Genomic DNA, 57671 nt, shown 5'->3' on the forward strand with positions numbered 1-57671 from the left:
TCAGTTTATGAAGTTCATTTAGGTTCCTGGTTACATGGCTCCTCTGCTGAACCCGCTCGCTTACCCAATGGCGAAGCGGAGCCTGTCGTCCTCGTTTCTGACCTCAAGCCTGGAGCCCGTTTTCTCACCTACCGAGAGTTGGCCGATCGCCTCATTCCTTACGTCAAAGAGTTAGGCTTTACCCACATTGAGCTTCTACCGATCGCCGAGCACCCCTTCGATGGGTCTTGGGGATATCAAGTTATTGGCTACTACGCCTGTACTTCTCGCTACGGCACCCCTCAAGACTTAATGTATTTCATCGACCAGTGCCACCAAAATGGCATCGGGGTCATAGTTGATTGGGTACCTGGTCACTTTCCCAAAGACGGTCATGGTCTAGCCAACTTTGATGGCACTTACCTCTATGAGCATGCTGACCCCCGAAAAGGTGAGCACAAAGAATGGGGCACCTTAGTCTTTAACTACGGTCGGCATGAAGTTCGGAATTATCTAGTAGCCAACGCCCTATTTTGGTTCGACAAATATCACATTGACGGTATTCGAGTAGACGCAGTCGCCTCCATGCTCTATCTCGACTACTGTCGTAATCCAGGAGAATGGCTACCCAACCAATATGGTGGCCGAGAAAACATTGAAGCCGCTGATTTCTTACGGCAAACTAATCACACCATTTTTAGTTATTTTCCTGGTGTGCTCTCCATCGCTGAAGAGTCTACCTCTTGGCCAATGGTGTCATGGCCTACTTATGTCGGTGGTCTAGGCTTCAACCTCAAGTGGAACATGGGGTGGATGCATGACATGCTGGACTACTTCAACATGGACCCTTGGTTTCGCCAGTTCCACCAGAACAACCTCACTTTCAGCATCATGTATGCCTTCAGCGAGAACTTTATGCTAGCGCTATCTCATGACGAGATCGTGCATGGCAAGAGTAGCATGATTGGCAAGATGCCAGGAGACGAGTGGCAAAAATTTGCGAATCTGCGATGTCTCTATGCCTACATGTTCACGCATCCCGGCAAGAAAACTCTATTTATGAGCATGGAGTTTGGCCAGTGGAGTGAGTGGAATGTTTGGGCTGACCTGGAATGGCACCTTTTACAACACGACTCGCACCAAAAACTCAAGCAATTCCTAGGTGACCTCAATCACTTATATCGAGCTGAACCTGCACTTTACACTCAAGACTTCTCGAATGATGGGTTTGAGTGGATTGATTGTAGCGACAATCGTCACAGTGTAGTTTCCTTCATTCGTAAAGGCAAAGACTCTGATGATTTCGTAGTTACTATCTGCAACTTTACACCGCAGCCGCATGCCCACTACCGCATTGGTGTTCCTGAAGCAGGATTCTATACAGAGTTATTTAATAGTGATGCCCGCAAGTACGGCGGCAGCAACATGGGTAATCTAGGCGGAAAATGGACAGAAGAATGGTCTTATCACAATCGCCCCTACTCAATGGATCTATGCCTGCCACCTTTAGGCGTCGTTATTTTGAAGCTCGATCGCGAGAAAACAAAAGCAGCTAATGCAAAACAACTAAACGCTGGTTAGTTGCTGCTTACATGTACCGACAAAATTCTTGTCGCTTGTAGGGCTGCACCTCATCGGTTCTACAAGTGATGAAAGTTTTATTTTCCGACTCAATAACAAAACCTACCATTCTGGGGAGAACGGTTTTCTTTGGCCATACGAATTGCACCAATAAGTGTAGAAGCAATGACGCAACGCTTGGCTTTACCCCCATCCTTTGAAGATAAAGTCAGTCTTCCAAGCTGTCCGTTTACATTGCCTTTAAAGTTGAATTGAATTCGCCAAACACCACTACTTTGAGTCAAGGTGGTTTCTGCATCATCAATCTGCACTTTAGAACTCAAGTCATGCCATTTTAATAGTGTTGAATTCACAGTCTGGGGATGAACTGCCCACTGCGATATTTCATTCTGTTCTCGAAAGCTAACTTGCCAGGTTAGTTTCTGGTGAACAGAATTATTTTTTGCTTCTTGCAGCGCTCGATATACTTCATTCTGAGCAGCATTAAGAGATTGAATATTTAAAAAAGCTAGCAACTAGGAGCTGCGATCGCGCTAAGGCTTCCTATTGCTAGAGCTACTACTAAGACTTCCAGGAGCGTAAATCCTGAGTTGCTTGATTTCCTGCCGGGTGATTTGCGGTTTGAATGCTTCCGGAAAAAATCTTGAGTGTAAGATTTCATAAAATGAAAGCACCCTAGTAAGTATTGGAATCCTACTTAAGGTGCCCGAAATTTAATTTTTTATGCTATCTGCCTGAATTAGAAAATGAGTTTTATAAGATTTAGCTACATTCAGTGGAACGACCTGCGCTCATAGCACCCAATAGCGAAGTGACTTTCACACATCGCTTTGTGCCTTGAATTGGTTGAGATGAGTTATTACCTAAAGGCAAGGCAATAGTAATATCCAAATTTGTATCACTACCACGGGGAAGAGTACCAAAGTAGTCAAAAACCACGCTGGCATAGCTTCCTGATGCCAAGGCAGTTGAACTACCAACTTTATTTATCCCAGAGGAAGTAATATTTGTCCCCACCCATAATTGCCCTGCTTTGTTTCTGCCGCTCTCTTCTGGACTCAGATTTTTCCAGACATTTGCATCTAGATTAGCCGCGAGCACTGAGGAAGGATGAACCGCGTATTGCGCCACGCCATTTGTAGTTCTTCTAAAGCTAACTTGGTAAGTTAGTTTTCTCTGTTTAGCTATGGTTTGGGCATCTTGAAGAGCTGAAAAAATTCGATCTTGCGCCTTGCTAACTTTCTGACGATTGACGAAAGTTAGCCAACCAGGAGCTGTGATGGCGGCTAGCGCGGCAATGATAATTACAACCACCAAAAGTTCTAACAGCGTAAAACCAGAGCTAGCAGCCTGAGGCGATCGCTTTAAGCTATGTAGTGGTTTTTTACAAGCAGCTTCATTGCCTGAGAATCGATATAGGGTTTTAGAAAATTTGGAACTTTGCATTCGACTCTCCTGTTTGCTAAGTCTCGCTAATTCAAAATCTAGCGATTAATTGGAACCTAAAAGACCACGCCCCTGAACTTGGGCACTTGCACTAGGAAAGAAGGGAGAAAGGGGTTGTCTATACTGTGCTCGATTGGCCATTTGACTCTTATTAAGAGTGCGGGCAAAGGCATTGCCCCGAAGGTAAACTTTGGCGATCGTCTTACTTGAGTCAACACAGGCATAAAAGCTTCCTGTCTTAAGAGCATCTACGGCGACCGAACCACCGCTACCACTATATTGTGGAACCTGCTGAGTATTTGGTGGGCAAACAGGATTTAGAGCACCTGGAGAAGTTGTTGCAAGTGTATGGTCAACGAAGTCAACTAGGGTGTCAATTCCTGTAGAGTACGTGCCATTTTTAGTCCACTGATTCATGGCAGTAGAGATGCCATCAGAACTGCCAATACTAAAAAGCTTAAATCCAGCGTCAGGTTGATAAGCACTGAGATATCCTGACTCCGTAGAAATACCATCTTTGATTTGAAACCTGCCAATTCTGGCAGTACAAGACCAGGGAGAGCTTTGGCAACTAGAATCTTTAATCAGGTAGTAGCTTACTAAGGAATAAACGAACTGATCATCAAAACCTGTGGAAACTGGGCGAGCATTCTGGAGAAACTCGCGTTTCCAAAAAACAAGGACTGGCATTTTATCTGTAGCTGATGGCTCAGGCAATTGGCTTCTAATGGCACCAACACCCGTAGCATCATAGATGTAAACTGCTTGCTGAAGATCTCTAGTGATGTAGTCTAGAGCCGCTTGCAGTTCTTGTTCTGAGGTTGACTTTGCCTGCTCTCTACGGTCTGTCCGCAGAATATCAACCATGAAGGATAGTAAGGCGCTGAGAACGATCGCTGAGATAATCATCGCGACCAGCAACTCAATCAGAGTAAAGCCGCTAGTTTTTGATCGAGGCAGTTTCACTCGGTTGAGCTGAGTCTTAATAAGCCACCTAAGTCTGCTGATCATGTCTGCGGTTCTCCCCTGTTTTACTAAATACTGAGTTGGCAAAAGTTAGCATGAAGCTACTAGCACCCTGATTACTGGTTGCAACCGCCAAGACGTTGACAGAAATTATCGTAACTCGCGCTCGCCTTCACTTCCGTGGTTAGTTCTATAATGGGAGCTTTGCGAGGTCCGAGAGTACCTGAAAAAGCAGACTGGCTTCTCTTTCGGGCAGTATCAGTACTCCTTAAAATGTTGCCATCTGCTTTGAAAGCATCGGCGCGGTAGACTCGAACCCCTAAGAGGTAGCCTCTCGCAGCATCTATAGAAGTGGAGTTATAACGAACAGCCTGAATGATTAGATCATTTGGTTTATTGTTCTGACAGACGTTATCAGCATTGCCATCGAAGCAATACAAGCCTGCTGTCGCTGCTGGGGTTGTGCAATAGGCGTTGTTTGCACAAGCTAAAGCGGATGGAGTGGGTGCAGCATAGCTAGTAAAAGTAGCAGGGTCGTTACTAACAGCTACGGTAGTACTAGGGGGAGGAGTAACGCTCCCCGATCGCAAACCGTCGATGTAAGCTCTGGCGGCTTGGGTGCCTAGCTCTACTCTCCTCGCCTGTACCCTTGTGGCTACGGACAGCACAATTACAGGGGCGATCGCGCTGAGCAAGATGGCAACAACGACAATAGCGATCAAAGACTCCAAGATCGTGAAACCACTTTGGCTGGAGTGAGCAGATTTTTGCTTGAGTTGACTGATACTTTTTGTCATTGCTAGCCACCAGAGTTACAGAGTTAGAACTAAATGTTACGCCTTACCAAGTACCAGTGGGGCAGTTAGCAGGACGCTCACTGTTGTTAATAGCGTTGTTACCGCCTGACACAGTCTTGGCACACAGTAGCTGTTGCACCCACTTATCATCGCGGGAAGCTTCACGGAAGAACTCATTGGCTGCGAAGATAGGCTCGGTGGAGAAGCGCTCAGCTAACAAGTCTGGTCGTCTTTGCTTGAGTAAAGCCACATCGAAACCCCAGTTACGATTGGGTGGCTCGTAGTAGGGTAGCCGACCACCGCCATTTCCTATTTTGTAAACCTGGGGATAGGCAAATAGACCGCCAGGCCCAGCGTTTGCAGGAAAGAGGGGTTGGAAGGGAGCTGTTGCAAAGACGCTACGCTTAAACTGCACAAACGAGCCAAATGCTTTTACCTCAGTGTCGTGCCATGTTTCTAGGAAACGCAGGAAGTTGTGTAAACCACCGTTATCCTCGGTCGGACGAGCTGGTGTATCTCCAGCAGCAGCGACTAAGTTAAATGTTGTTGCTCCTGGTGCTTTTGCCAGCCACTTTGTTGACCGTACTTCGCCAATTGTGACATCCGGAAGGTTAAGCTTCGGTCCAATGTCAGTGACTCTAGCTGTCGTGCCAGTAGGAGTACCAGTTGGTACTTGCAGGTGTGCAACTGGAGCAAGCAAAGGTTGTCCGTCGTCGGAGACAGCTGTGACAGTAGCGGGATTGCTGCCAGTCGCCGCGGGAGTCTTGTCGAGATTAGCGAATCCCAAAAAGCGTCCGCCATCAACGTTGACGTTAGCACCTATTGTGACACCGCCCGCTTTACCCATAAAGTTACCGCCAATGCGAGTAGCTCGGTAAGGAGATGTATCAGAGTTAACGTTGTTTAGGTTCACTGAACCACCAGAAACCCAAACGATGTTATTGGGACTAATATCACCAACCAAATTTAGAACTACCCCGTTACACTTAGCGTCAGTGTTTAACGCAGTGGCACCACCACCAGTTTCACCACACTTATTGGTTGGATTACCAATATTGAGTGATGCCCCAATCCGCAACACGAATATTTGATTTGGCTTACCAGCAGCATTGAGAGTAATAGTACTGCCATTCTCAAAAGTAGTGCTGCCAGAGAAATCAACTACAGTCAAGCCGTCGTTATTGGTATCGTTAGCATTGAATGTGTAATCATAGCCACCGAAAGTATTTGGTATTAGAGATCGATTAGTTGCTGCGTTGTAGTCATAATCACGAGGAGTTGTGCCGTTAGCTAGCAGTGCGTCAAGAGTTTCATCAATGGCTCCACCGTTAGCTAGCATTCCTTCACAGGTTGTATCTACTGTACCAATAGGAAAATTAGTTTGATACTGCGTAGAAGCCTTACCAGAGTTTTGATCTGTACAGATTGCGTAATCCGATGCTGAAGGGGTTCCCTGGTTTAGCAGATTCAGAGGAGCAACATCAGGCAAGTATGGCAGGAGTAACTTACTACCACCTTGATCAGGAGGGAGGTAGTATAGTGGCTGATCATTCTCGTAGGTAATATTAGTGTTTTCTCCTGGTTCACCCACTATACTGGTTGTCGTTCTGAACCAAAGAGCGTTAGCGGTTCTCTTGCCATAGTGAGTATATTCAGATGCAGTGCCGCTATTAGGATATTGGCAGCCATTTCTAATTGGATTATTGGCTGTTACGTCTAGTGGGCAACCAACTCCTAATGGTTTAGCAGCACTATTGATGACTGGCGGAGGCCCAGCCGCCTCTTGAATGCTGGTAAAGACTAGAGCTTTATAGCGATCGCGAGCGAAGCTTACCCGACGAGCATAACGTTGATCATCAGCCACCATTGCAGGTTTTGCAGTAGTCCCTGCACCTAATCGGTCAATTATGCTCTTGGTATTACCACCAGTATTAAAGCCCGTTGACCAATCAGCCTCAGCATTGGTAACGATGCCATTATTATCGCTGTCCGCAGTAGCAAGCACTGCCTTGATTGCTTGACCTAGATCCCTCGATGAAATAGCTCTCTCAACGTACGTTGTTCCAGAAATTGTAACTGAATCGTTCAAGCTACCATTCCCGTCCATATCAAAGCCAACTACCCAGTCATTCGGCCCACATGTAGAGACAGGAAGTTTGCGACAAATCTCCATTACGTAGGTTGGAGAGGTAACACGCCGCTGAATTGGAGTGACAAAGTTGTTGAAGTAGGAGCTATTAGCACCTGTACCAGTACTGACACTGAAGTCAGCATCTTGAAAATCACGGCTAGTCACAAAGTTGTTGTTCCAGAAGCCATTTCTCAAGCGCTTCGCAATTGACTCTTTAGAACTCTGGTTGTTATTTAAGTCATAGTCGCCCTCGCTTCGGAAACCAAAAGTGTAACTAGTAGAAAGGGGAGTAATAGCATCCGCTAAGACTGTGGCGGGTCTCCAAGGATCGCCTGTTCCACATCCGGTATACTGCCCTGCTCGACAAGCAAAATTCTCATTGACTCCAGTCCGAGCGTAGAAATTACCCCAGTTTGCTGTCATAGCAGTGGTAAATTCTTCCTGCGTGTGTAGGTTGAAGTTACCTTTGATATAAACAGGTAAATCTGTTGCTAGTACTAAACCTTTTTCTTCGGGTCTATAGTTAGCCTCACGCCCTAAACTAGCTCCATTTTCCAACAGAATAGCGCTGGGACGACGAGACGAATCGAGTCGGTAATCTACGGGACTAGTGCGTCTTTGAGATATTTTGTCTTGCTCAGAAGAACTTAGAAGTGGTGCACTGAGATCTAGTAGTGCATCATCACGAGAGGCATAAATGATGCCGCTATTGGGGAATAAATACTCGTTTGGAGAACTGCCTGCTACTGCTTGAGCTTTGAGTTGTCCCAAATCAATAGCTGTAGCTCGTACTTCTAAAGGTTGGCGCTCTTCAAGACTAAGATTGTACTTACCAGTTAAAGTTTCTAGAATTTTGGCAGAGACACCAGAAGTATTAGGGATTGCAGCAGTAGTACCACCTAAAACAGTAATGCTAGTGCCAGTAACTGCTGTAATAGTCCCACGAGTGACGTTCAATTCTGATTCATCAAAGCCAGTAGTAACTAGATTATTTGTAAATCCTCCAATGGTTATCACGTCCCCTTTATTCAAAGTACCAGCAGGGATGCCGGGGGAGGGGAAATTATATGTCCGAGTAGTAGTACTACTGGAAGCTGTGCTAATTGCTAAGCTGGGGGCTCCGTCAACTGCTTTGACCTGACGTGCATCTAGAAACGTAACTTCTTTAATTACTCCATGAGGAATTGTGAAGTTAGCAGCTGGAGTTGTAGTTGGGGAAATAGTGCTATCTAGAATCTTGATAGCGCAAATAGCAGTATCAATCGCACCATTCTCTGCTGGAGATAGCGGCTTATTGCTAGCAACTAAAGTTCCACTGCTCGTTAGCTTTTTCAACGCATTTTGTAATTGCTCATTGACAATACGTCCATCAGGGAAGACCAATGTTGCCTGAGCCTTGAGTTCTGCTATGTTTGCAGCAGCAGTCGTCAGTCTAGTAGCTGGAGCGGTATATGGGGTTGCATACACCACCCCATTGTTAGATTTTCCACCCACAGCATCGTTCCACGTAGCAATGTTTTTAGCAGTTGTTGGATTAGTAGGATCGTAATAGCTACTAATACAAGCAATTGGAGTTTGGTCGATGCCTGTACTGTTCTTATAGTGATAGACAGCAGTTGCCCGCATGCGCAAATCGGGTTTGTCATCAATCTGGATACCTGCTGCATCAACCCCGCCTCTCATCGGCATGGAGTCAGGCCATACCACCCTGTACCGATCGGTCGCACCTACAGTTCCTGCTAATACAGAGGTATCACGAGTCACAAGTGGAGCAGGGGCACCAGACGCTAATCTGCCGGTACGGAGAGGATTAGGAGTACCGAGGGATGGGTGATCGAACCAAGAAGGAGTATTAAGAGCAGCGGTAGCAGAGATAAACCCTGGTACGCGGTAAATACCCGCCCCTGTAATGACTCGTAAACCACCTACGTTATCCAGGGCATTGACTGGCTGTTCTGTGGCAGCTTTTTCCCAGAAACCGCTACGGTTTGTGACCCCCAAGTCGGGTAGCTCTTCTATGCGAGTCTCCCGATACCGAGTTCCTGGGCCATCATCCCAGGTTTTGCCAGTTAGCTCGTGGGGGGTTCTCTGGCCGACAAAACTGTCACTGCCAGTAAGGTACCGGAGGAAAGGCAGGTTATTGCCGACAAAAACGCGATCGCCCAACAACCTTTCTTGACGGTTGTAGTCGTTTTTCCGCTTGTTGGGCTCTGTCATGGGCAATTCCATGTTGTTGCCAGTCCCTTTTAGGGTCAAGCCAGTGTAGCCTGCACTAGTTACACCATCAGCACCAGTTGGCATAGCCCAAGCATCAGCGGGTCTTAGTAGGCCAGCGGCAGGAAAGATGCCTGTATTAGCATCCGCAACTCCGTCTGTATTAGTATCTGTAATTGCGACTCCATTGACAGTTGTGCCAATAATGGAGCTACCAAAAGCTGCTTCTGAGTAGGGGACACGACGGGTGCGCTGCCGAAAGTAGCGCTCCATTTCTTCTTGGCGCACCGCATCTGGGTCTAGAGAGGCATCGCTGTTAAGTCGGCTGCCGATGTTATTCTTGACTTCAGCTGGATCACCAGATTCTGCCCTCTGATTAGGAAAAGTGCTCGCGATAGTCTGAGCCCCACCTTTTAGAATGGCAGAGCGTACCAAAAGATCAATTCGCTCAGTGTAAATTTGGCTGTTGTAGGAGCCTGCTGTTGAGGCATTAGTTATAGATTTGCGATCGTTACCAATGTTGGCATCAGCAATAGTACTGCCGCCTTGATACAGGTCAACTCGTACGCTTCCGCTGGTTGCGCCCCCTACGAAGTTGCCATAGGCAACGTTCCCACCAACTACAATCTTGCTGTTTTCTTCGTTTTTGATGTAGCAAGAATTGGTGCCGCTAACTTGGTAATAGCGGATAGCTTCATCATCCTGACCCGTCAGGAGATTGCTGTTGGTAAATACTCGGCCATTTAAGCGAAACGCAGGACCCGGCGTGATTTCTAAGTCATCTTCGTAGAGTACAGCAGCGTTGTAAATGGGAATTCGGCTACGATCTTGCTGTAACTCTAAAGCAGAAAATCCTTTGTTTCCTTTGTAGGCTTCGTATCTCGCAGCGTTACTAGTAACAATTGGATCAGTACTGTTTAGCGGTACAGTGGCAGCGTAGACAAAAAAGCTTTTCTTTAAGACATCATTAACGCGGTACCAACCTGTACTGCTCAAGAATGTTGAGGTACTATTCGCGCCCCCGAAAGCATTTCTACATGCAGCATCCAGTACGCGATCGTCCACCATCGGCGCAGACCTCGCCTCAAGGGGATTTCTAGGCCGATTAAAATCTCCATTAACGCCAACGCTGGGGCTACGCAGATAAACCCCATAGAGGGTATAGCTATCGAACTTACCGTTATTGTCTGTGTCTACTGGAAAACGCCATGCTGTGGTAGCAACTTCTTGATTCTGTAGAGGGCCAGTAGTATTGTTAATCCCACCACTGCCATCAATATCGAAAGCTACCTTTAGACGCGTTTCATCCCCGAAGGTATATCGTTCCTTCGTAGCGATCGCGTTGTACATTTCAGTTTCTGAAGGCGTACCTCTCGGTAATCCTGGATCGTCAAATAGGCCATCCAATTTAGCCTTGGCGCGATCGAGAGCAGGCGAAGTAGCGTTTAGGACTGTCTCGTTAACCCGGAAGTTGCTAGCATTCTTGGAGCGATCGAACGAACGTAGGACCATTGCTGTAGTCAGCAAGACCACCACCAAGGTCACCATGACCACAGTGGGCAACACAAAACCTTGGCTAGCGCCTCGCGGTTGCTGACCAACAACTATAAGGCTGCGTAAAAGCCAGTTCATTAGACGCTTAGTCTTGGGTTGCTTACGAGTTGACATGGTGGCTTTCCTGTTCCAGATGGAATGTTCTGTATTTTGAAAGTAAGAGAAAGGATTTGTATTTGAGCAGTACTAAGCTTGAGAAGTCAAGGGGATTGATTAAAAATGCTGAAATCAACGATTTCTTCTAGGTTCGTTCTGTCTTAGCAAGCCAAGACTTTATAAATCAATGAGAAAATCACCACATCGCAGAATCAAACTCCGCTGAAGTTTCAGTTTATCTACTGATTGGTGAATGAACTGACCTCACATCTCTGCTTAATATAGTCAATCAACAGCATGACTCTATTAGACGGGTTGATTTAGAAGGGACACACACAAAAAATAGAGCAAGCGCAGTAGACTAAACTTCATCACAACTTCATAAGATTGTGTATAAGTCAATCGAAACTATATTACCCACTTGTTCTAGCAAAACTATCAGTTCCGGATCAAAATTAGCTTTAAATTATCAATTTATTTTTTGTAAAGCTACGCATTTGCCATGCTCATAGCTAACTCAATGACAAAATGCCTGTAGGGGTGGTATCAAAACCCTTACAGGCATGCAGTACTAAGAGTAGAGAGAGCTTAGTAGTGATTGAGGTTGAGACCTGCTTCTTTAGCCATTGCAGCCAAACCCTTGTGTTCCAGGGTTTTGATAGCTTTAGTTGAAAGACGCAGCCTAACCCAGCGGTTACCCTCAGCCCACCAAATCCGCTTCCATTGCAGGTTAACTTCTTGGAGCTTTTTAGTGCGACGGTGAGAGTGAGATACTGCGTAAGCGTTATTCGCTTTTTTACCCGTCAGCTGACATTTACGACTCATAGCAACCTTGCGACAAATAGTCTATAAATTTGGACACAGTCTTCTATTGTATATAACTGTTCACAATCTCCATAAGTGAATTAGTTTTGATTTGCCCTCACGTTTTGCTGAACTGAGTCAGTGATGGCCTGTCTAAGCTCAGTAAATCTTTTTGGGCTGCCACTAGGGTTTGGTCAAAAACGGGCATAACACCCACTGAGTTGAATAATTTTAAGTTATGGACTAACACATTAATAGGCAGCGATCGCGGCATTTCTATAAAGTCTGGGCCATTAGTATTGCGGTAGGAGAAGAAACCAACTCGCTCACTGATCGCCTTGGTGTAGCTATGCATCGAGATTAGCCAAGGACGAATTTGCCGATGTTGCTGCATGCTGGTCTGTAATGCTTCTGTAGCATCCTTAAGGGTATTAGTCTGAATGTGCTCCTGCAACCTACCAAGGTATTTTTGTGGTTCAAGCCATGCCTGCAATAAAGCGATCGATTCCTGAGCTGCGCCAGTCAAGCTAAGTTGGTTTAGAAGATCCAGTGCCTGTGAATTCTGGCCTTGGTCAATCAGCACAATCACTTGAGCTATGGGACTAAAGTGTTGCATTTCCCAGGTAGTTGCTTGAGTAGAAGTTGCCTTAGGTGTAGTCCACCACTCTAATAGGCTCATGTTTTGAGCAATCGAATCAGAGCTAGGGTCGTTAGGTGCGATACGACTTAGACATTGTCTATACAGGGCTAGGGCCTGTTGAATTACTTGTGGCTGTAAAGCTTTGAAGTCGGGATCTAGCCAAACTTCAGTGGTTAAAAATTCAGGGTTAACAAATCCTTCCAAAGCAAAAGCTTTAGTCGCTTTCGAGTAATCTCGCTGGTTAAAGTAGGCAGTCCCCATCAAAGCGTAGGTATACAGTTTCCGAGGGGTAAGCTGGGCGGCACGACGCAGATTGTCTACCGCTTGCTTGGGACTGCGATCGATCAACCAGGATCCTAAGTAGCGGTTGAATAGTTCATCAGCTGAAGCCAAGGCTACCGCTTGCTGTAAATGGCTTTGGGCTAATTGGGCAATTTGCTGCTGATATTGAAGATTGAGTTGAGGAGTCCTTGAAGGGGTAGGCTCTGCCGTGGATCTTTGGTTAATTGTAGAGACGGAATCGCGCACTGCAATAATGTCAGCAAGTTGAGCCCCTAGTTGAAATTGATAGTATGGCTCCCAAGGCACAATTTTGGCAGCAGTTGACCACTGACGATAAAAATCGGACAAGTTGCCAGCCTGCAAATTAGAGTTGCCTGCATAGGCCAACATCATGGCTGCGTCATTGGGAATCCAAATTCTTAATGCTGCTAGAGCTAGGGTGAATCCGGCGAGACTCAATAACCTTCTTAAAGACGTTTTGATGAGAACAGGCGGAGTAGAGAATTGATCCCCTAAACTAGCCAAAACCGCAATCAAGGCTACAACGGTTAAGCTAATGGCAATATTTTCCAGTTGAAAGTCTGTCAGGCTACTGATGGTGTAGCCTAGCAATCCTGCACTACAACCATAAACGGCTAAGCGATCGCTAGTTTTCTTGTCCAGGCTGAAAGATTGTTGCTTAAAATGCTTAATCAGTTTCCAGCTCAAAGACAGTAACAGGACAATCCACAGGAAATAAGTTCCTAAGCCCAGCAACCCTAACTCTGCTAAAAATTGAATGGGCGTGCAGTGTAATTGCTGCACCCGAAAAGCAGTAATACCCGCTTCAATTGGTCGGTACACATCATAGAGCTTGATAGTATTACCTAAGCCAATACCCAGCCAAGGATGCTGTTGCCACAAGCGAATCCCAGCTTCAATTGAAAACAGGCGAAACTGAGCATTGCCTTCGGTATGGCCTGAAAGTACTGCGCTTATCAGCCGTTGCACTCTAGGATTAGCCAGTAGCAGGGCTGCACAAGTCAGCAAGACACTAGAGCTAACCCCAATAGCAGCTAATATCTTAGATTTTTGCTGGCGTGAGAGTTGGACATTCCAAGTTTCAATAAATAGAATGATTGTTCCCAAGCCTAACAACGTGAGAAAGCCAAGCGCTCCTCCCCGTGATCCCGTAGTGTATAGGGCAGCGATCGCCAACCCAGTCCCACCAAACCACAGCCACCGCAACCAATTTTCTTGCCTCCAACCCAAAACAAACAACACAGGCAATGTAAGGACAAGATAACCAGCAACGAAATTGTGATGTCCTAATGGGTATGGGTTAACCGGTTCCGTAAACGTATCTTTGTATAGTCCCCAGAGCAGCACACTAATGCCACTAGTTAACAAGCCACCAATGCCAAGCCCATTTAAAAGCCACCAACGCCGACAGCTAGAGAACTGAGTCTCTGTCACTTCCGCTGCTGTTGATGCTTTCGGCATCCCGGTTAGCCAGTTAGTCAGAGCATAAAGAGTAAAACCATATCCCCCCACGATTGCTAAGTACCAAAATGAGGGCTGGGATTTGAAAGCAAATAGCGATGAAAGCGTTACAGATGCTGCACTTAAACCTACCGCCCAGTCGAGATGATGCCCTAATAACCGAAAGGGAAATTGAAACTGCCTTAACCGCCATAAAAGCCAAGCAGCGATCGCTAAGAAGCCTAATTGCCACAGAGTAACCCAGGGCCAAGACACCATCAAGCCATAGCTTTCAGGTAAGACAATAAAGACTGCAAGAGCCAGCAGCCCAGTTCCCAACAACCATTGACCTTGTTGGAAGAAATTGTAGTTGAGGTGTGGAGGGAACTTAGGCATAGCTGACAATAGGCTTAGCTGATCAGGTAGAGCATTCCCTTCAGCGTAGCGGAAAGACTAAATCAACAAAAATAGAGGTGCGATCGCACCTCTATCTCACTTACCTCAAATTTGATTTTGGTTTAGTGAGTAGCTTGCTCGGTCAAGCGGGTTAGAACTTGGTTAGAGCGTTCTACAAACGCCTTCATACCTTCAGCATCAAATCCTTTTTGAGACATCAAGGCTAAGTCGTAGACATGCTGACAAATCATATCTGCTAGTTCGTTAGAAGCAGATTGCCCTTCAGCTTGAATAATGCTGCCTTGGCTCAGATTAATCAGATTTTGAATCAAGGGATGAGCCGTGTTCACCAGCAGGACATGCTCTTCCGGAAACTGAGCTAGTTGCTGTTGCATCAAAGCATTCATCTCTTGCAAACGACGCAAAGCTTCTGGCAAAAGTACGATCGCTGGGGGAGTACCTTTAGGATCGTCCGACTTCAGACTTTCGGTGCGGATAATTAGCTTAGGTCGGTTGAGGGCCTTCTGGAATAATTCCTTCAGTTGCTCACCGCGAGTCTGATTCGTTTTCGGATCAACAATATCAGCCGCTTGATCCTTTTCAATCAGAGTGTCATCGAGGTCAGAGTCTACACGCGAGAACTTAACCTCAGAATACTCTCGCTCCAAGAAACTAATGAAATGGGTATCGATGAAAGAGTCCATAAAGAGGACTTCTAACCCCTGCTTCTTATGCAACTCTACATAAGTAGCTTGAGTTACTTCATCCGTGCAGTAAAAGACTCGATTCTCGTGGCGCGATTGATTGCGCTCTAGATACTCCTTGATGGTGGTGTAAGAGGGTCCAGAGCTAGCTTCTGAAGCAGGACTTACTGTTTGCCAGGCGTCTCCTTCCTCAGACTGCACTTCAACTGCAGGCGTTTCGGTAGTAGTTGGTTTCAACTCAGCAGTCGAGCGATAGATCAAAATATCTTCAACTTGCTTCTTGAACTTGTCGTCGTTGATGGAGCCAAACTTGACGAAAGTTCCTAAGTCCTGCCAGCAACGGACATACTCTTCCCGGTTGTCTCGGTAAAGTTCTTTCAGGCGATCGCCCACTTTCTTAGCGATATAGTCCGCAATTCTCCGGACCGTGCGATCGTTTTGTAAAAAGCTACGAGAAACATTCAGCGGAATATCAACGCTGTCAATCACACCCCGCAGAGGCAATAGGAATCGAGGAATAACTTCTTCGCAATTGTCGCTAACAAAAACTTGGTTGCAAAATAGCTTGATTTGGCCCTTAGTAACGTCTACATCTGGCTTCAACTTAGGAAAGTAAAGAATGCCATTGACAACAAAGGGGTAATCAGTATTGAGATGCACCCACAATAGAGGCTCTTCTTGGAAAGGATAGAGATAACGATAAAACTCTAAATAATCTTCTTTGGTCAAGTTATTAGGAGACTCTTTCCAAGGAGCTTTTTGCCGATTAATTTGCTCTCCATCCAGCTTGATGGGCACTGGCATAAAGTCGCAGTAAGTTTTTACTAACTGCTTAATTCGGTAAGGCTCCAGATACTCTAACTCCTCCTCTTGTAGGGTTAAAGTTACCGTAGTTCCCCGTTGAGCCCGATCGGATTCTTCTAGACTAAACTCGGTTGAGCCGTCGCAGGACCAATGAACAGCTTGGGCACCTTCCCGGTAGGAGAGAGTATCAACCTCAACCCGTGCTGCTACCATAAACGAGGAATAAAATCCAAGCCCAAAGTGACCAATAATTTGTTGGTCCGTGGAGTTCTTGTACTTTTCAACGAATTCTTCAGCGCTAGAGAATGCTACTTGGTTGAGGTACTTCTTGACCTCCTCCGCAGTCATGCCAATTCCGTTATCAGAGACAGAGAGCGTTTTCTTGTCTTTATCAAGCGTGATTTGGATTTCTGGCTCTCCTGCCTCACCAGAGAACTCTCCGGCATAAGAAACCATCTTCAGCTTCTGAATCGCGTCAACCGCGTTCGAGATCAGCTCTCGTAGGAAGATTTCGTGATCCGAGTAGAGCCACTTCTTGATAATTGGGAAGATGTTCTCAGTATGAATACTGATGTTGCCCTGTTCCAGAATGGTTGCCATGAGTCTTGCGCAATGAACGGTTGAGTTAGTTCTGTTTCAAATATAATTGTGGGCGATCGCCTTTAGTTTAGATTTAGGATTTCTAGCTTCAATTTGTGCGGATTACCGAACCAAACTCATAAAAACCGAACTCATAAAGCAATTTTTTAGAGTCAGTACTCTCTAAACTACTATGCCTCTAGTTTCTGTAATCATCCCAGCGTACAACGCTGAAACAACAGTTCAAGAAACCATTGAATCTGTTTTGGGACAGTCCTTGCAGGATTTTGAGCTAATCATCGTCAATGACGGCTCTACAGACAGAACGTTACAGGTAATTGAGAGTATCGCTGATCCTCGGATTAAAGTTCTTTCCTACCCTAATGCAGGCGCTGCCGTTAGCCGTAATCGTGGCTTTGCCCACGCCACTGGTGAGTTTGTAGCTTTTTTAGATGCGGATGATCTTTGGACTCCTGAAAAACTAGAAGCTCAATGGAAAGCTTTGCAAGAAAACCCAAACGCACAAGTCGCTTATAGTTGGACAGATGTAATTGATCAGTCAGGTCAATGGTTAGGCCAAGGAGACTATACAGTCGCCAACGGTAACGTATATGCCAAACTTTTATTATGCTGCTTCATAGTTAGCGGCTCCAACACACTAATTCGGCGTGAAGCCTATGTTGCAGTTGGCGGCTTTGATGAGTCGTTGACTGCTAGTCAAGATTTCGATCTCTATTTACGGTTAGCAGCTCGTTATCAGTTTGTAGCCGTAACAGCAGCGCATGTTTTATACAGATTCTCTTCCAATTCTATGTGTACTAATATTCGCAGAATGGAAGAAACTAGCTTAGCTGTGAGAGAGAGGGCCTTTAATCAAGCTCCCGAACCGCTATCCTTATCTCTCAAGCAACACAGTATTGCTAATTTTTATAAATGTGCTCTTTTCAGAATTATGAACGAACCTCTTAGTAGAAAGAGAGGATTGGAAATTGCTTGGCTTCTTTGGAATGCTATTAACTATGATCCTACCTTAATGCGGAAAAGAATTGTGCTAAAGATAGTACTCAATATTTTAATTATTACTGTTTTACCCTCTAAATACGCCAAATTTATACTTTCAAAAGTTAGAGGGCTATCTAATCCTAGACCTCTGCTAGGCTATGTGCGTATAGATTTAGAGGGTTTGTAGTAAATCTCTAAATAGATAAGGGAGGTAAACTAAAATGCCTACTGTTTCTGTGATCATCCCGGTTTATAACGGAGAAAAAACTATTAAAGAAACAATTGAGACTGTTTTAATACAGGATTTTATAGACTTTGAACTTATTGTCATCGATGATGGCTCTCAAGACTCAACTTTGGCGGTTATCTCTACTGTCATAGATCCCCGAATACGAATTTTTTCTTATCAAAAGGCTGGTCTGTCAGCTAGTAGAAACCGTGGTTTTTCTCATTCTTGTGGTAGGTATATTGCTTTTTTGGATGCTGATGACTTATGGACCCCAGATAAGTTAAGTAAGCAATTAAAGGCACTGGAAGACCATCCTCATGCAGCAGTGGCTTATAGTTGGACTAACTTCATTGATGAGTTTGGTGATTTCATACGAATAGGCAGTCGCATTGCAATGACTGGTAACATATATCCTAATCTTCTCCTCGCAAATTTCTTAGAGAGTGGCTCTAACGCTTTAGTTTGCAGGCATGCTCTCGCGGAAGTTGGTGGTTTCAATGAATCTCTTCGTGCTGCTGAAGACTGGGAAATGTGGCTGAGGTTGTCTCAGAAGTACGATTTTGTAGCGGTACCACATCCACATGTTCTATATCGACTTTCGACTCATTCAATGTCAACTAATGTTTTGCAGCAGGAGGCCGCTTGTGTGCAGGTGATAGAACAAGCTTTTAGTAAAGCTCCTGCTTCTTTGCAAAATCTAAAAAGATGTAGCACCTCTAACTTATACAAATATCTTACTTACAGATCTTTGGAGGGTTATCCAAAGCGAACTATAAGTTTTTTGGCTATTCAATACCTTGGAAAAGCTATATGGTACAGCCCCAATTTATTTTTTTTTAAGATTGGCGTGAAAGTCCTATTGAAAGTGATGTTGATAATAATATTACCCTCTAAAGGCTCTCGGTTTCTAATAACTAAATACAAAAAGATTTTTAATACTAGTTCCTTGTTAAGTAAAATTCAAGTTCAGAAGTCCTAAGCCGCAATCGATTATGGATCAACTCATTGGCATGCCACTGGTTTCTATTATCATTCCAGTCTATAACGGTGAAAAGACAATTCAAGAGACCATTAACTCTGTCTTGGCTCAAACCTTTTCCGATTTTGAGTTGATTGTAATTAATGATGGTTCTCAGGATAAAACCCTAGAAGTTGTTTCTGAGATTCAAGATCCTCGGATCAAGGTATTTTCATATCCAAATGCAGGTCTTTCTGCGACTCGAAATCGCGGAATCTCGCACTCTCAAGGACAATTTATTGCTTTCTTGGATGCCGATGATTTATGGACAGCAGATAAGATAGAAGCTCAACTAAAAGCGTTGCAAGACAATCCAGAGGCAGGTTTAGCTTACAGCTGGAGCGATTTTGTGGATGAATCTAGCCAGTTTCTGCATATCGGCAGGCGTTTGACCTGGGATGGTGATGTTCACAGAAAAATACTAGTTATTAACTTTTTGGAACACGGATCTAACCCACTCATTCGTCGAGAAGCTTTAAAGGTAATAGGAAATTTTGATGAGTCTCTTTCCGCTGCTGAAGACTGGGATATGTGGATACGACTCGCAGCTAAATATTCTTTTGTAGTGGTACCAGTTCCACAGATTTTATATCGGGTTTCTGCAAACTCTCTCTCTACTAATATAGATAAACTGGAGGCAGCGTGCCTAACAGTAATTGAACGAGCCTTCGGTCAAGTGCCAAAGGAACTACGATCGCTCAAGAAGCGTAGTTTGAGCGAAATCTACAAGTACTTAACCTTTAAGTGTTTGGAGGGCCAACCTACCCAACAAAAAAGTTTGCAGGCTGCTCGCTATTTCTGGCGATCGGTCACTACGGATAGCTCTATCATGACTCAATCAAGAGTCGTAGTTATTGTTCTCTTTAAAGTTTTGGTCGGTGTGCTGCTACCCACCCAGCTTTCCCAAAGTTTAATTAATAGTAGTAAAAAGGTATACCGAAGGTATAAACATCTTTTGCCTCTAACGTAAGGTGCGCTCTAACTTCCACAAAAGCTCAAAACCTATCAATCTTTTGCAGTAGAAACAGACTTCTTGAGCTGGAATTAGGGGTACTAATAGCTTCAATCTTTTTTGGAGAAGATTGGCTCCAGTTCTGATACTTTCGTTTCATTCTTGGATTCAAAAGTTAAGTTGCCCCTCTGATAATCAATGGTGATTGTATCTCCTTCAACAAAAGCGCTTTCAAGAATTTTGTTAGCGATCGGATTTTCAAGTTCTCGCTGAATAGCACGCTTGAGGGGACGAGCACCATAAACGGGATCGTAGCCTGTATCTGCAATATAATTTTGTGCTGCTTCTGTAAGTTCTAGCGTGATTTTTTGATCAGATAGAAGTTTTTGAATCCGTTTGATCTGAATACCGACGATTTGGCGCAGTTCACCAAGATTGAGCGGATGGAACAGAATGATGTCATCCACGCGGTTGAGGAATTCGGGGCGGAAGTGCGATCGCAGTGCTTGCAAGACTAGAACCCGCATCTGTTCGTACTTAGAGTCATCTCCAGAAACATCTAAAATGTGATCGCTGCCGATGTTGCTGGTCATGACAATCACGGTGTTGCGGAAGTCCACTAATCTGCCTTGGGAATCGGTAATGCGACCATCATCGAGTACTTGTAGCAAGATATTAAACACATCTGGATGCGCTTTTTCAACTTCATCAAGCAGCACTAAAGAGTATGGATGCCGTCGAACTGCTTCGGATAATTGTCCCCCTTCTTCGTAGCCAACGTAACCTGGAGGCGCACCAACCAATCGAGAGACTGAGTGCTTCTCCATGTACTCTGACATGTCTAGGCGCACTAAGGCATCATCGGTGTCAAACAAAGATTGAGCTAAGGCGCGAGCCAGTTCAGTTTTACCAACCCCAGTGGGTCCCATGAAGAGGAAAGAACCAATCGGACGACCAGGATCTTTCATCCCTGCCCTAGCTCGACGAATTGCTGAGGACACTGACTCCACCGCTTCATCCTGGCCTACAACTCGTTGGTGCAAGTAGGACTCTAGCTGGAGCAGTTTTTGCCGCTCTGATTCTAGGAGACGGTTAACAGGGATGCCAGTCCACTTGGCGACAATCTCAGCAATATCAGCATCGGTGACTTGCTCTCGCAAGAGGCCAGAGCCACGAGATTGAATCTCTAGGAGTTGCGCTTCTTTAGCTTCGCGATCGCGTTGCACCGATTCTAAACGACCATACTTCAGTTGAGCCGCCTTATTGAGGTCATAAGCTCGCTCTGCCTGCTCAATTTGGACTCTGAGTTGGTCTTCCTCCATCTTCAGAGCTTTGATGCCTTCTAGGGCTTCTTTCTCGGTTTGCCATTGACCAGAAAGCTGTTGCTGTTTTTCACTCAGTTCTGTAATTTCTTGCTCAATTCGGGTTAGGCGTTCCCGTGACGTTCGATAGCCGCCTGCGATCGCGCGTTGGCCTTCATTTTCTAAAGACAGTTTCTCCATCTCTAGCTGCATCAAACGCCGATCAATTGCTTCTAACTCGACGGGCTTGGAAGTGATTTCCATCCGGAGCTTGGCCGCAGCTTCATCGATCAAGTCGATTGCTTTATCGGGTAAGAAGCGATCGGCAATGTAGCGATCGGACAAAGTTGCCGCTGCGACCAAAGCAGCATCAGTGATTTTGACCCCACCATGGTGAGTTTCGTAGCGATCTTTAAGGCCACGCAGGATAGAAATGGTGTCTTCTACGCTAGGCTGATTGACTACAACCTGCTGGAAACGCCGTTCCAGAGCTGCATCTTTCTCGATGTATTTACGGTACTCATCGAGCGTGGTGGCCCCAATACAGCGCAATTCTCCCCGCGCTAGCATTGGCTTGAGCAAGTTGCCCGCATCCATGGTGCCTTGGCTGGCTCCAGTGCCGACTACGGTGTGGAGCTCATCAATGAAGAGGACAATCTGTCCGTCGGAGTCCATGACTTCGCGCAACACGGCCCGCAGACGGTCTTCAAATTCGCCGCGATACTTGGCTCCTGCAATCAAGCTGCCCATGTCGAGCGAAATTAGCTTGCGGTTTTTCAGGGATTCTGGCACATCGCCGTTGACAATGCGCTGAGCTAGCCCTTCTGCGATCGCCGTTTTACCAACGCCGGGTTCCCCAATCAGGACAGGGTTGTTCTTGGTGCGGCGTGATAGTACTTGAACCACTCGACGAATCTCGTCATCGCGACCAATTACAGGATCTAACTTGCCCGATTTCGCTTGTTCTGTCAGGTCTTGACCATATTTCTCTAGGGCAGCGTAGCGAGACTCAGGGCTTTGATCTGTGACTTTTTGGCTGCCTCGAACCGTCTTGATTACGGTTTCTAGTTGCTTGGCATCCAGATTGACTGCTTTGAGCAAGCGCCGACCAATGCGTTCGTCTTCGGCAAAGCCAATGAGTAGGTGCTCAACTGAGATGAAACCATCTTGCCAGGATTCTCGTGTGGCTTCGGCCCGGTCAGTTAGCAAATCTAGCCCCCGACCTAGATAAAGTTGCCCATCATCTGTAACGCGGGGTTGGCGTTGGGCAAATTCTTCTAATTGCAGAAGGAGTCGGGCTGAATCCACACCCGCGCGATCAAACACTTTGCTCGCCAGTCCATCCTGCTGCAAGAGAGCAACGACTAAATGCTCCACCTCTAGCTGTTGGTGTTTGAAGCGACGGGCCACTTCCTGAGATTTAACGATCGCTTCCCAGGCTTTGTCAGTGAATTTGCTAGAGTCGGTGGGCTGCATGTTCTAAAAAGAATTCCTGTGAAAAGGCTTGTCCCCAGACGTTTAGTATAACAACCTGCCCTATGCCATCTCACCTGCTAAAAGGTGAAGACAGTCCGGAGCGTACTCTGCCAAATGTCAGGATTCGTAGCGTTGTTATTAGGATTAGTCACGAGCATGAAAGTGGGTGTGACACTAAAATGCTCATTGATGGAGAGATTGTAGAACAATTCAAAATTGGTTTGCGTAGCATCTCCCAAGTTGCTAGTGATGAAAGGCTGACCCACAGCAGCCCCAGCCAATGAACCTGGAATCACAAGATTGCGAAATACGACTCCCAAGGCCCAGGTTTGAGGATGAAGATCTAAGTTTTGGGCTAAAACCGAATTAAACCCCTGGTACGACCCGAAGCCATAACGGCCAAACACCGCGACTGTTCGATCAAGAGCCCAGTGGGCGTTGATCCCAGCCGCTTCAATCTGAGTGTCGTTGAGGGTAGCACTTGTATATTGCAACTGGACACTGCTAGTAGAATTAATCGAATACTCCAACTCCACGCTACCTTGATTGCGATCGCCAAATAAACCGCCTTGTTGTGGGTTGTCGCCATCCGCTGCGGCATAGAGCGATCGCAGTGCCCATGAATCAGAGAGTTGCCAATCTAAGGCAATACCAGCACCCCCAAAGCGGTCAATCTGGTTTTGCACAATCAAAGGATTATTGACGAAAAAGCCAGAGCTAAAATCAATGCCTGAGTTGTTGGCGAAGGGATTGCGATCAATAAAATCGCTAGGCACGATTTTGGGGCCAATACTGACAGCCAAATTCGGTTGAGGCCGAAACGTGTAGTAAAGCTTACGTATCCGAGGCGTCTCAGTCACTTCGGCGTACTCTACTCCCCCAGCATCAGCTAATAGACCTGTGGTTCCCAGCAAATTTTGATCGCGATTGTGCACTTCACCGATCGCATCAGTTCTACCGTTGCCCATTTCTAGTTGGGTTAACAGCAGGGCATCGGGTTGCAGAGTGGTTAATAAATCTAGCCGCACCCGCGAAACCAACTCCAGTGAGGCTTGAGTTCCTATTGTGGGCGCAAAAATGGCTTGGCCTTGCAGTTTGGTCGTGGTCGAGAACTGATTGGCTTCCAACTCGCTCGTGCGCCCATCTAAATCAGCTAAGCGATCGCGCAAATCATTCAAAGCTGGACTGAAGGTACTCTGAAGCTGCCGTAAGGTCTCAATATCCTCCGGGTCTAGGTCGCTAGTTTGATTGGTAGTAATTAAGTCATTAACCTTGACAAAAACAGCATTGAGAACGGCGGCAAACTCGTAGCGAGTGAGCGCTTGCTGTCCTCGGAAGGTGCCATCTGAATAACCTGTGACTACGCCATAGCGCTCAACCAAAGATTTCAGGGCTTGATAGGCCCAGTCAGTCGGCTGCACATCTGACAGCTCTGACACAGAATTGACTTGAGCCATCGCAGAGTCATCTGTCGCTAACCTATCGGCCACAGGTGCGGTTGGATTAGAGAAACTTGAGGGCAACTGAGCAATTGACTGAGTGAATTTAGCGGGGGCGATCGCTGGATCATGCGCAAATTCTAGTAGCGTTGAGCCATTTTCAATTTCAGCTTTCGCTAGAGCAGCAGAGTTAAAAATGTCAACTCTAGATGGGAGCCGCAGAGGTGGCGAAAGTGTATCAACGGCTAAATCTAAAGATGAATTTGAGCTATGAGGTAATTCAGCCTCAGCCTTCAGCGAAAATTGTGCTAGAAGACTAAGGCTGCCAAGACCTCCAGCGACCCAATTGATTCTCCTCACTCTGCCACTCCTTCAAAGGGTTGCTATTCAGGAAGTTCTAGAACAGCAACTAAAAACCGGAACTTGACGTTGACCTTTAGCTGACCTTTACAGGTTGTTGACTCGTTATTTAGGCAAGGGAAGACCGCATCCCGCCAGGTATCTAGTGAGCTGTAGTCGCAGGTTCCGTGGTTTGATGTGCCGACGCTGCGTTCTGCGCCGCTAGTTGAATTAATTCAACTTTGTAACCACTAGGATCTTCGACAAAAGCAATCACGGTGGAGCCATGTTTCATCGGGCCTGGCTCGCGCACCACCTTACCGCCACGCTCCTTGATGGTGTTGCAGGTGGCATAAATATCATCCACACCAATGGCAATATGGCCATAAGCATCACCGAGATTGTATTGCTCTACTCCCCAGTTGTGAGTCAGCTCAATCACTGTATGGTCAATTTCGTCACCGTAGCCCACGAAGGCTAGCGTAAATTGGCCACCAGGATAGTCTTTACGACGCAGCAACTTCATGCCTAAGATGTCGCAATAGAATCTGAGTGATTCTTCCAAGTGGCCAACCCGGAGCATCGTGTGGAGTAGTCGCATAATTCTTTTCCCTGCTTCACATTTTTTATTCAAGCACTCAGCGGAATCTTTAGCAGATCCGTAAGTAAAACTACCAGTCTAAAATCCAGACCTCTCTAAGATCACTCTTGGGTGTCCGTTTGGACGTATTCTAACAATCGGGCTGTTTGCCATTTTAGGCTGAGCGCCAGCGGGTGAATCGTGAACATACCGCCCGGTTGAGGCCAGTTGCAATTCTGCTTATTCAGAGGGTACAGAGGGAATGATTGATACGCCAGAGACCGCCATTTACTCCATTCGGGCTCGCGAAATTCTAGATTCACGCGGACGCCCAACCATTGAAGCGGAAGTGTATCTGGAGAATGGTGCTGTTGGAGTTGCACAGGTTCCCAGTGGTGCTTCAACAGGGAGCTTCGAGGCGCATGAATTACGCGATGGGGACTCAAGCCGTTACGGCGGCAAGGGCGTACAGAAAGCAGTGCAAAACGTGGTGGAAGAAATTGCCCCTCGCTTGATCGGTTGCAATGCCCTAAATCAAGAAGCGATCGATCGCGCCATGATTGACCTAGATGGCTCGCAAAATAAAGCCAATCTGGGCGCAAATGCCATCTTAGGGGTCTCTCTCGCTACAGCTAAAGCGGGTGCCGAAGCTCTAGGTCTACCGCTCTACCGTTACTTGGGCGGGCCACTCGCGAACTTGCTGCCTGTGCCTCTGATGAACGTGATTAATGGGGGGGCGCACGCAGACAACAATGTGGACATTCAGGAATTCATGATTGTCCCGATTGGGGCTTCTTCATTTCGTGAAGCTTTGCGCTGGGGAGCAGAAGTGTTCTCCTCGCTCAGTAACGTCTTAAAGGCTCAGGGATTGTTAACTGGGGTAGGGGATGAAGGTGGTTTTGCTCCTAACCTAGCGTCCAATCAGGCGGCTTTAGATTTATTGATAGCCGCGATCGAGAAAGCGGGTTACAAGCCTGGAGAGCAAGTAGCATTGGCGCTGGATGTAGCTGCGAGCGAACTCTACAAAGACGGCCAGTACGTCTATGATGGCGCTGCCCATACTCCAGCTGAGATGGTTGATTATCTGGCTAAGTTGGCAGGTCAGTACCCAATCGTCTCGATTGAAGACGGCTTGCATGAAGATGATTGGCAGCATTGGCAGTTGCTAACTCAGAAGTTGGGCGATCGCGTGCAGCTCGTCGGAGATGACTTATTCGTTACCAATCCCACTCGTTTACAGCAGGGGATCGACCAGAAAGCAGGCAATTCGATCTTGATTAAGCTAAATCAAATCGGCTCTTTAACTGAGACGTTGGAAGCGATCGATCTGGCCACCCGGAACAGTTACCGCTCGGTGATCAGCCATCGTTCTGGTGAAACGGAAGATACGACGATCGCGGATTTGGCTGTGGCTGTGCGGGCGGGTCAAATTAAGACGGGATCGCTTTGCCGCAGTGAGCGGGTGGCAAAGTACAACCGTCTACTCCGGATTGAGGATGAGCTGGGTAAGCAAGCGATTTATGCGGGGGCGATTGGCTTAGGGCCTCGGTAAGGAAGTAGGCTCGATCAAGTTATTGGCTTTGAGGGGTTTTGAGGGGTTAGTTGGATTAACTCCTGAGAACCGAACCCTTGGGGGCACCTGCCCCCAAACCCCCGCTGAGGGACGGCTGCGTCCCCCAGCCCCCCTCCAAAAGGGCTTTTTGAGTTAGTGTTTACAATCAAGAGGCATCTTCCTTTCAGTAGGTGGGTGCCTTTTTGCTGAGATTGAGACAAGTTAGGGCAGGGGCGATCGCGGTTCACCTTGCCAAATGCCTCATGTCATCAAAGCCTGACCTAACAGACTTCAGGCTTTATTAGAAATCTCTAAAAAAATATAACGATATTACTTCTTATTCAACTGAAAGCTGCAATTGAAACGGTTTGCAGCCGATGTTTTGTGTAGTTTGTTGCTGACAAGTCTAAATTTTCCCGTTTGAATAGGAGTAGGGTAGGTAAAAAAAATTACACTTATCTAATTTTCTTGGTTCGGGCATTCCAACTCTGGCAGTGAACAGCACTTCTAAAGACATGGTTGAGCAACAAAATTCTGTGGATGCAAGTCAGAGCCTGACCAAGTCAAATTTCCAACTCCACCAGGTTGAGGCAGAAGCTAAACTTCTACAAACCCTTTCGTTAGCCATTAGTGAATCTCCAGATTTGGCGACGGCTTTGCAGGTGGCACTTCAACAGGTATGCGAAGCCACGGGGTGGAGGTATGGAGAAGCTTGGCTCCCCGATCCCACACAAACCAGATTGGAATGTAGTTCGGCTTGGTATAGCGAATCTACTTCACTAGATAAATTTAGAGCACTGAGTCAAGCGATACATTTCCAGCCAGGAGTAGGGTTGCCTGGGCGGGTTTGGGCTAAGCAGAAACCAGAATGGATTCAAGATGTGTCTCAGGAAGCCTCAACGAGCTTTTTGAGGACTGAAATTGCTCTGGAGGCAAAGCTCAAAGCAGGGCTGGCAATGCCTATTTTGGCGAGAGGGGAAGTGGTTGCGGTCTTGATCTTCTTTATGTTTGAAGCTTGCTCCGAAGACCAGCGCCTAGTGGAATTGGTGACTGCTGTAACTGCTCAGTTAGGTGCAATCTTGCAACTTAAGCGAGCCGAAAGAGCCTTGAAAGAGCAACAAGAGTTTTTGCGGCTCGTTTTAGACAACATTCCTCAGTACATTTTTTGGAAGGATACTCAATCTGTTTATCTAGGCTGCAATAAGAGTTGGGCAGAGTTGGCAGGTCTGACCCAACCCGCCGCGGCAATTGGCAAGACTGACGATCAGCTACCTTGGACGCCACCAGAGATTGAGTATTATTTGGAGCAAGACCGACGCATTATCGCAACTGGAGTCCCAGAGCTAGACATTGTTGAATCTAAGCAGCATCAAGATGGCCGCCAAGTCTGGATGCATGTGAATAAATTGCCCATTCATAACGCAGAGGGTCAGGTTATTGGACTATTGGGTCTGATGGAAGACATTACAGAGCGCAAACAAGCCGAGCAATGTCTGCGGGAGAGTGAAGCACGACATCGGGCTATTTCGGGCATGGCCTCTGACTATGTTTACTCAGTCCGGATTGAACCGGACGGCGAATTGGTGACTGAATGGGCCACTGAAGCCTTTTATCGCATCACTGACTACACGCTGGATGAGATAAATGCTTTGGGCGGTTGGGTCAGCTTGATTCACCCAGAAGATTTAGCCTTGACCTACCCTTTTGCCCAGCAGATCTCAGCTAATCAGCCTAGTATTCTGGAATATCGCATTGTGAATAAAGCGGGCGCGATTTGTTGGCTACGTGATTATGCTCGACCAGAATGGGATGCTGAGCAACAACGAGTCGTACGAATTTTAGGAGCAGTCAAAGATATTACTGAGCGCAAGCAAGCTGAGGAAGCCCTACGGCAAGCCGAAGCAAAGTATCGCAGTATTTTTGAAAACGCAGTTGAAGGTATTTTTCAGACCACAACGAATGGGCAATATTTAACTGCCAACCCGATGCTGGCAAAGATTTATGGCTACGATTCCTCAGAAGAGTTGATGGTCACCTTGACGGATATCCAACATCAACTTTATGTCGATCCCAGCAGTCGAGCTGAATTCATGCAGCGGATTCAAACTCAAGAAGCTGTGTGGGGATTTGAGTCTCAGATCTACCGCAAGGACGGCACAATTATTTGGATTTCCGAAAATGCTCGAACCATTCGGGATGACCAAGGCCAACTCATTGGCTACGAAGGGACGGTTGAAAATATCAGTGCTCGTAAACAAGCAGAGGCAGAACTACACAAGCGAGAAAGTCTACTGCAAGGCGTGGCAGAAGCGACTCAGCACCTATTGACCAATCCTAACTGCGACGCCGCGATCGCAGCAGCACTAGCAACTCTAGGCACGGCAGCAGGAGTTGATCGCGTTTATATCTATGAAAATCATCCGCATCCCATTACCGCTGAGGTGGCGATGAGTATGCGATTTGAATGGACTCACGAGGCGATCGCTCCAACAATTCACCAATCCTATTGGCAAAATCAACCTTACCGAGAATCTGGTCTTGGTCGCTGGTACGAAGCTTTATCGACAGGCCAATCGATTAGCGGGATTACTCGTGATTTTCCCCTGGTGGAGCAGAACCTCCTAGAGCGGGATCAAATTCTGGCGATTTTAATGGTACCGATTCTGATTGATCAGCACTTTTGGGGTTACATCGGCTTTGACGACTGTACGACAGAACGCTGCTGGTCGAAGAGTGAAGAATCAATTTTGATTGCAATGGCTGCCAGTATTGGCGGAGCTTTGAAGCGAGAGCAAGCAGCAGCCACAATTCGTTATCAAGCCTTTCACGACTTACTGACTGGGCTACCCAATCGCATTTGCTTCAACAACTGGTTATTGCCATCACTCACGCAAGCGCGGTGCAGTGACAAAAACGTAGCCGTGATGTTTCTGGATTTAGATCGCTTCAAGGCAATCAACGACACTCTAGGGCATGCGGTAGGAGATCAGCTTTTGCAGTTGTCGGCGCAGCGCATTGCCAGTTGTCTACGCGAGGAAGATATTGTGGCTCGTTGGGGCGGCGATGAGTTTACGCTGCTACTGCCAGATTTGAGCTGTCCTGAAGACGCCAGCAGAATTGCCCGACGAGTGCTAGAAGCGCTTAGACCTGCTTTTACCCTGGAGGGACATGAGCTATACATCACTAGCAGCATTGGCATCGCCCTGTATCCGCAAGATGGCGAAGACGTTCCTACGCTCCTAAGAAACGCTGATGCTGCCCTTTATCAAGCCAAAGCCCAAGGACGAAACAACTACCAGTTCTATACTGCGGCTCTTAACGCTCAGGCATCGGCTCGGTTGGAGCTAGAAAGCAATCTCCACCATGCCCTAGAACGGGGAGAGTTTGTAGTCTACTACCAACCGCAAATCAACCTAACCAACCAGCAAATTACTTGCATGGAAGCTTTGGTGCGGTGGCAGCATCCGGAACTGGGGTTACTAGACCCGAAAGCATTTATTCCATTGGCCGAAGAAAATGGTTTAATCGTTGCCATTGGAGAGTGGGTGCTGCGAACCGCTTGTCAGCAAGCAAAGCAATGGCATCAGGCAGGCTTCATGCGATCGCGGGTTTCTGTCAACCTATCAGCGCGGCAATTTCAGCAACCTGAACTGGTCGGAATCGTCGCTCGCACTCTCGCCGAAACTGAGCTTGGGCCAGAATTCTTAGAACTTGAGATTACTGAAACGACCGTCATGCAAAATGCCGACTCTACCTGTGAAGTTTTGCATGACTTAAACAAAATGGGAGTTTCACTGGCGATGGATGATTTTGGCGCGGGTTATTCTTCATTAGGCTATCTGAAGAAATTTCCCCTCCATACACTCAAAATTGATCAGTCTTTCATTCGAGATTTATCGCTGAGTCCCCAGGATGCTGCCATTGTCAGTGCGGTAATTGCTTTAGGGCAGGGGCTAAATCTTAATGTAATTGCCGAGGGAGTCGAAACTCAAGCTCAACTGGAACGGTTGCGATCGCTACAATGCCAGACCATTCAGGGGTACTTGCTCAGTGCTCCTTTAGCAGTCTCAGAAGCCACAGTCTTCTTGCGAAACCATCGGCTGCAATGTCCACCTCCAATGATTTCGCAAGATCGAGTTACTGCTCAAGTCTGAAGCGCTGAGTTTAACGATTATCTATCTGGCTAGAACTGGCGTAAAAATCGCAGATCGCTGTTGTAAAGCCGTCGAATATCGTCAATCTGGTGCAGGACCATCGCTAAACGCTCCACCCCAAAGCCAGCCGCAAAACCCGTGTAAACTTCCGGGTCATAACCGACAGCTTTGAGCACGTTAGGGTCAACCATCCCACAACCCAGAACTTCTAACCAGCGACCTTTCCACTGCACATCTACTTCTGCCGAAGGTTCGGTAAAGGGGAAGAAACTGGGACGAAAACGGATGGGCACATCACCAAACATGGCTTCCAGAAAGACTTTAATTGTGCCTCGGAGATCCGAGAAAGTTAGTCCTTCATCCACTGCCAGAATTTCAATTTGGTGGAAGACGGCAGAGTGAGTTGCATCCACTGTGTCACGACGATACACCCGTCCCGGTACTGCCACGCGGATAGGAGGGTCGTTTTCTTCCATGTAGCGAATTTGCACCGTTGAGGTGTGGGTCCGCAACAAATTTCCATCCGTCAAATACAGCGTATCCTGCATATCCCGAGCGGGATGGTCTGGCTGAAAGTTCAGAGCTTCAAAGTTGTAGTAGTCTGTGTCCATCTCTGGGCCTTGAGCCACGGTGTAGCCCAAACCCGTAAAAATATCTAAGGCGCGATCAATCGTGCTATTCAGCGGGTGCATTCGCCCTTGAGTCCGATACATCCCTGGCATCGTCACATCCAGGGTTTCAGCTTCCAACTGGGCTTGAATTTGAGCTGCTTGTAGTGCTGTGCGCTTAGTATCTAAATCGTTTTGCAAAGCTTCTTTGACTTCATTGGTCAAAGCACCAATCCGAGGACGCTCCTCAGGTGGTAACTTACCCATACCCCCGAGGGCTTGGGAGAGTTGGCCTTTTTTCCCCAGGTACTTGACACGGAGTTGATCTAATTGATCCAGAGTTTCGGCAGTGGCGATCGCCTGTTGCGCTTCTTGGCGCAGCACATCTAATTGGGCTTCCAGATCGCTAGTCTGATGAGTCATGCTAGGGGTTGTTCGTAAAACAATAATCTTGAGCGCAGCGCTTACCCGTGAAACGTTGCTCTACATAATGCCAGTTTAGAGGCTAGCGTTCTGTTTTGGACAAGGTTTTCCCAGGTAGTGTTTCATCAACCGATCGTCAGAATCATCTCTTCGGCTTGTCATTGCAGTTACACAATCTGCGATGTCAGGCACAATCAAAGTCTGGTAGACCATTGACAATACTATTGCGTCGAATTACTCCATGAGACTCCTTGTTAGTAACGACGATGGCATTTATGCCCTCGGCATTCGTAGCCTAGCGAATGGGATGGCTGAGGCAGGTCATGAAGTCACAGTCGTTTGCCCCGATCGAGAGCGATCGGCTACAGGCCACGGCTTAACTTTGCATAGCCCCATCCGAGCAGAAGAAGTTGAATCAGTCTTTCATCCCAGCATTAAAGCTTGGGCTTGTTCGGGCACCCCTTCAGATTGTGTTAAGTTGGCCTTAGGAGCCCTCCTGGACCATCCACCAGATTTTGTGCTCTCCGGCATTAATCACGGCTCTAATCTTGGCACTGATGTGCTCTACTCAGGCACAGTCTCAGCAGCTATGGAAGGGGTGCTCGAAGGAATTCCTAGCATTGCCTTTAGCTTGACCAGCTTTAGCTGTAGAGAATTTCAACCAGCTGTACGCTTCGCCCAAACCTTATTAACCCAACTGACTCAACACCCTTTGCCCAAGCTTGTCCTGCTCAACGTGAACGTACCCGCAGTCACGCAACCAGACATTATGGGTGTTGCCATCACTCGCCAAGGAGTTCGCCGTTACACAGACATTTTTCAGAAACGCCTAGACCCTAGAGGCAAAACTTATTACTGGTTGGCAGGTGAGTTGCTGGAGGATGTCACGGATGAAGTCGATCTCAAGGAGGGCAACGAAGCAATTACGGATGTGCAAGCCATTCGGAACAATTACATTACTGTTACGCCCCTCCAGTACAACTTAACTTCTGTAGACGGGCTCACCAATTTACAGAAGTGGCAACTAAATTTCCCGGACTACCCATCGCTTTAACAGCAGAAATAAAAAGCTACTTGCGGTTCAAAGTTCTGAGTTAAGTGCTGAGAATCTCTTAAAAATAGGGCTTCGATCACTACCAGAGGGAACAATTTTGATTAAGTTGGAATCATAGGGAGTTTCTCCAAACTAAATTATTTATAGATTTCACTGTTCGCAGTATCCAGGGTGAGGTTAGTGAGCCATCGGGCGTGAGAGGACTCCGCATTAATCGGCAATCAAGTTCAGCTAGAGCATGCACAACCAATTTACAGTTAATTTTTGGGGAGTCAGGGGCAGTATTGCTTGCCCTGGATCTGAAACGGTTCGTTACGGCGGCAATACACCTTGCGTTGAAATGCGCATCAATGGTCAGCGCTTGATTTTTGATGGCGGCACTGGCCTCCGGGTTCTAGGGCAAAGCATGTTATCCGCTATGCCTGTAGAAGCCTACATGTTTTTTACGCACTCCCATTGGGACCATATTCAGGGCTTTCCGTTCTTTACCCCTGCCTTTATTAAAGGCAATCGCTTTCATATCTATGGAGCGATCGCCCCAAATGGCTCAGATGTGGAGCAGCGCTTGAATGATCAAATGTTGCATCCCAACTTTCCGGTGCCATTACAAGTGATGGGAGCGGAGCTTGATTTTCAAAGCATTGACGTTGGTCAGCCTCTGCAAATCGACGATATTACGATCGAAAATGCGCCGCTCAATCACCCTGGGGAAGCCATTGGTTATCGGGTTTCTTGGAAAGATCATGCAGTCGCTTACGTCACCGATACGGAGCATTTTCCAGACCGCCTAGATGAGAATGTGCTCTGGTTGGCTAGAGAAGCGGATGTTTTGATTTACGACGCTACTTATACCGACGAAGAATACCACTCACCCAAGACCAGTAAGGTTGGCTGGGGCCATTCCACTTGGCAAGAAGCCGTCAAAATTGCCAAAGCAGCAGGCGTCAAAAAGCTGGTCATCTTCCACCACGACCCAGTCCACAGCGATGATTTCCTTGATCAGGTCGGTGAACAGGTCGCACGAGTTTTTCCGAATAGTCTCATGGCTTGGGAAGGCTTATCAATTCAGATCACTACTGCGGTTACGTTGCCCGAAGCAGAGTTAGCACCAGAATCAGTCGCTGAAGCAACCATCTCTGCCTCCGCTTAACGGCCTCTACTGCGAGACCCCTGAAGTCAGCTAAAATCTTTGCGTTCACAAGCTCTCGCTACGTGTAAAAATGTAAAGCGTGTGGGTTACTTCTTCGCTAACATCCGTCTTAACACCAACCGCTGTTGCCCTAGGAAACTTTGATGGCGTTCATCGAGGGCATCGGCAGGTCATTCAGCCTGTCTTGAATTCCGTTGCATCCGTTCAGCCACTCACAACTTCCTTTTTTAAGGATGATTTGTTTAAGACCGATGAGCCGAACGAGAGTCTGTTGCTCAGTCCTAGCTCAGCGATCGCGGCGGGAACCAATTCTGAACTGCCTTACCCTACAGTCGTCACCTTCAATCCCCACCCTCAAGAATTCTTTTCTGGGCAACCCAGAGCTTTGCTGACTCCCCTAAACGAGAAGGTTTTGCAACTCCAGGCAATGGGGGTTCGTCAGCTTGTACTACTACCGTTCGATCGCGAGTTAGCAGATTTAAGCCCCCAAGCATTCGTCGAAGAAATTCTGGTCCAACGCCTCCAGGCCCAACAAATTAGTGTGGGAGTTGACTTTCGCTTCGGACGGCAACGCGCTGGAACTGCCGCAGATTTACAAGCGATCGCAGCTACGTATGGCATAGCAGTTAGTACGGTGCCACTTTGCACTTGTGCAGACGAGCGAATCAGCAGTTCTAATATTCGTACAGCTTTGCAAGCCGGAGATCTGCAACGAGCCAATCGCCTCTTGGGGCGGCCCTACAGCTTGATGGGTCAGGTTGTATGGGGGCAGCAATTGGGTAGAACGATTGGATTTCCCACCGCTAACCTCCAACTACCACCCGAAAAATTTCTTCCCAGCCACGGAGTCTATGCGGTGCAGGTTCAAAGCTCCACCTTGAGCGGCCTACAGACCCCTTGCTCGGCAGTGATGAATATTGGTCACCGTCCTACAGTGAATGGCATTAGTCGCACTGTCGAAATCCATTTGTTAGATTGGGACGGGGATTTATATGGACAGACGTTGATCGTCAGCTTGAAGCACTTTTTACGTCCGGAGCAAAAGTTTGCTTCCTTAGAGGCGCTAAAGACTCAGATTCAAGCAGATTGCTTATCAGCGCGATCGCTCTTGGCTACTGCACCAAGTGTCTAGGACTAGACTTCTAAGACTCAGTTTTAGGACGGATGCCTAAGCCAATCTCTGAGCGCCAACGTCTATCGATCAGCCCTGAGTGAGCATTGAGGCAGTAAATCCAGTAAACTTCCCATCCTCACTTAGGGAAAATCCTGACATGATCAATCAAGGGTCATCCTTAGGGAGCAACAACCAGTCATGCGAGAGCGTATCGAACGGCTAACTCAAAATCTCAGTCAGACGATTGTCGGGAAAGCCGAAGCCATCCGATTAGTTTTAGTCGCGCTCATTTCTGGAGGTCATGCCTTGCTAGAGGATGTTCCGGGGGTGGGTAAAACCCTGCTAGCTAAGTCTTTAGCTCGCTCCATTGACGGCAAATTTCAGCGCTTGCAATGCACCCCGGATCTGTTGCCCAGCGATGTCACAGGCACTAATATTTGGAATCCCCGCTCTGGTGAATTTGAGTTTCTGCCAGGACCTGTCTTTGCGAACGTGCTACTCACTGACGAAATTAACCGGGCCACGCCGCGTACTCAGTCAGCGCTACTAGAAGTCATGGAAGAACGACAGGTAACAGTAGATGGGACTTCTCGGCCTGTTCCTAGCCCGTTTTTTGTCATTGCCACCCAAAACCCAGTTGAGTACCAAGGTACATTTCCACTCCCCGAAGCCCAGATGGACCGCTTTGCCCTCTCCCTGACCCTGGGTTATCCGAGTGAACAAGAAGAATTGCAGATGCTACAACGCTTGCAATCTGGAGTTAGCGTCAACGAATTGCAACCTTGTTTATCGCTAGAAGATATTCAGGAGTTACGACGGTTATGTTCTGCGGTCAAAGTAGAGCCTTCTTTGCAGCAATACATTTTGAACTTGGTACGAGCGACCCGCGAAGATGAGGAAATTACTTTGGGGGTAAGTCCACGGGGAACTGTCGCCCTGCAACGGGCCGCACAAGCTCTAGCCTTTCTAGATGACCGTGATTATGTGATTCCTGACGATGTCAAGTTTTTGGCCCCCTACGTCCTGTCACATCGCATCATTCCTGCTAGGGGTCAACGAGGACGGGCGATCGTCGATCGCTTACTCTACTCTATTTCCATTCCTTAGGCTAAATCTGGGGCCTGATCAAACTCTGGGATATCCAAAGGAATTGTGCAGGCAGGCGCTGAGCTATGCAGCGGCAACGTGACAGTAAACTTGGTTCCTGCATCTAATTGACTGGTGACCTCAACTTGACCGTGATGAGCATCTACACATTTCTTCACAATCGCCAGCCCTAGTCCTGTTCCTGGAATTGTTCCTACATTAGTGGCTCGATAAAATGAGTCAAACAGCCGTTGTTGGTCTTCTTCCGGAATCCCAATCCCTTGATCTTGGATCTGAAAAACTACAAGGTCATTCTCGTAAATCAAGTTCAAGTGAATCGTGCTGTTCGCAGGAGAGTATTTAGCAGCATTAGAAATTAAATTCCCCAAGATATGCCGCAGCAAATTTTCATCCATACAAGCCTCGGTTGCATGACGGCCTGTACTAGTGAACACGAGCTGGTACTGTTGACCGATACTGAGGCGCAGTTCATCTACCAACTCTTGGCAGAATTCTTCCAGTAACAACGGCATCGGCTGGCACTTCAGTTGGCCCGCTTCGGCTCGACCAATGATTAAAACCTCGTCCAGCAACTCAGTCATCCGTTTTGTAGCCGCATGAATTCGCTTGAAATATTTCGTTTTCTGCTCTTCACTCGCTTTTTGGGTATAACGTTCTAGTAATTCGCTCGATAGGACGATCGCGCTAAGTGGATTGCGGAATTCGTGCGAAACCATAGAGACAAAACTAGACTTGAGCTGGCTCAGCTCTTTTTCCTTGGCTAGAGCGTTATAAATATCAACTTCTGCCCGCTTACGTTCGGTAATATCACGAGAAGAAATTTGGATTTCTTGAATGGTTTGAGTTTCTGAAGATCGAATGGTTTTGGCGGTAGATTCTAGCCAGAGGTAATGTCCTTGCTGATGCCGAAAACGATAAGACACTGAGTAAGTTTCTGGCAGCTCTAGAATATTGGTATGGACGAGGCGTACGGCATCAACATCATCCGGATGATGATAATCGTAGGCAGATTTGCCTAAGAGTTCTTCAGGTTTATACCCTAGAAGGGTATGACAGGCAGGCGAAACGTAGAGAAACGTACCGTCAGGGGTGTGCTGCGAAATCATATCGGTTGAGTTTTCGGCTAGCAACCGAAACCGCTGTTCACTCTCCCGCAAAGCTTGTTCAAATTGTTTGCGCTGGGTAATGTCGCGCATGAAGGCACAGTTATACTCTCGGCCCCGAAATTCTAGGTAGTTCCGAGTCACTTCAACCGGAAATAGATACCCGTCTTTACGGCGGTTCCACGCCTCTAGTGTATAGGAGCCTTGTTGCTTGAGCTGGGACCAATCTTCTTGCCAACTCTCAGGCGAGGCATCAGGGGCAATATCAAATATTGTCATCACTAGCAGTTCGCCTTGGGAGTAGCCCAGCATTTGGCACGCTGCTTCATTGACGTACACGAAACTAGCATCCGGCCCAGTCCAAATTACGGCTTCCGCCGCATGGTTCACGGTAAATTGCGTAAATTGTAGTGCTTCCTCCACCCGCTTGCGTTCGGTGACATCCCGGACGATGCAAATGAAACCATCCTTGTCGATTGCGGTTAGTGACAACTCTTGGTAGAACTTCTCACCATCTTGCTTTTTAGCGATTACCTCGCCTCGCCAAGACCCTTTAGCTTGTAAATCTAAAGCGGCGCGACGAGCCATCCCTTTCAAGTCATTGTCATCGTAGACAAGTCTCCAAGTCTGGCCGAGTAGCTCCGCGGGGCTGTCGTAGCCATAGATCTCGGCATAGGCTTGGTTGAGGTAGATGAATTGCTCATCTTGATTGAGAATTGCCACCCCATCACTCGCGGCTTCAATGGCTGCTGACTGCCGCTGCATAATCTTTAGAGTTTGACTACGCTCAATGGCGTAGCGAATTGCTCGTACCAGTAAGTTAACTTCAATTTGACCCTTAACGAGATAGTCTTGAGCGCCTTGCCGCAGCGTCTCAATCGCGATCGCTTCATCATCAAGTCCTGTCAAGACCACAATTGGGGTGTTGGGAGCAGTGGCATGAACTTGTTGTAGAGTAGCCAAGCCTTGCTCGTCGGGTAGGAAAAGATCTAGGAGTACAACGTCACATTCGTCTTCGCGTAAATAGGTGAGCGTATCGCTCAGTTGCGTTACATGCACCACTTCCCAAGCAGCAACACTGGTTTCAATTTGCAAAATCTTTTGTAAGAAGGTCGCGTCAGTCAGACTGTCTTCTACGAGCAGAATTTTGATGGCTTGAGCATACATAGCGCTGGTGACTTAATCTCAGGAGCAACGTTAGGAAAGCTATAGCTAAGGTTCCCGTTCTAGAAGCGGATCTGCGACTGATCAAGCATAGTTTTTCCACACAGGGTTAAGAATGCTCTTAATTTTGCGCCTAATGTCACTATCAGTACTGTATTTAGCAGCACTCAGAACCGTTTTAGGGTTAAAAACCATAGGTTTCACCGGCCAAAGTTCATAAAAACAGCGATCGCAGGCTGAAATACGGCTGACATTGCCCCAGGTTTTATAGTATATTCTTGGCATTTAATAGTACAAAAGTACTATTAAAGCGTTTATCCTAATAATGTGCAGTCAGCTACCCCCTAGTGCCATGAAAGAGCCTGCTCCCATTCGAAAAACTAGAACCTGGACCGGACGCAGCCAACTGAAGCAATCTCCATCGCTCCCAGCGAGTCGGATGATTCAGCTAGCTCATGCAGTGAGCCGAGCTACTGCGATCGAAAAATCCCAAAGTCAGATGGTTGAATCTGTGCCGCCTCTGGCCGAAATGTCTCCCTCAACTGTAGCCTCATCCAATCCGCTGCATAGTTCGCGCGTTAAGCCCAAAGTTTCGGGTGCAGATCCAGCTTTATCAGCAGATGTAGCGAGGCAAATTGAGGCGCAAGCAGTTCTAGTTGAGCAGTTATCTGCTGAGCTAAGAGCGGCGATGGCCCAGCTCAAAACCATGACTCAGAAAACCTACCTAGAGTCTCCTGAAACCATGGACCAAGAGCCGAGCCACGCAGTCACTCTGAGTCAAACGCAGTCTGAACAGGCGATCGCAGCGGTTCCTCAGGATATTGCTTTAGTCAATTCGCCAGACGCCAGCCTAACCCAATCTCAGCAAAATGCTGCTTCAACCGCTCAGCTATTGCGACGGCTGAGGCATCGGCGGAAAGCGAGCGATCGCCTCCGTCCTCGTTGTGTAGAACCAACTACCACAGCGAGTAGATCTCAGATGCGCCACAAACAGTTAAAGGCGATTCAGCGCTATCGTCGGCTGCGCCAAGTGCGTCGTTGGCTCAGCGCTGCCGTTAAGTTACCCACCGGTATGCCTGCTCTACTCAGTGACGCGGCGGTGTGGGTAGCGATCGCCGCAGCCGTGAGAGTGGGACTGCAAATGCTCATCCATACATACCCCGTTCTTTGGTTTCCCGTAGTGCTGCTAGTGGCAGGGGCAGTCATGCTAACCACTCATCAAGCTGTTTTCAAGTCAGCGGTTAGCTCTGTTTGGGGCTATCGGTTGTTGTTGGTTGTCATTGGTTTGCTGCTAGGAGGCCGACTTTAATGCCTGAAATAACAGGTCAGGTGGCGTGGTGAGGAGCAATTCACGTGTCTAGAGTTAACCCGTTACCAGCGCTGGGGGAGAGATGAAACGCAATCCTTTTCACAGGCCAGATTTGAAATTCCTGTTCAAGCCCTTGCTCTTGGGTGGATTTGTGGTTGCAGTTCTTAGTTTGTTACTAGATCTGCATGGAGCCGTTAAAGCCAAAAATCATGGCGAAGTTTGTCAAGAAATTGTGCAGTCCAAGGCGGCCCTCTCTAGAGAACAATTAGCCAGACTCCTCACCGTTCCAGAGCGTGACCCGAAAAGCAAAGTGCAAGGCATTCTTAAGGCTCCCTACTGCAAGCTGCCCAAGCTAGAAGTGCGTGCGGGTGTGAATGCCGAGCGGGAAGCTTATCCCTTAGAGTTTGACCCGCAAACTTGGTTAGTGATTTTGTACGAGGGCAATGAGTATGCGGGGTATCGGTTTAGTTTTCGTTAGGTTTGCCGGGGCGATCGCCATTTTGGTTCTCTTGCGCCTCGGATGCTCACGGCAGCAAACGACAGAGTTAATTCCTAAAAAAATCCAGTTGGCCCAAACCTGGGAACTCCAACCAGGCAGCGCGATCGCAGGCTACTCGGTCACAGGAGGGCTGGGCGATATTTCGATCGCGCTTAGCGGCAAAACCGTGTTCGCTCCTTTTACCGGATTGACTCAACCTTACCAAGGCAGCTGTGTGTTGTTTTCCAGCGATGAAGTACCTGCCTATCTATTTCGCCTATGTGGACTGAAGCAGCCTCGATTTGGAGAGGTACGGCAAGGCCAACCTCTAGGCAGCGGAGATTATTTACAATTTGCCGCTCTACGCAAACAACCCAATGGGACTTGGGCCTTCGTAGAACCTTCTCGCAACATTCTAGAACGAACGCTTAAACAACCATGAAACAACACCCTTTGGTTGCGGCCAGCTTGCTTGTGGTTACGCTGGGGACAGCTCAGGCTGCACAAGCAGATGATACCAACCTAGACTTTAGCCTTTCCGCCAATCAGTTATCCTCTCCCGCAGTCCTGCACCACGCCGAGCAACCTGCAATCGCGATCGCCCCTCCACCAGAAGTTGCAGGCTCCAGCGAGTTAAGTTTTGCTTTGGCACCCACCACAACCACGACTCAAGCCCAGACTAGCCAACCAGCACCTACAGTAGAACCTCCCGCAGCTTCTTCGAGCATCGTCACTGCGGCGCAATCAGCTCCTGTAGATGCAGCTAGCTTGTTCACTGGGGGAGCCAATTCCTTAGTCGCCAAAGCGGTGGGTAGCGCCGAAGGTACCCGAACTCCCGCAGGCGATCGCACCAGTGCCTATTACGGGCATGTCGATCCAGGTAATGGTGTTTGGAATCTCGGCTCTTTTTCTTACCAGCATGGTGCTCGTTCTCCCGAAGAAGCTGATGAAAAGCAGCTCAAGCGATTAGCCAAACAAACAAAGATGGTCCGACAGCAAGCGGCAGCTAAGGGCATGCAGTTAACGCTAGAAGAGGAACTAAACGCGATCGATTTAGCCAATCAAGCTCCCTTAGCAGCTCTTGATCGCGGCGGGTATATTGACTGGCTAGAAGCTGCTCACAAAATGGGCCTACGCGGTTCGGAAGCCGTATTGTGGGCTAGGACGCGGTCGTTCCTGAACCCAAATACAGGTCAGTGGAATGCTCCTGGCCTAGGCAACAACGTCTACAGCATTTCGAGCGATCAAGAACGGCGGCAGCAAGCCATTGCTAAAGCGATCGCCCTGCATCAACAACAATTTCAGAGAGCCGAAACAGCCGCTACACCGCCCAAGCCAGCCGAAACCGTAGCCGCCGCACCACCTCCGACTCCAGAAGAAGTCGCGACTCAAATTATTTTTCAAGACTTGAACCCGTAACGTTTGTAGCTCCTTCCGCAGCTTCCAAACAATGCAAAAAGTCGAGGGGATTGATCCCACCTCGACTTTTTTAATAGCTTTCTAGAGAGTTTGTACAGCGATCGAAAATCTGTAAGTCAGCGCGATCGCTCAGTCAGAAATATACTCTGAGGTGGAATTGAGACAGGCAAGCCCTAGCCCAAGCGTGAACTTTTCACGGCATAAATTCAGCGATGGAGAAACTGAAGGACAATGCTCTTTTACTCTTGCTCTAGCTCTTGCTGTAGAAGATTGGAGAGCTTCCCTCTAATGTGAGCCACTCTTTGAGTGTCTTTGGGATAGGCTACCAGTTTGACTTCCACTTCGGTGATATTTTTAATCCGGGTCGTTTTTTCCCAGAGCCGCTTTTCTCTTTCGGTTTCGTCCTCGTAACGGAACGTAACCGTCTTGTTCGTGACGTCAAGAATTTGGACGTTTTTGATCCAAGTATTCGTACCGCCGAGACAGAGCCAAACATTGGGCTGCCCAATAAGCTCTCGAAGCTTGTCTCTCATAGATTGGCTTTTCCTTGGTAGTGAACTGGGGTGCTATTCAGCGTCGTTCTAGGTGACTGACAGTTAAAACTATTTCTGACCGTGACTATAGAATTCACTAACTTAGTTCCTAAAGTTACCGAGAAAATACGTAATCTAGTAAATTGGCATCTACCTATTTATATAAATTCATGGAGGCAGCTCACCTGATCGTATTTTCTCTGACTACTGCATAGAAAAAAGGCGTACAGCTGACTGCACGCCCTTCAATGGTTTTGGTTGGTTTAGCGATCGCCTAGAAATTAGCGCTTGGCTAGCTTCTTTGTGACTTTACGGAGCCGAATCGATTTGGGGGTGACTTCCACCAATTCGTCGGGACCAATATATTCCAATGCCCGCTCTAGGCTCATATCGATCGGCGCTTGCAACTGCACCAATTCTTCACCGCCTGAAGCTCGGTGGTTGGTGAGTTGCTTGCTTTTACAGATATTGAGGTCTAGGTCTTGCTGGCGGTTGTGCTCACCCACAATCATGCCTTTGTACACCTTGGTACCCGGCGTGATGAAGAATGAACCCCGATCTTCTGCGTTCTTCATGGCGTAGAAGGTAGCGGTTCCTTCCTCAAAGGCAATCAGCACCCCATTACGGCGGGCTTCAATATCGCCACCCAAAGGACGATAGTCGAGGAAGCTGTGGTTCATGATGCCTTCCCCACGGGTCAGCCGCATGAACTCACCCCGAAAGCCTACCAAACCACGAGCAGGCACTACAAATTCTAGCTGGGTGCGACCGTTGGGGCTCACCATCATATTTTGCATTTCAGCTCGGCGCTGGCCCAAACGCTCGATACAGCTACCCACGGCTTCTTCGGGCACGTCAAGCACCAAGTTCTCAAACGGTTCACAGGGTTGCCCACTAACTTCGCGGTAAATTACCTGTGGCTGAGATACTTGGAACTCATAGCCTTCTCGGCGCATGGTTTCGATCAAAATGCCGAGGTGTAGTTCACCCCGACCCGAAACCAGAAAGCGATCGGGAGAATCAGTTTCTTCAACCCGGAGGGCTACGTTGGTTTCTAGTTCCCGCATCAGGCGATCGCGCACTTGACGAGAGGTAACGAAGTTGCCTTCCTGACCCGCAAAAGGTGAGTCGTTCACCGAGAAGGTCATCTGTAAGGTAGGTTCGTCTACCTTGATCAGCGGCAGTGCTTGGGGTTCGTTGGGACAAGTAATGGTTTCACCGATGTTGGCATTGGCAAAGCCCGCAACTGCTACGAGGTTACCTGCGGTTGCTTCTTCGATATCAATCCGCTTCAGACCTTCAAAGCCCATCAACTTGCTGATTTTGGCCTTAACGATCTCACCTGTCTCTGTAACCAGTGCAGCTTGCTGCCCAACGCGAATCGTACCGTTGTGGATTTTGCCAATTACAATTCGTCCCACGTACTCAGAGTAGTCCAGCGTGGTGACTTGCAACTGCAGAGACTTGCTGGCATCGCCAACCGGAGGTGGAACGTGGCGCAAGAAGGCATTGAAGAGAGGCTGCATGTCTACGCCTTCTTCTTCTAGGGTTTCTTTGGCGTAACCTTCCAACCCTGAAGCGAACAGGTAAGGGAAGTCGCACTGATCGTCATCTGCACCGAGTTCTAGGAACAGATCCAATACTTTGTCGACTGCAGCGTGGGGGTCAGCCCGTGGACGGTCGATTTTGTTGACTAGTACGATGGGGCGCAAGCCTTTTTCCAGGGCTTTCTTCAGTACGAAGCGGGTTTGAGGCATGGGGCCTTCGTTAGCATCTACGATCAGTAGACAGCCATCCACCATGCCGAGGACTCGCTCGACTTCACCACCAAAGTCAGCGTGGCCTGGGGTGTCAACAATGTTGATTAGGGTTTCTTTGTAGCGAACCGCAGTGTTCTTCGACAAAATGGTAATGCCACGCTCTCGCTCCAAGTCGTTGGAGTCCATGACGCAATCCGGAACGTCTTCTCCTTCACGGAATGTGCCAGCTTGTTTGAGCAGTGCATCGACAAGGGTAGTTTTGCCGTGGTCAACGTGGGCAATGATGGCGACATTGCGGATGGGGAGAGACATAGAGGAGTTCCAGCGTTAAGGAATAAAGAGCTAGGATTCTAGAAATTCAAGGCTTCTTGTATTAATTTTTCCCGCAAGAAGCTTAAATCTTCCTGTAAAGAAGATGTAATAATTCTAGCTTACCCGACTGAGGCATGAAAGTTTTATTGAGGTGAGGACGTGGTGAGAAAGCCGCCCACCTTTATGAGAGGTTGGACACCGAAATGCTTGGACAAGGGGCGATCGCAGCTCCCAACGCTTAGGATCACCCCTGAAAATCTTGAGTTTCACTCTACTTCTATTCTAAGAGACTGCTACGCTCGGCGCAAAGGCTGAATGTTGTTGAACCGAATCAGAGTATCCGCCTCGTTTAGTTGCTCTGGTTGTTTGGGATCAGAACTACGAATCGTGCGATTGGTCAGCAGATAATAATTGCCGATCTTCTCGTGGGAATCGGTGACATCTTGGGTCAGCAACACTTCTTTCCCTTTAGGATCGCGGAAAGTGGTTTGGAAGTGCTCGGTGAGGTAGCCTCCGGCAGGTGTAATGAACTCCAAGCTATCGACCGTCACTGCCATGCTGCCAAGGGTGCGATTCACCTGGACAATTTTTTTGTCACGGACTTTGTATCGAGACTCGCCGTTATCACCCGTTTCTTGAATTTCAAACGCTCCGTCTTTGTCCGTTCCGGCGAGAGCATATGTGTCTTGGTCATGGCGATTGCCAAAAGCAACCTGCCTACGATGAATGATCTCCATTTGCAGTTGATTTTTAACCAACTGGCTCACGTTTGGGTCATCCATATTTTTGACTGTAACTTGGAAATCTGGACTGACTTGCGCTAACCCGTGATACAACTGCCCGTCATATTTCAAAGAAACTTCCGCTTGATATCCTGGGAATTTTTCGTTCCAGGTATAGCGCTGTTCATAAGCGTCTCGAAAAATATCGCGAGCTGAAAGTTGAGTTTTGGACTGGCCTTGATCGTCAATGGGCATTGGGCCAGCTTGAACAGGAGCTACCCAGGAAAAGCTGGCGATCGCCAGTAGCAAACTAACGCTCCATGCCAAGAGGAAGCGCTTTAATTTTCGCATCATCATGAATCAGTTTTTAAGTGCTAAAGAACGGTCTGAAGTACTTACAAGGAAACAACTCTGTGACTAAAAAGCATCATCCAGAAGAAACACAGTGGAGGGGATGGGTTTCAGCGAGACTTCCAATGATTCAACTAATGATTCAACAAAGTAGATTTTGAAAAGTGATTTTGAGCTAAAGTGCGATCGCAATGGGGCAAATCGAGAGAACAAGTTGGGCAGACAATGGCAAAGGTGCGCTTAGAGGGAATTACCCGACAATTTAAAGAGGCAGTGGCGATCGCAGACATCACCTTTGAGGTGCCTGATGGTGAGTTTTGGGTGATGGTGGGGCCATCGGGCTGTGGCAAATCTACGATTCTGCGAACCATTGCGGGTTTAGAATCAGCGACTTCAGGCAATCTCTACATTGGCGATCGCTTGGTCAATAAAGTGCCTGCTCGTCAGCGCGACGTGGCAATGGTGTTTCAGAATTATGCGCTATACCCACACATGAGCGTGGCGGAAAATCTGGCTTTTGGGCTGAAGATGCGTAAAACCGACTCCCAAACCATTCAAGAACGAGTCGAATCTGTAGCGCGATCGCTGGATATTGCCCACTTGCTCGATCGAAAACCCAAGCAACTTTCTGGCGGTCAACAACAACGGGTAGCATTGGGACGCGCGATCGCTCGTAAGCCGCAAGTTTTTTTACTTGATGAGCCGCTTTCTAACTTGGATGCTCAGTTGCGAGATGACACACGGGCTGAACTAAAGCAACTTCATCAACGCTTGGGCATCACTACGATCTATGTCACCCACGATCAAGTGGAAGCCATGACGTTGGCTGACCAAATTGTGGTACTAAAGCAAGGCCGCATTCAGCAGATTGGTGATCCCCAAACTATTTATGGTCGTCCGACTAATCGAATGGTGGCGACGTTTCTAGGCAATCCACCCATGAACATCCTGTCTGCAACCTTCGAGGATGGTGCTTTTCACCTGGCAGGTCAATCATTTACTTGCCCTTCCGCTATTACAGCTCATCTGCCGTTGTCTCTAGGCCAGTCGGTTGAGCTAGGCATCCGTCCAGAGCATTTACAACTGGTGTCTGCATCAGAGGCTCAACACTTCACGGTTGAAGTGAGCACTGTAGAACCGCTCGGACGAGAAATTTTGATCCGAGCAGTTTTGCCAACCCAGCCTACTAGCTCAGCCGCTCAAGTGGTTAACCTGCAAGTGAGCCCGAAAATTCGGATTCGTCCGGGCGATCGCTTGAGCCTCCAAATCGACTTCGCTCAACTATTTATTTTTGATCCTGCTACAGGCGATCGCCTCTATCCAGCCAGCTAAACCAGTTAACTCAACCAGTTAAACAACTAGACCATTAATAAACTGAGCCGCACAGTGATTTCAATTCAACTTCTGGTTGCCCAATATGGTTTTGGCGACAAAGCAACACCTGTGCCGTTCTCTGCTGGAAGTAAACCCGGTGCGCAAACCAACCGATTGGAAGGCCACCAATAATTCCGAGCAGAATACCAATGGTGAGGCTAGAAATCAAATCCTTGCGTCTAATTCTACTTTTCTCAGCACGCACGTGCTCGTGATCGGTTACCACCACACAACTCCTAAAGACTCATTCTTCTTTAAAGGAAAGCGAAATTACTTTAACTTTGCTTCTCCCTAAGTGATGAACCCTGTGGCAATTGCTGATCTCGTTGTAGCCAAAAGAGGTAGCCGCGCTGAATTTGTGCTCTCACCTAACGCTACGATCGCAGTACTAGCCAATAATTTGAGCAGCAATGGCAAAAGATCAGCACCGCGTTTCAATTAAACTGTCCTCAGAACTACGACAGCAGCTTAAAACTTACAAAGCGAGTCGAGGGAAGCGATCGCTTGCTGCCGCCGCAGAGGAAATTTTAGCCACCCATTTTCACCTGACCCATTTACCAACTCAGCAAGCAGCAACAAATGGTTCTATAGAGCGAATTGCCACTTTAGAAGCTAGAGTGACCTACCTGAGCGAGCAACTTGAAGCCTTAAAGCAATCGATCGCTACGAACCAGGCTCATGACTCGGCTCCCAAACCCAATGTGATTCACCCAGCATCGTCTCCGGTAAGCATGCCCGAAGACGATGACGACGATATGTACGACGAGCCAGACGAGATTCTCTATAATTTTTTAGAGCCTGGAGTCCAGCCCTAGCACCGTTTATCTGGGGTATAACCCGTTAAAACTGGGTTATTTGTAAGCTAGCAGTTGCGGCTGAGCAGCAGATGTAGCAACTAACGTCCAGCCTGATTTCATCAACTGCTGGTAAGTAGCCCAACCCTTGGACCCACCTGGAACTTTGTAATCAGACATCGCATACTGAGGGAAAGATTTGTAAGGTCGCCAAGGCTGGGACGGCTGCATGCGCAAGTGCAGCACTTTTTCACCATCGTCCCCGCCAATCGAGAGCCAGCACATCTGTCCAGTCATATTACTCCTAGCTATTACAATCCAGAGAACTTATGGACGCAGCTTTGTAGCCGCTTTCAGTCATAGCTGCCTAACAAAGCAAAAAGCTGCTACATGTTCAACTTAACTGCTGAACCAGCTTTCTTGCGCATAATCTAGCAAGTCAGTCAAGGTGCTGCAATATTTATTAATAAGAAGTTTGAATTGTGATATCTCTACACATAGTTCTCAGAATTCTTTGCATATGTGCTTGCCAGAGATCAAAGCTATAAATGTGGTGGAACAGCTATTTCTTTTCACTTAATCGGTTGATAAAGCTAAGAATTATGAGAAGATAAGCCTCAGTTTGCTGAACTTGATGCCTAGCTCAGTTGAAGCAGCCAAAAGATTCCTTGGAAGTAGTTAATAATGCGTTGTTCTATTTCAAGCCGAGCGGGCCAAGTCATCGCGCAGGGGCGTCTGATGCTGGACAAAGATGAAAATGGAGACCTAAGACTAAACTTCCAAACGGATGGAGGCCGAGTGATCCCAGGAGGTACCATTGGCCCAGATGGAGATCTCGCCTCTGCCAGTCAGGAGTTGTTCCGCCAGTTTCGCTCTACTTGGAGAATGATCGACTGTACTTTGACAGCCAAGTCGGATGGATAAGTAGCGAAAGTTCCTATTAAAAAAACTCAAACTCCCAAGATAGGGGTTTGAGTTTCTAGATGGTTTTGATTATGACAATCTTGATTATGGAATGAACGAAGAGTGCCCAAGGCGTTTAGTTGTCGTAGACTCGGCACTCAGCAGCGTCTGGATTATCGTCGCAAAACTGTTCCAACGAGTTCTTTTGTTTTGATTGACGTTGATGGGATGCTTCAGCTTGGAGTTCTTCAACCGCATCCCAAGCAGCAGCACATTCGCCGGAAGTGCTACCGCTGGTGTCACAAACGGCACGCGCTTGTTCCCGTTCTTGTTCGATTTGCTTTTGAATATCGCTCATGGATTTTTCGGTTTCGTCTTAGTTGTCTTTGAGCTAGGGTTAGGAACTCGTCAGCTGGTTAGCTTCTGAGATTAAGTATCCTGTCAGGCTATTTAATCAGCTATTTACAGTGATACAAGAGGCTGGGACCAGACAATCAGATTGAGTCTTATTTTTTAAGATTTAGGACTCTCTGCTTGAGAACAGGTCACTCTTGCCATCTCTTAACACAACTATAATGCTAACCCGCGATCGCTTTCCATCACCCTGCTTTCATTTCTGCCTCAGGAAGTAAGTCACCATTCAATGACATAGATGCTGATGCCCCATTGAGTAGATGCTTTAGTTTCTGCAATTTCTAGACTGCAATCTTTCGCATTGATTGTTAGCCTGAGGAAGTAAGCAGATAAGTGGAAAGCGTTCACCCCCGACGCTGCATCTCTACAACTTGCTGTTGGTCCTGATCTCGTTAGATTTAGAGCTCTACTATGCCTGTGCCTCTGTTTGTACCCCCATGCCCTGCTCATTGGTTATCGTTGGCGCTACTACTGACCACCGCCACGGGTTGTAGCCAGGTGGGTACGACGCTGCCAGAGCGATCGCAACCTAGCTCAGTACCTACAGAGCAAGCTCCAACGGCTCAAGCGTCAGGCTCCACAAAACAGTTAACAGCGCAGGCTGCATCACCCCAGAACTTAGTTGCTACAGAAACGCTTACACCCACCCCCATCCGCTTAACGGCGGCAGATTTGCCACAGCCCTATGCCACCAATAGCGCCTCCAAAAGCCCGAACGTGGTAGATATTCCCAGCGATCCCTTGTTACGAGTTCCGGCTGGCTTCACGGTAAATGTGTATGCCGAAGAACTCGATAGGCCTCGGTGGCTAGCCCTGGCTCCTAATGGCGACGTACTGGTGACTGAGACACGGCAAAATCGCATTCGCCTACTGCGCGATAGCAACAAAGATGGCGTCGCTGATGTTAAAAAAACCTTTGCTGGGCCAAGCAATGGCTTGTTTCTGCCCCTCGGCATGGCTTTTACTCAGGACTCATTTTTCTTAGGCAATACCAATGCGGTTCTGCGCTTTCCTTACCAATTAGGCCAAGAGAAGCTTACAGGGCGGGGGCAAGCGATCGCGCAACTGCCAGGAGAGGGCTACAACCAGCATTGGACTCGGAATGTCGTCGTCTCACCCGACCAACAAAAGCTGTATGTCTCTGTCGGTTCTGAAAGCAACGCTGATACCGAACCACTTCCTCGCGCCTCAGTTCAAGTCATAAACCTGGATGGCTCGAACCAGCAAACCTTTGCTTATGGATTGCGTAATCCTGTAGGACTTGATTTTCAACCTGTTACAGGGGCGCTGCATGCCACGGTGAATGAGCGAGATGGGCTAGGAGATGATTTGGTACCCGACTACCTAACCCAAGTGCAAGCAGGCGAATTTTACGGCTGGCCTTACAGCTACCTTGCCCCCAACTTGCTTGACCCTCGTCATGCTCGCAATGGCCAGAGCGATCGCCCAGAGTTAGCCGCTCAAACCCGAACCCCTGATGTGCTGTTTCAAGCTCACTCTGCTGCTTTGGGCCTCCAGTTTTATGACGGCAAGACCTTCCCCGAAAAGTATCGTAATGGTGCTTTTGTTGCCTTCCGGGGTTCTTGGAATCGCAATCAAGGCACAGGCTACAAGGTCGTATTCGTTCCCTTCAATGCTCAGGGCCGTGCCGCAGGCTACTACGAAGACTTTTTAACAGGTTTTCTCTTAGATCCAAGTGGCCCGACAACTTGGGGTCGTCCGGTCGGCCTCTTGGTGTTACCCGACGGCAGCTTGCTAGTCACCGAAGAAGCCAATGGTCGGATCTACCGTATTCAATACCAAGACTCGTAAAACTCTAACGCACGCGGAACTCAACCACGTCTCGTTTGATGGTGATGTCGTACTTGCCGAAAAAGTCATGACCCAGCAGACCCGTTTCTAGCTGAGGGCCTGCGATCGCCACCAGTAACCCTTGAGCTGTGGCCCCATTGACTTCCATCATATGAATCTTCCCCAAGGGCAGTTCAATCCCTTTGGCACTCGCAGTATCAAACTTTAATTTGGCAACTGGAACCAAGCGCAACATCGCAGCCATGCGCTGGGTGACGACTGTACCGCTAGCCCCTGTATCCACAATCATTTCAAAAGTTTGGTTGCCATTGAAGGTAACTCCAATGATGGGAGTGCCAGCCTCACGCCGCAGAATTTTGGCTTGGAAAACTTGCCCCTCAGGTAAAGTATTGGTTCTCGTAAAGGTGGCTAGAGTGCCATTAGGAGGGGGAGTGTTGCCAGGAGTAGTTCCACAAAGCTTGGACAGATCGATCGATCGGCCAGCAGGGTTAAGCATGTAACAACCATCTAACTCCTGGGCGATCGCCGCAGTTGAGAAGCGAGGTAACAACGGCGACAGAGCAGCAGCCAACACAGCAGTTAGACAGAAGAATCTCAGCATTGCCTCAGCCTTAGAAGTTCTTTTTTAGAATCCCCATTCCAGTGCATTTTTACTCACACTCATTAAAAAATTGCAGGCTGGGCGCTGGGTTATTAAAGAACATACCTTACCGTAAAGCTACTAGAAAGTCATGTAGCCCACCGTTTGACAAGTTCTGCTTCGCGATCGCATCAGTGATATTTTTCGTTTGTTAAACATAAAAAAAGCCCGACTAAAACGTCGAGCCTCTGAGCCATAAGGCTCCTGTGATGATGAGCCTAGTATTCCCGCTCAACCTTTTCGAGTTGCATCTATATGCCTATTTATCTAGCTAGTTTACTTTGGTAGCTGGTAGCACAGCACCCCTTTAAAGGGCGAGTATAAACAGGAACTTACCGAATTAGAACACACGCTGACCTACAGTCTTCCTATGTTGTTTAACATAACCAACTAAAGAAATCAATTGCTTTCACAACTTACCGAGTCAAATCATAAAATCTCTTCATATTAGTGTGAAGTATTGCTATCTTTAACGGTGACAAAGGAAACCACCGCCTTACAAGTAATGAATGGCAAATAACAACAGCGATCGCTGTTCCATCTCTTTAGAGCTCAGAATTTAGCCGCACAATCATGGAACCAACGCGCATCCCTAAAGGTTTCCAATGAGGATCAGTAGAAGAGAGCAGGCGATCGCCTACTACTGCACTGTAGTCATCCGGATACTTATCGCTGGCTTGGGGATCGGCCTGCATCACCAAGGTCAGTTTGCCTACATAACGAGACAACCGCGTATTGTGGAACATCACAGCCCCGCCATAATCCCAGTCCAGACCTGAGATTTGGAACTTGCCGAGTTGTTTCTGCAAATGGGTGAGAGGAGTGCACATGCCAATTCCTTCTGCTGTTTTCCAGGCAGAACCGAGTTCTCGGACATGCAGAGGCTTGGCTCGTTTGGTATCTTGCCAAACGACGGTGAAGGATTGTGCTAGCCCTAGGTTTACGCGAGTTCCAGACCACATCCCTATACCTTCTGGCCCGTAGACTGTGCGATCGCTCAGCCGGGACTTCCCAAATAATTTAACTAAATCTTGATAGGTGGTGGTGCGGATCACGGGACCAATCCGCTCTCCAGGCACCACCAACGTATCCTTCAAGATGTTGGGTGAGCTAGCCACGGTGCGAGGTGACGGAGTGACGGCTTGGGAAGGGGCTTCAGGAGGCATGCAAGCATGAGCACCCTGGATGATGGCTGTTAGACCAAGTGTGAATGAGAGCGTTACCAGAGCTATGCGGCGATCGAGTCGGAACATGAAGCGAACCTCAAAGGTATATTCTCAGAAGCTGGGTTCTCTATACCTTCAACGCGATCGCCCCTTTTCTCGCACACTTAGCAAAATTTCACTCAGGCAGTTCCTCAGGTAAATAATCTCGCCAGTCTAGGAGACCTGGTAGCCAATCATCTGAGTCCTAGTCCGAATAGAAGTAAGATCGTTCTTATCAAGCTTAAGTGACCCAACCGAGACTGATCCTGTGGAATCCGAAAAAAACATCCCTCTTGAAGATCAGAACGTTCCGGCCGCTCATCAGGGACTGCATGGTTTTCTATACAGTTCTGAGGATGAGCATGGCTCAACCACTTCCTCTCTACCGTTAGTGACTGAAGGGGCTGAAGTAGTTCCAGCGGAAAATTGGCGATCGCACACTCACAGGGTTAAGGTGGCGGGCGTCTACGCTGTTTTAGATGCTGACCACCAAACCCAGTACATCGGCTACTCCCGCGATGTCCAGCAGTCGCTGGAAGGGCACATTGCCCAGCATGGGGTGGAAGCCTGTGCTTTTATCCGAGTTCAGACCTTTAAGTTTCCGACGCGGCAGGCAATGGAAGCGTTGCGAGATGAGTGGCTTACCGCACTGGATCAGGTTCCGTCTGGGAATCAAATGGGAGAGGGAACTTGGGCGAAAACAATTGGCGAAGTGGCGCAAGCCAGTATGTCGGCAGCAGAGCGCCAAGCCTACGAAGAGAAAAAGCTCAAGTTACGCAAGGCTATGGCGGATAACACCCTCAGCTATGAATTAGATGCGCAGGTGGCACCGGATGAGTCCGAAGCTGAGCGTCGTCGGAAACTCAAAGCAGCGGTTGAGAATGATGATTGGAGTGGTGTAGTTGAGTCCTAATGTTTGCTCTGCTCACCCTTGGATGAACCAAACAGGTTTGGGAAACAAGCCCCGAAAGGCGCGATCGGTCCTTTAATGGCACTGGCTACAAAATCGTTAAATATTTTGATGGGATCTGATCCACCAACCAAACGCCATTCTCTGCACAGAAAAAGAGATATCCTGCTTGGTGCATTGCCACAGCATCGATCGCAAACACAACTGGACGACCATGCCTAGCACCCACTTTTCGGGCTGTTTCCACATCTCTGGAAAGGTGAACATGATGCCGCGACATCTTGTTTAGACCTGATTGCAAAATCATTGCTACTGCGCGATCGCCTGTACCGTGATACAAAACATTCGGCGGCACCTGCGGCTCTAGTTGCAGATCAACTTCTACACTATGACCCTGGTTTGCCCGGATCAGCGTACCTGTGCCATCGAAGGAGAAGCGCTTTTTATCACTCGTCGCCACTACTTCCTCCAGTTCTTCACGGCTGAGGGGAAACTGGTGTTGAGCGCAGGCTGCAAGCAATTCCTCAACCGCAACCCAGCCACCTGCACCAAGAGCTAAGCCCAGGCGCTCCGGTTGGTGACGGAGATGTTTGCTGAGGTATTTGCTGACTTTAACTAGGCGATCGCTGTTCATTAAACAAACCGATGCATGAACTCATGAATCAAATCTACTCGTCCCTTCCGCAATAGGGCAGGATCTAAGCGTTCCATTGTGTTGCAGGTCATCAAAACCACAAATCTTTGTTGAGTTTGAATCCTGCCTTCCTCCAATACACTTTGATGCAACGTGCCATCCAGCAAGCTTAGGATATGTTCGGTTTTGCTGCTACTTTGAGCTGCCACATTCGCGCGGTTCTGGGCCAGGTTATCCGCTTCATTGATGATCAGACAAATGCGCTCTAGATAAGTGGGTGGAACGAAATTCTCCACAGCATCATGATCAAGAATAAAGATTACATATCCTAATGGCATCAACACTTCTTTGGCGATCGCTTGAGTCCAAGCCGTTTTGCCTGTTCCTGGCTCTCCATGTACCAGAACTGCCAATTGGCTTTGGTCGAAAACTGCTTGCTGAACGCGATCGCTAAATTCCTGCACATCTGCTGAAAAAGAACGAATAGCGTATTGGCTCTGAATTTGACCAACTCGGCTTTGATAGCCACTCAGCATCACAGCCAGGTTGTAGGTGGCTTTGTTGATCAGGGAGTTTAGTTCTCTTGCGAGTAGTGTTAGTCGTCGTCTCCCTGGACCAATGTTTTGAATCTGCAACCAAATATCTTGCTGCGGCCAGTAGGCATTGACTGTATCAATCGTATCGACCCGATCCCAACTAATGAACTTCTCAACTGGGAGGTAGAAGTAGCGATCGAAGTAGTATTGCGTAATTAGAGCAGGTTTCCCTAATAACTCCAATACTTTAAGGATCGTGAGTTCCTGAAGCCGATTTAAAACATAATCAATCGGGATATTGGTGCGGCTGACCTGCTGAAGCACCGGGGTTTCTACCGTCAGTGATGCCACATGGCGGTAATCAGGGCTGGGAGGCTCAGGCGTGATATAGCTCCAGAACTCATCTAACTCATAGCGTGTACCGGAGGAAAAAACACTTAGCAAATTCGCCCACCCGCTATAGTTAGTGCGGCCTAAAGTATCGGCGATCGCACTAGCAACATCCACAGTTTTTTTGGATAGCTCCGCTGAATCGTGCATTGCCAAATGCCACAGAAATTGCCAGTCTAGCTCTCGGTTGAGCGATCGCCAGCCTGCCCCCAACAAGCCCTGGCTTTGGATATTAGTAGATGTAGTTTGTCCGTCTTGATGATCAAAGTATCCGGTTGCCATATATTTAATTTCCCCAATCCCTCCCTCACCACAGTCAACAGACCAGCACGCGGTAGTAACATTCACAATGCCCGGTACGCTTGTAACCATGCTGGGCATCAGTTATAAGACGGGATTTGAACCCGTTGGCATGGCCCCCACGCCACCAATAGAGCGACTTTCCAGATCGCAAATCCAACTTGCCCAGTTGGCGGGTTGTGCTCGCTTCTGCTGGCTTGGCTACTAACTTGAAGATCCCTCCCCTGCGAGGAGAGGGGCTTATATTCTCCCCTTTCCCTACTAGGGAAGGAGGCTGGGGGTTAGGTCTCTCTACTGACCTCAATCAAATCTGTTTGCCAATTGAGTGCCTGAATTTGAGCATCCAGTTCTCGATAGTTTCTTGATAGCCTATCCACTTGGTTCTGGATCTGCGCGATCGCTACTGTACTGAAGAACTTAACCTCCGAGCGGGTGTATCGTTCTTGCCGAATAGAAGCTGCATCTACCAAATTGCTATAGACGTTCCGCTGCATCTGCAAGGTCTCTCTTTCTGCCAAAGCATCCGAGAGAGTCGCATTCTGAAAAACGGTACGAGCATTGGTTTGATTGATTTGCTGGATTAGAGTTCTGAGTTGGGCGATCGCAGCATCCAGCTCACTCAGCAATGTTTCTGGATTCTCAGCAGGTTGTTCTCCTTCTTGTACTTTGGCACTCCGTAGCAATCTTTGTTGCAACTGAGCAATCCGTTTTTGACAATCAGCTCTGAGGATCAATGCTTCTGCTAATTTCATTGATTCTCACCTCCTTACACACGCTAGAAATTTAGCGATCGCTCATCTCTAATGCACGGTGAGCGCGATCGCTATTAGTCTTGAGTCAATCAGCATTAATATAATACAATTTATACTACATTATAATACATGTCAAGTACAGTCAGAGGATATCTCGATTACGCAAGTAATTCACGATAAAAGTTAGCGGAGTCGCCAGGGAGATAAGTAGTTGGCTGCAAAGTCAGATGGTTTAACCGCAAGGCTTTAGTGATGCCGATTTGACTGAGAAAATCTAGGTCATGAGAGATTACCCACAAAGCACCTTGATATTGATTAAGCGCGGCAATCATCGGCTCTACCGTCACAGTATCTAAGTTATTAGTGGGTTCATCCAGGATCAACAAATCCACTTCTGAGATGGTAATCATTGCGATCGCCAGTCGAGCTAATTCTCCACCACTCAACACAGCCGCAGATTGGTGCACCGTTTCATTGAAAAACAGAAAATGTCCCAGTTGTTGGCGGAGCAATTGGTAGCTCAATTGGAGACTAGCTGCTTGCATATTCTCTAGAATGGTCTTCTGGCGATCGACTACAGCATAGGTTTGATCCAGATAAACCACTTTCAGACCTGGAGCTAGTCGCACCTCTCCTGTTTCCAGAGCCGTTTCTGTTGCCGCTAATCCTAAGATCGCTTTCACTAAACTCGATTTGCCAGAACCATTAGCTCCCAACACAGCAATCCGATCGCCAGTTTTCACATGCAACTGAATGTCCTGGATCAAGGTGCGATCGCCTACTCTTAAATCAGCGCCTTGGATATCAATCAGATTTCTGACTTTGCGGGGTTTCCCCTCCAGCCGAATTAATGTGGCTTTTGTGGTTCTGATTTTGGTCTCTGCCAACTTTTGCTGCGCTTGAACTAGAGCTATGTCATGTTTTTTGGCCGCAGTTCCCGCTGTAGCTGAAGCGCGGTTGGCAAAATAGCGTTTAGCCGCTTTGCTCATGCTGTTGTCGAACGCTTGTAATCGTCCTTCTCGTTGCGATCGCGCCGCTCGTTGTTGTTCTTTGAGGGCTGCTTCTTTGGCCCATTTGAGTTCTTTTTTGGCGGCCTCATGGGAACGCTCAGCATTTTCTAGGGCGATCGCTTTTTGTTCTTTGTAGAACGAGAAGTTCCCTCCATACACCTGAAGATCTGTTGGCGCTAACTCCCAAGTCATATTAGTGACTTGATCTAAGAAGAAAGGTTTATGAGAGACAATTACAAAAGCACCAGAAAACTGGCAGAGAAACTGTTTTAGAGTCTCCAGTGCCGCTAGATCCATATGATTAGTTGGTTCATCTAGCAACAAGATGCGTGGCTCTTGCGCCAAACCAATCGCTAGAAATAACTTGGTCAGCTCACCACCGCTGAGATTTGCGATTGAGAGGGAGAGATCTACAACTGTTGCTAATTTGGTTTCTAGGATGTCAGCGATCGCCCACCAGTCATCAGCGATGGAACTCAGCCATTCCAGCACAGTCTGCTGCTGTTGCTCTAGGGGTAATGTGCTGATTTGCGGCAAATAGTAGATGCTGTCTTTTTGGTAAACAGAGCCAGAACTTGGTTGCACCAGTCCTGCTAAAAGCTGTAATAACGTAGACTTGCCAATACCATTCGGGCCAACGAGCGCAATTCGATCGCCCGCTTGAATACTAACGTCAATTCCCTGAAATAAGGTTCTATCTGCCGTTAAGTTGTAACTAAGATTTTCTGCTCGCAAGAGAACTCTAGATTCCATACCAAAACCTCAACTTGGATAAAGCGATCGCGAATATTCCAAGTGAGATTCTTCATGGCTCTGTTCTCCAATCTATCTACGAAAAAAATTAGATCTAGTTGATCGATCTCGAACTACAACTCTACAATAGCCGATTACAGATGCTCCTTATTGAGGGGCGA

General features: G+C 47.7%; 46 protein-coding genes (2 of these 46 only partly in view). 19 read left to right on the plus strand and 27 right to left on the minus strand.

Annotation, left to right across the window (positions count from 1 at the left end):
- Positions 1 to 1560, plus strand: the 3' portion of a protein-coding gene (glgB, locus tag NDA01_RS17725; RefSeq protein ID WP_348228979.1) for a 1,4-alpha-glucan branching protein GlgB. Its footprint begins 747 nt before the window's first position; the window shows 1560 of its 2307 coding nt (coding positions 748–2307); the start codon falls outside the window, past its left edge; the stop codon is at positions 1558 to 1560.
- 89 nt (positions 1561 to 1649) lie between these two features.
- On the opposite strand, the gene NDA01_RS17730 is transcribed toward glgB, so the two are convergent.
- From NDA01_RS17730 to htpG, 9 genes are all read right to left on the minus strand, one after another.
- Complete coding sequence (locus tag NDA01_RS17730; RefSeq protein WP_348228980.1) at positions 1650 to 2075, minus strand: GspH/FimT family pseudopilin; 426 nt, start codon at positions 2073 to 2075, stop codon at positions 1650 to 1652.
- The gene (locus NDA01_RS17735; protein WP_348228981.1) at positions 2069 to 2221 is read right to left on the minus strand and encodes a type II secretion system protein; all 153 of its coding nucleotides are present in this window, start codon (positions 2219 to 2221) and stop codon (positions 2069 to 2071) included. The genes NDA01_RS17730 and NDA01_RS17735 overlap by 7 nt, the downstream gene beginning before the upstream one ends.
- A 101-nt stretch (positions 2222 to 2322) precedes the next feature.
- The gene (locus tag NDA01_RS17740) at positions 2323 to 3006 is read right to left on the minus strand and encodes a prepilin-type N-terminal cleavage/methylation domain-containing protein (protein ID WP_348228982.1); all 684 of its coding nucleotides are present in this window, start codon (positions 3004 to 3006) and stop codon (positions 2323 to 2325) included.
- Positions 3007 to 3051: 45 nt separating this feature from the next.
- Positions 3052 to 4017 carry a hormogonium polysaccharide secretion pseudopilin HpsC gene (gene hpsC, locus NDA01_RS17745; RefSeq protein ID WP_348228983.1) on the minus strand — a complete coding sequence of 322 codons (966 nt, stop codon included), beginning with the start codon at positions 4015 to 4017 and terminating at the stop codon, positions 3052 to 3054.
- A gap of 71 nt (positions 4018 to 4088) precedes the next feature.
- Positions 4089 to 4769, minus strand: coding sequence for a hormogonium polysaccharide secretion pseudopilin HpsB (gene hpsB, locus NDA01_RS17750; RefSeq protein WP_348228984.1), 681 nt, complete (start codon positions 4767 to 4769; stop codon positions 4089 to 4091).
- Positions 4770 to 4812: 43 nt separating this feature from the next.
- On the minus strand, positions 4813 to 10782 hold the full coding sequence (gene hpsA, locus NDA01_RS17755; RefSeq protein ID WP_348228985.1) for a hormogonium polysaccharide biosynthesis protein HpsA: 5970 nt from the start codon (positions 10780 to 10782) through the stop codon (positions 4813 to 4815).
- 570 nt (positions 10783 to 11352) lie between these two features.
- Entirely contained in the window at positions 11353 to 11589 is a 237-nt protein-coding gene (gene rpmB / locus NDA01_RS17760) for a 50S ribosomal protein L28 (RefSeq protein ID WP_190551988.1), read from the minus strand.
- A 97-nt stretch (positions 11590 to 11686) separates the two neighbouring features.
- Positions 11687 to 14347: an O-antigen ligase family protein gene (locus NDA01_RS17765; protein ID WP_348228986.1), complete on the minus strand. Its 2661-nt coding sequence runs from the start codon at positions 14345 to 14347 to the stop codon at positions 11687 to 11689.
- Between the two features lie 122 nt (positions 14348 to 14469).
- Positions 14470 to 16455 carry a molecular chaperone HtpG gene (gene htpG, locus NDA01_RS17770; protein ID WP_431193435.1) on the minus strand — a complete coding sequence of 662 codons (1986 nt, stop codon included), beginning with the start codon at positions 16453 to 16455 and terminating at the stop codon, positions 14470 to 14472.
- A 172-nt stretch (positions 16456 to 16627) separates the two neighbouring features.
- On the opposite strand from htpG, the gene NDA01_RS17775 reads away from it, so the two are divergent.
- The 3 genes from NDA01_RS17775 to NDA01_RS17785 are packed head-to-tail and all read left to right on the plus strand — an operon-like array spanning position 16628 to position 19653.
- On the plus strand, positions 16628 to 17623 hold the full coding sequence (locus NDA01_RS17775) for a glycosyltransferase (RefSeq protein ID WP_348228987.1): 996 nt from the start codon (positions 16628 to 16630) through the stop codon (positions 17621 to 17623).
- A 34-nt stretch (positions 17624 to 17657) separates the two neighbouring features.
- Complete coding sequence (locus NDA01_RS17780) at positions 17658 to 18644, plus strand: glycosyltransferase (RefSeq protein ID WP_348228988.1); 987 nt, start codon at positions 17658 to 17660, stop codon at positions 18642 to 18644.
- A gap of 13 nt (positions 18645 to 18657) precedes the next feature.
- Positions 18658 to 19653: a glycosyltransferase gene (locus tag NDA01_RS17785; protein ID WP_348228989.1), complete on the plus strand. Its 996-nt coding sequence runs from the start codon at positions 18658 to 18660 to the stop codon at positions 19651 to 19653.
- A gap of 92 nt (positions 19654 to 19745) precedes the next feature.
- On the opposite strand, the gene clpB is transcribed toward NDA01_RS17785, so the two are convergent.
- From clpB to gloA, 3 genes are all read right to left on the minus strand, one after another.
- Positions 19746 to 22412: an ATP-dependent chaperone ClpB gene (clpB, locus tag NDA01_RS17790; protein WP_348228990.1), complete on the minus strand. Its 2667-nt coding sequence runs from the start codon at positions 22410 to 22412 to the stop codon at positions 19746 to 19748.
- Positions 22413 to 22489: 77 nt separating this feature from the next.
- The gene (locus NDA01_RS17795; RefSeq protein WP_348228991.1) at positions 22490 to 24211 is read right to left on the minus strand and encodes an iron uptake porin; all 1722 of its coding nucleotides are present in this window, start codon (positions 24209 to 24211) and stop codon (positions 22490 to 22492) included.
- Between the two features lie 142 nt (positions 24212 to 24353).
- A complete protein-coding gene (gene gloA / locus NDA01_RS17800) occupies positions 24354 to 24791 on the minus strand; it encodes a lactoylglutathione lyase (RefSeq protein WP_348228992.1) in 438 nt (145 codons plus the stop codon).
- A gap of 241 nt (positions 24792 to 25032) precedes the next feature.
- Here gloA and eno point away from each other — a divergent pair, with 241 nt between their 5' ends.
- Positions 25033 to 26322, plus strand: coding sequence for a phosphopyruvate hydratase (gene eno, locus NDA01_RS17805; protein ID WP_348228993.1), 1290 nt, complete (start codon positions 25033 to 25035; stop codon positions 26320 to 26322).
- 515 nt (positions 26323 to 26837) lie between these two features.
- Entirely contained in the window at positions 26838 to 30476 is a 3639-nt protein-coding gene (locus NDA01_RS17810) for an EAL domain-containing protein (RefSeq protein WP_348228994.1), read from the plus strand.
- 29 nt (positions 30477 to 30505) lie between these two features.
- On the opposite strand, the gene pheS is transcribed toward NDA01_RS17810, so the two are convergent.
- The gene (gene pheS / locus NDA01_RS17815) at positions 30506 to 31507 is read right to left on the minus strand and encodes a phenylalanine--tRNA ligase subunit alpha (protein ID WP_348228995.1); all 1002 of its coding nucleotides are present in this window, start codon (positions 31505 to 31507) and stop codon (positions 30506 to 30508) included.
- 241 nt (positions 31508 to 31748) lie between these two features.
- Here pheS and surE point away from each other — a divergent pair, with 241 nt between their 5' ends.
- The 4 genes from surE (at position 31749) to NDA01_RS17835 (ending at position 35932) form a co-directional block, all read left to right on the plus strand.
- Positions 31749 to 32561, plus strand: a complete 813-nt coding sequence (surE, locus tag NDA01_RS17820) for a 5'/3'-nucleotidase SurE (protein ID WP_348228996.1) — start codon at positions 31749 to 31751, stop codon at positions 32559 to 32561.
- A gap of 238 nt (positions 32562 to 32799) precedes the next feature.
- On the plus strand, positions 32800 to 33711 hold the full coding sequence (locus tag NDA01_RS17825; RefSeq protein ID WP_348228997.1) for an MBL fold metallo-hydrolase: 912 nt from the start codon (positions 32800 to 32802) through the stop codon (positions 33709 to 33711).
- 79 nt (positions 33712 to 33790) lie between these two features.
- Entirely contained in the window at positions 33791 to 34843 is a 1053-nt protein-coding gene (locus NDA01_RS17830; protein ID WP_348228998.1) for a bifunctional riboflavin kinase/FAD synthetase, read from the plus strand.
- 180 nt (positions 34844 to 35023) lie between these two features.
- Positions 35024 to 35932 carry an AAA family ATPase gene (locus NDA01_RS17835; protein ID WP_190439029.1) on the plus strand — a complete coding sequence of 303 codons (909 nt, stop codon included), beginning with the start codon at positions 35024 to 35026 and terminating at the stop codon, positions 35930 to 35932.
- On the opposite strand, the gene NDA01_RS17840 is transcribed toward NDA01_RS17835, so the two are convergent.
- Positions 35929 to 38202 (minus strand): hybrid sensor histidine kinase/response regulator, encoded by a 2274-nt coding sequence (locus tag NDA01_RS17840; RefSeq protein ID WP_348228999.1) that lies wholly within the window; start codon positions 38200 to 38202, stop codon positions 35929 to 35931. The two genes, NDA01_RS17835 and NDA01_RS17840, sit on opposite strands and share 4 nt — an antisense overlap.
- A 349-nt stretch (positions 38203 to 38551) precedes the next feature.
- Between NDA01_RS17840 and NDA01_RS17845 the strand changes: the two genes are divergently transcribed.
- From NDA01_RS17845 to NDA01_RS17860, 4 genes are all read left to right on the plus strand, one after another.
- Entirely contained in the window at positions 38552 to 39508 is a 957-nt protein-coding gene (locus tag NDA01_RS17845; protein ID WP_348229000.1) for a hypothetical protein, read from the plus strand.
- A gap of 82 nt (positions 39509 to 39590) precedes the next feature.
- Positions 39591 to 39986, plus strand: a complete 396-nt coding sequence (locus NDA01_RS17850; protein ID WP_348229001.1) for a hypothetical protein — start codon at positions 39591 to 39593, stop codon at positions 39984 to 39986.
- Positions 39952 to 40428, plus strand: coding sequence for a hypothetical protein (locus NDA01_RS17855; RefSeq protein ID WP_348229002.1), 477 nt, complete (start codon positions 39952 to 39954; stop codon positions 40426 to 40428). Before NDA01_RS17850 ends, NDA01_RS17855 begins: the two co-directional genes overlap by 35 nt.
- Complete coding sequence (locus tag NDA01_RS17860) at positions 40425 to 41405, plus strand: hypothetical protein (RefSeq protein ID WP_348229003.1); 981 nt, start codon at positions 40425 to 40427, stop codon at positions 41403 to 41405. Before NDA01_RS17855 ends, NDA01_RS17860 begins: the two co-directional genes overlap by 4 nt.
- A gap of 239 nt (positions 41406 to 41644) precedes the next feature.
- On the opposite strand, the gene NDA01_RS17865 is transcribed toward NDA01_RS17860, so the two are convergent.
- The 3 genes from NDA01_RS17865 to NDA01_RS17875 all read right to left on the minus strand — a co-directional run bounded on the left by NDA01_RS17865 (position 41645) and on the right by NDA01_RS17875 (position 45089).
- Positions 41645 to 41938 carry a DUF6679 family protein gene (locus tag NDA01_RS17865; RefSeq protein ID WP_190439045.1) on the minus strand — a complete coding sequence of 98 codons (294 nt, stop codon included), beginning with the start codon at positions 41936 to 41938 and terminating at the stop codon, positions 41645 to 41647.
- Between the two features lie 281 nt (positions 41939 to 42219).
- Positions 42220 to 44010 (minus strand): translational GTPase TypA, encoded by a 1791-nt coding sequence (typA, locus tag NDA01_RS17870; RefSeq protein ID WP_190439047.1) that lies wholly within the window; start codon positions 44008 to 44010, stop codon positions 42220 to 42222.
- 293 nt (positions 44011 to 44303) lie between these two features.
- Complete coding sequence (locus tag NDA01_RS17875) at positions 44304 to 45089, minus strand: DUF3386 family protein (protein ID WP_348229004.1); 786 nt, start codon at positions 45087 to 45089, stop codon at positions 44304 to 44306.
- A 174-nt stretch (positions 45090 to 45263) separates the two neighbouring features.
- Between NDA01_RS17875 and NDA01_RS17880 the strand changes: the two genes are divergently transcribed.
- Positions 45264 to 46415, plus strand: coding sequence for an ABC transporter ATP-binding protein (locus tag NDA01_RS17880; RefSeq protein WP_431193436.1), 1152 nt, complete (start codon positions 45264 to 45266; stop codon positions 46413 to 46415).
- Positions 46416 to 46449: 34 nt separating this feature from the next.
- Here NDA01_RS17880 and NDA01_RS17885 read toward each other — a convergent pair whose 3' ends face one another.
- Entirely contained in the window at positions 46450 to 46683 is a 234-nt protein-coding gene (locus tag NDA01_RS17885) for a hypothetical protein (protein WP_190558453.1), read from the minus strand.
- A gap of 184 nt (positions 46684 to 46867) precedes the next feature.
- Here NDA01_RS17885 and NDA01_RS17890 point away from each other — a divergent pair, with 184 nt between their 5' ends.
- The gene (locus NDA01_RS17890; protein ID WP_348229005.1) at positions 46868 to 47272 is read left to right on the plus strand and encodes a hypothetical protein; all 405 of its coding nucleotides are present in this window, start codon (positions 46868 to 46870) and stop codon (positions 47270 to 47272) included.
- 36 nt (positions 47273 to 47308) lie between these two features.
- Here the strand turns inward: NDA01_RS17890 and NDA01_RS17895 are convergent, their stop codons facing one another.
- A complete protein-coding gene (locus tag NDA01_RS17895; RefSeq protein ID WP_190439058.1) occupies positions 47309 to 47548 on the minus strand; it encodes a hypothetical protein in 240 nt (79 codons plus the stop codon).
- A gap of 387 nt (positions 47549 to 47935) precedes the next feature.
- On the opposite strand from NDA01_RS17895, the gene NDA01_RS17900 reads away from it, so the two are divergent.
- A complete protein-coding gene (locus NDA01_RS17900; RefSeq protein WP_190552029.1) occupies positions 47936 to 48175 on the plus strand; it encodes a hypothetical protein in 240 nt (79 codons plus the stop codon).
- A gap of 115 nt (positions 48176 to 48290) precedes the next feature.
- On the opposite strand, the gene NDA01_RS17905 is transcribed toward NDA01_RS17900, so the two are convergent.
- Positions 48291 to 48512 (minus strand): Calvin cycle protein CP12, encoded by a 222-nt coding sequence (locus NDA01_RS17905; protein WP_190439069.1) that lies wholly within the window; start codon positions 48510 to 48512, stop codon positions 48291 to 48293.
- A 467-nt stretch (positions 48513 to 48979) separates the two neighbouring features.
- On the opposite strand from NDA01_RS17905, the gene NDA01_RS17910 reads away from it, so the two are divergent.
- Positions 48980 to 50380, plus strand: coding sequence for a PQQ-dependent sugar dehydrogenase (locus NDA01_RS17910; RefSeq protein ID WP_348229006.1), 1401 nt, complete (start codon positions 48980 to 48982; stop codon positions 50378 to 50380).
- A gap of 4 nt (positions 50381 to 50384) precedes the next feature.
- On the opposite strand, the gene NDA01_RS17915 is transcribed toward NDA01_RS17910, so the two are convergent.
- Together NDA01_RS17915 and NDA01_RS17920 are read right to left on the minus strand one after the other, a co-directional pair.
- Positions 50385 to 50981, minus strand: a complete 597-nt coding sequence (locus tag NDA01_RS17915) for a retropepsin-like aspartic protease family protein (RefSeq protein WP_348229007.1) — start codon at positions 50979 to 50981, stop codon at positions 50385 to 50387.
- A 584-nt stretch (positions 50982 to 51565) separates the two neighbouring features.
- Positions 51566 to 52273, minus strand: a complete 708-nt coding sequence (locus tag NDA01_RS17920; protein ID WP_348229008.1) for a hypothetical protein — start codon at positions 52271 to 52273, stop codon at positions 51566 to 51568.
- Positions 52274 to 52493: 220 nt separating this feature from the next.
- On the opposite strand from NDA01_RS17920, the gene NDA01_RS17925 reads away from it, so the two are divergent.
- The gene (locus tag NDA01_RS17925; protein WP_348229009.1) at positions 52494 to 53138 is read left to right on the plus strand and encodes a GIY-YIG nuclease family protein; all 645 of its coding nucleotides are present in this window, start codon (positions 52494 to 52496) and stop codon (positions 53136 to 53138) included.
- A gap of 85 nt (positions 53139 to 53223) precedes the next feature.
- On the opposite strand, the gene NDA01_RS17930 is transcribed toward NDA01_RS17925, so the two are convergent.
- The 5 genes from NDA01_RS17930 to NDA01_RS17950 all read right to left on the minus strand — a co-directional run.
- On the minus strand, positions 53224 to 53769 hold the full coding sequence (locus NDA01_RS17930) for an RNA 2'-phosphotransferase (RefSeq protein ID WP_348229010.1): 546 nt from the start codon (positions 53767 to 53769) through the stop codon (positions 53224 to 53226).
- Complete coding sequence (locus NDA01_RS17935; RefSeq protein WP_431193437.1) at positions 53769 to 55067, minus strand: AAA family ATPase; 1299 nt, start codon at positions 55065 to 55067, stop codon at positions 53769 to 53771. The genes NDA01_RS17930 and NDA01_RS17935 overlap by 1 nt, the downstream gene beginning before the upstream one ends.
- A 209-nt stretch (positions 55068 to 55276) precedes the next feature.
- A complete protein-coding gene (locus tag NDA01_RS17940) occupies positions 55277 to 55747 on the minus strand; it encodes a DIP1984 family protein (RefSeq protein WP_348229011.1) in 471 nt (156 codons plus the stop codon).
- Positions 55748 to 55905: 158 nt separating this feature from the next.
- The gene (gene abc-f, locus NDA01_RS17945; protein WP_348229012.1) at positions 55906 to 57510 is read right to left on the minus strand and encodes a ribosomal protection-like ABC-F family protein; all 1605 of its coding nucleotides are present in this window, start codon (positions 57508 to 57510) and stop codon (positions 55906 to 55908) included.
- A gap of 147 nt (positions 57511 to 57657) precedes the next feature.
- A protein-coding gene (locus NDA01_RS17950; RefSeq protein ID WP_348229013.1) for an ADP-ribosylation/crystallin J1 crosses the window boundary here: on the minus strand, positions 57658 to 57671 show its 3' portion. The gene runs 400 nt beyond the window's last position; the window shows 14 of its 414 coding nt (coding positions 401–414); its start codon lies off the right edge, out of view; the stop codon is at positions 57658 to 57660.

It is taken from the genome of Trichocoleus desertorum AS-A10 (assembly GCF_039962155.1).
Taxonomy (GTDB): domain Bacteria; phylum Cyanobacteriota; class Cyanobacteriia; order FACHB-46; family FACHB-46; genus Trichocoleus.

What these genes read in the sequence shown, in the direction of transcription:
- NDA01_RS17825 (WP_348228997.1), top strand. Translation starts at nt 32,800, where the DNA reads ATGCACAACCAATTTACAGTTAATTTTTGGGGAGTCAGGGGCAGTATT.
- NDA01_RS17840 (WP_348228999.1), bottom strand. Translation starts at nt 38,202, where the DNA reads ATGTATGCTCAAGCCATCAAAATTCTGCTCGTAGAAGACAGTCTGACT.
- NDA01_RS17935 (WP_431193437.1), bottom strand. Translation starts at nt 55,067, where the DNA reads ATGGTTACAAGCGTACCGGGCATTGTGAATGTTACTACCGCGTGCTGG.
- NDA01_RS17765 (WP_348228986.1), bottom strand. Translation starts at nt 14,347, where the DNA reads ATGCCTAAGTTCCCTCCACACCTCAACTACAATTTCTTCCAACAAGGT.
- NDA01_RS17860 (WP_348229003.1), top strand. Translation starts at nt 40,425, where the DNA reads ATGAAACAACACCCTTTGGTTGCGGCCAGCTTGCTTGTGGTTACGCTG.
- NDA01_RS17890 (WP_348229005.1), top strand. Translation starts at nt 46,868, where the DNA reads ATGGCAAAAGATCAGCACCGCGTTTCAATTAAACTGTCCTCAGAACTA.
- rpmB (WP_190551988.1), bottom strand. Translation starts at nt 11,589, where the DNA reads ATGAGTCGTAAATGTCAGCTGACGGGTAAAAAAGCGAATAACGCTTAC.
- pheS (WP_348228995.1), bottom strand. Translation starts at nt 31,507, where the DNA reads ATGACTCATCAGACTAGCGATCTGGAAGCCCAATTAGATGTGCTGCGC.
- NDA01_RS17875 (WP_348229004.1), bottom strand. Translation starts at nt 45,089, where the DNA reads ATGATGATGCGAAAATTAAAGCGCTTCCTCTTGGCATGGAGCGTTAGT.
- NDA01_RS17780 (WP_348228988.1), top strand. Translation starts at nt 17,658, where the DNA reads ATGCCTACTGTTTCTGTGATCATCCCGGTTTATAACGGAGAAAAAACT.
- hpsC (WP_348228983.1), bottom strand. Translation starts at nt 4,017, where the DNA reads ATGATCAGCAGACTTAGGTGGCTTATTAAGACTCAGCTCAACCGAGTG.
- NDA01_RS17940 (WP_348229011.1), bottom strand. Translation starts at nt 55,747, where the DNA reads ATGAAATTAGCAGAAGCATTGATCCTCAGAGCTGATTGTCAAAAACGG.
- abc-f (WP_348229012.1), bottom strand. Translation starts at nt 57,510, where the DNA reads ATGGAATCTAGAGTTCTCTTGCGAGCAGAAAATCTTAGTTACAACTTA.
- NDA01_RS17850 (WP_348229001.1), top strand. Translation starts at nt 39,591, where the DNA reads ATGAAACGCAATCCTTTTCACAGGCCAGATTTGAAATTCCTGTTCAAG.
- NDA01_RS17785 (WP_348228989.1), top strand. Translation starts at nt 18,658, where the DNA reads ATGGATCAACTCATTGGCATGCCACTGGTTTCTATTATCATTCCAGTC.
- NDA01_RS17845 (WP_348229000.1), top strand. Translation starts at nt 38,552, where the DNA reads ATGAAAGAGCCTGCTCCCATTCGAAAAACTAGAACCTGGACCGGACGC.
- NDA01_RS17735 (WP_348228981.1), bottom strand. Translation starts at nt 2,221, where the DNA reads ATGAAATCTTACACTCAAGATTTTTTCCGGAAGCATTCAAACCGCAAA.
- NDA01_RS17855 (WP_348229002.1), top strand. Translation starts at nt 39,952, where the DNA reads ATGAGTATGCGGGGTATCGGTTTAGTTTTCGTTAGGTTTGCCGGGGCG.
- NDA01_RS17865 (WP_190439045.1), bottom strand. Translation starts at nt 41,938, where the DNA reads ATGAGAGACAAGCTTCGAGAGCTTATTGGGCAGCCCAATGTTTGGCTC.
- hpsA (WP_348228985.1), bottom strand. Translation starts at nt 10,782, where the DNA reads ATGTCAACTCGTAAGCAACCCAAGACTAAGCGTCTAATGAACTGGCTT.
- eno (WP_348228993.1), top strand. Translation starts at nt 25,033, where the DNA reads ATGATTGATACGCCAGAGACCGCCATTTACTCCATTCGGGCTCGCGAA.
- NDA01_RS17920 (WP_348229008.1), bottom strand. Translation starts at nt 52,273, where the DNA reads ATGTTCCGACTCGATCGCCGCATAGCTCTGGTAACGCTCTCATTCACA.
- NDA01_RS17895 (WP_190439058.1), bottom strand. Translation starts at nt 47,548, where the DNA reads ATGACTGGACAGATGTGCTGGCTCTCGATTGGCGGGGACGATGGTGAA.
- NDA01_RS17740 (WP_348228982.1), bottom strand. Translation starts at nt 3,006, where the DNA reads ATGCAAAGTTCCAAATTTTCTAAAACCCTATATCGATTCTCAGGCAAT.
- NDA01_RS17835 (WP_190439029.1), top strand. Translation starts at nt 35,024, where the DNA reads ATGCGAGAGCGTATCGAACGGCTAACTCAAAATCTCAGTCAGACGATT.
- clpB (WP_348228990.1), bottom strand. Translation starts at nt 22,412, where the DNA reads ATGCAGCCCACCGACTCTAGCAAATTCACTGACAAAGCCTGGGAAGCG.
- NDA01_RS17900 (WP_190552029.1), top strand. Translation starts at nt 47,936, where the DNA reads ATGCGTTGTTCTATTTCAAGCCGAGCGGGCCAAGTCATCGCGCAGGGG.
- NDA01_RS17775 (WP_348228987.1), top strand. Translation starts at nt 16,628, where the DNA reads ATGCCTCTAGTTTCTGTAATCATCCCAGCGTACAACGCTGAAACAACA.
- NDA01_RS17910 (WP_348229006.1), top strand. Translation starts at nt 48,980, where the DNA reads ATGCCTGTGCCTCTGTTTGTACCCCCATGCCCTGCTCATTGGTTATCG.
- NDA01_RS17905 (WP_190439069.1), bottom strand. Translation starts at nt 48,512, where the DNA reads ATGAGCGATATTCAAAAGCAAATCGAACAAGAACGGGAACAAGCGCGT.
- typA (WP_190439047.1), bottom strand. Translation starts at nt 44,010, where the DNA reads ATGTCTCTCCCCATCCGCAATGTCGCCATCATTGCCCACGTTGACCAC.
- hpsB (WP_348228984.1), bottom strand. Translation starts at nt 4,769, where the DNA reads ATGACAAAAAGTATCAGTCAACTCAAGCAAAAATCTGCTCACTCCAGC.
- NDA01_RS17930 (WP_348229010.1), bottom strand. Translation starts at nt 53,769, where the DNA reads ATGAACAGCGATCGCCTAGTTAAAGTCAGCAAATACCTCAGCAAACAT.
- htpG (WP_431193435.1), bottom strand. Translation starts at nt 16,455, where the DNA reads ATGGCAACCATTCTGGAACAGGGCAACATCAGTATTCATACTGAGAAC.
- surE (WP_348228996.1), top strand. Translation starts at nt 31,749, where the DNA reads ATGAGACTCCTTGTTAGTAACGACGATGGCATTTATGCCCTCGGCATT.
- NDA01_RS17915 (WP_348229007.1), bottom strand. Translation starts at nt 50,981, where the DNA reads ATGCTGAGATTCTTCTGTCTAACTGCTGTGTTGGCTGCTGCTCTGTCG.
- NDA01_RS17810 (WP_348228994.1), top strand. Translation starts at nt 26,838, where the DNA reads ATGGTTGAGCAACAAAATTCTGTGGATGCAAGTCAGAGCCTGACCAAG.
- gloA (WP_348228992.1), bottom strand. Translation starts at nt 24,791, where the DNA reads ATGCGACTACTCCACACGATGCTCCGGGTTGGCCACTTGGAAGAATCA.